Here is a 55,090-nt window from a genome sequence, read left to right on the forward strand (position 1 = left end):
AGTCTTCTTCCTTCTTCCTGAATTTCCCCCCTTGGGGGGGGGCAGGGGGGGGTGACTTCTTCCTTCTTCCTTCTTCTTAAAAAAATCCTAATTTATGCGGAAAAACCAACTAAAACAAAAAATCAAACAAGGCGAAACAGTCCTCGGTTTATTTATGAATTGCGCTTATCCGGCATTTATAGAAATTTGCGGTCATGCTGGCTTTGACTTCGCCGTCATCGACATGGAACACGGTCCCTTACATTCCCTCGCTGCCGAAGATTTGTGTCGCGCAGCAGACTGTGCAGGAATTGCGCCCATTGTTCGCGTCCGCAAAAACGACGGCCCACAAATTCAACGAGCCCTCGACATTGGCAGTGCTGGTATTCAAGTACCTCAAATTGAATCTAGAATAGATGCCGAAATTGCGGTTAAAAATTCCAAATACAGTCCCCTCGGCACCCGTGGTCTTTCCTTTGCTACCAGGGCGGGGCTTTACACTGCTGCGGGTACAAATATTACCGATCGACTCAACGAAGAATCCTTAGTTGTAATTCATGTCGAAGGGAAAGGCGGCATCGACAACTTAGCAGAAATTGTGACAGTACCCCACGTTGACGTGATTTTTCTGGGGCCTTACGATCTGTCACAGTCGATCGGCATTCCCGGCCAAGTCCGCGATTCGCGAGTAATCGAGATGATGGAGAAAGCTGTAAACACCATCCGCAGCGCCGGAAAAGCTGCGGGTACTTTTGCCGACACCCCCGAAATCGCCCAGCAGTGGATTGATGCTGGCGTTCAATACGTGGGACTGGGGGTGGATGTTGCCGTCTTTTTGCGAGCTTGTCAGTCCCTAGTCAAAGCAGTCGATCGACTTTAGACTTTGGATTAAACAGCTTCTAATACCAATTAAAAAAAAGAATGCAACAGTATTCTTGTCCCCCCCCTTGGCAAGGGGGGGCTAGGGGGGGTCGAAGAGTGTTGCACAATTTTAGACAAATGGTATAAGTAGAAGGAAGAAGGAAGAAGACTTATGCAGTCAGCTTTTCGGTCATCCGTATTTTACGTTTAATTAAGTGGATTTACTTAACTCCCGAATTTATTTTGGCATCTTTACAATATCTTTGCAATTTTTGTATTGTCTTTGACCACAGATACAAAAAACCTGAGCTAGACTAGAAGCATACATCTCCTTAAGGCAAAATTTAGGAGGGGAGCAAGGATTCATGGAGAACTATCTATGAAAACAGCATTAGAATCCATTCATTTGGATTATGCTTTTATGTTTACTTTCAAAAAAGTAAACTCAATTAAGCTAGAAGGATTTAAGCCATTTTTCGACGATATGCCGATCGATCCTTATATTAAAGGAAAGTATCGTTCGAGAAGGTTGTCGCGATTTATAGTCAATGGAAACGAATTAATTAAGTTGCCTCACGGCTATCTTTTCCAAAGTAAAGAATACAATCCGGTGGTGGGTGACATCAAGCGTGAATTTGCCGAATTGGACGATAGACTAATCGCCCTGGATAATTTCAAACAAATGATTTTTGCTTTTTTCGATTCCTGCAAAATTCACCCGGAAGCTGAAATCGGCATCCATCAAATCAGGACGAGTTGTTCGCCACACAATTTTGGCAATCCTGCACCGGAAGGTATTCACAGAGATGGTACTGATTTTATCGGCATCTTCTCAGTTGACCGAACTAATATTGTCGGTGGCGAAACTCATTTATACTTGGCGAAAAAAGAGAAGCCTGTGTTTAATAAAGTTCTGCATCCCGGAGAACTGCTGTTGGTTAACGACCACGAATTTTTTCACTTTACTACACCAATTAAGCCGGAAGTGGAAGGAGTGGGGACAAGGGATGTCTTTGTGCTGACATCTCCGAGTTTGCTGACTGATTGAGTAGAGTTCGCTAATGATATCGTTGACCGTTGCATCGTCAGGTGATTTAACCACACAGAGCTCAGAGAACACAGAGAGCTCAGAGAGAAATGAATAATTCCGATGAAGAGAGGAATTGATATAAGGCGATCGACTTAAGATACCAATGGCGCTCCCCGATTTCTTAAAGAAGTCGGGGAACTCTAGTTTTTGGATAGAATTAGATGGTCAATGTGGGGTAATTCCCATGGAATGCAAGTCAAGATATTAGTAATTAATTAATCAGAATGTGGTCGAATGAACTAGCATTTTTTCAGATAGTTTTAAGGGATAAATATTTGATTAAATGAATATTTTGACTCTTTTTGTTACCCCATCTGAGTCAAAAAATAACTTATTTATAGTAATTTCCGACTGCTATCAAATGTCCGATCGACTTCAAATCTACTATGGTGAGCTATTAGATAGTGGAGTTGGCAAGCAGGTTTCACAAAACATTCTAGAAATTACCAATAAAATTCACTTATATTAAAAACAGTATCAGAGCCTTCTGGGTTCTGCCTTCAGACTTCTAACGTGTTTCTAAGCGGGAGAGTGTCAAAATGAAATATGGCTCCTAAGCTGTTAAAGATGCCAGGATTGTTTCAGTTTAGCTGTTGGCAGTTCCAGAATCTCAGCAAAAACAAATGTAGCCGATCGGGAGTAGCTCCTCACTGTCCCAAGCGCTCTATATGTAAGGAGGATTTGTATTATGAAAGATGGACAAGAAGCACGCCGCGTACCCACAGCCGTGGTTGCCGGTGTTTGCGGGTTGGCTTTATTAACGGGAGGGAGCATTGCTTGGTGGACTGCCAACCGTTCCTCAACGTCAGCAGACACTCAGTCTACTGCTGGGACTACCTCTGGGGCACTTTCCCCCACTCCTGGGGAATCGCCTGCTGTAATTATCCCCGTACCTGCTCCAACTCCTGTTGATACACCCCAGGCTCAGACTCCAGCAGCTCAGACACCACAGGCTCAGACGCCATCAGCTCCCACACCCCAGGCTCAGACACCAGCAGCTCCAACACCCCAGGCTTTGACACCGCAGGTTATTAAGCCACAACAGTCTCAGCCTAAGTCTGTGTCGCCGACGGCTACCCAGACAGTGCAAGTCTACTGGGTTAAAGATGGGGGAGGCAAGTTTGAGGCCGTTCCTAGCAAGGTAGCTCTCAAAGAAGTCGATCGACCTGATGCTGCCCTACAGGCTGCTTTTAACAGTTTGTTGGCTGGACCGAAGGATACAAAGGTTTTTAGCGAAATTCCCAAGGGGACAAAACTCAGGAGTTTGAGTGTCAATAATCAGGGAGTTTACGTCGATTTGTCTGCCGAATTTACTTCGGGAGGAGGCAGTAGTTCCATGAGCAGTCGGTTGGGGCAAGTGATCTATACGGCCACGAGTTTAAAACCGAATGCCAAAGTTTGGATTTCGGTGGAAGGTAAGCCCTTAGAGCTTTTGGGTGGCGAAGGTTTGGAGGTTGCTCAGCCGAGTACCCGTCAAACTTTCGATAAAAATTTTCCGCTCCCGTAATTTTTAGTCATGAGTCATGAGTCATGAGTCATGAGTCAGAAGGCGGGGAATAGGGACTGCTCGCTGATGGCTGATGACTTTTGACCAAAAGGATGGGATACAAGCCCCGTCCTTTTAGGACGGCTTTGTATTCAGACTCAAGGACCTAAATTGTTGGGCTTGTTGTTCTACCCTAGTCGCAAGCCGATCGCACACCATAGTAGACAACTCGAAAATCAACTCATCCTCTACCTTGTAATAGGCTGAAGTTCCTTCACTCCTGCGAGTGAGGATACCAGCTTGGAGCATGAGCTTTAGGTGTTTAGAAACATTGGCTTGACTGGTTTGAGTAGCTTCCACCAACTCTTGCACGCATTTTTCGCCGTCGCGAAGCAAGTTCAGAATTCGCAAACGCATCGGCTCGCTCAAAATACTGAAATACTCAGCAACTTGTGGCACAACCTCTTGAGGAACAGACTGGGATAACTTCATCAAGCTCACCTGCCAGAAGCGATCGGGAAATAGAAGGATTAATTCTGTATATAACAATCAAGTAATCCTTCAATCCGGATTAATCCTCATCAAAACTTGACCGTACTCCACAGGTTCCCCATTTTGAACTAAGATTTCCATCACTTGACCCGATACCTCATCGGCATCGATTTCATTCATGAGCTTCATCGCTTCAATAATGCAAACTGTCTGGCCCACCTTGATGCGATCGCCAAGCGCCACAAAAGGTGGTTCATCGGGAGCAGCCGCGCGATAAAAAGTTCCTACCATCGGCGAAATAATTGACACCCATTTGGTATCCACAGGAGCAGGCACTGCGGCCAGCACGGCAGCAGGAGCCGAGGGTGCTGGGCTAGTGATATTTGCTGCTGAATTTTGGTCTACAGCAGGAGGTGACGCTAAGGTGGGGCTAGCAAAAGTTTCTGCGATGGTCGCAAGAGGCGTAACTGCTGGATGACCAACAGCGACGGTTCTTGGTTCGTTGGCTTGAATGCCTTTGCGCACAGTCAGTTCAAGTTCTCCACTTTTTAACGTCAGCTCCGAAATGCCGGTTTGGTCTAAAACAGTTAGCAGTTCGCAGAGCTGGTTTAAGTCTAGTTGCACAGCAGATTCAAGGGTAATTGATAATTGAGAATTGAAAATTGAAAATTGGGAATTGAAAATTGGACACCAGTGCGATCGAAAGCAGAGTTAGGGGGTTGAGGCTTCTGGCATCAACCCCAAAGCACCATTTATGTCTCTCGCCCAAGATACTTGTCTTCGCGAGTATCGATCCGAATCCGTTCTCCAATGGAAATAAATAGAGGCACCATGATCTGAGCTCCGGTGGAGAGCATGGCGGGTTTGCTACCGCCGGTGGCAGTATCTCCTTTGACTCCGGGGTCGGTTTGGGTCACTTCTAAAACAACGGAGTTGGGCAGTTCTACTTCGAGGATTTGGTCGTTCCAGCGCAGGATGTTAACTTCCATGCCTTCATTGAGGTATTTGACCCGATCGCCTATTTCCTGAGAACTGAGGCGACTTTCCTCATAAGTTTCCATATCCATAAAGACGAACTGATCGCCCTCTTTATAGGTATATTGCATGGCGCTCTTTTCGAGGTTGGCTTGAGGCATAGTCTCCCCAGCCCGGAAGGTTCGTTCTACTACGTTGCCGGTTTTGACATTTTTGAGTTTTGTCCGCACGAAAGCCGAGCCTTTTCCTGGCTTGACGTGGAGGAATTCAATTACCCGCCACACGCCGTCATTGACTACAATTGAAACACCTGGTCGAAAGTCGTTACTGGAAATCATATAAATTTTTGCAGGCAATCCCGTCGCCCAAGGGCACGGGGGAACTACTGTCAGCTTCAAACCGCAGTCTAGCTGACGGCATCAAAAAACAATTGGCATTTTATTTTACCGTTCAAAGGGAGCAAGTGCTTGACTAATCTGTTAATCGCTGTGGGGAGTTGTCACTTGATTCTCCCTAGACGCAGGAACAGACACTTCAGCTTAGAGGGCGGACAGTGCTGTGGGAAGATGATAGAGGCCATAAAAGTTAAAGTTATGTTGCATTGGTCTAATTTCTCGATCGATACGTGCAAGCGCTGGCTCAAAACCACTGTCTTAGCACTCCTGCTATTCACTTTTTCCCTCAGCTTCAGTTCGGTATCCCATGCCAAACGCCCTAGCAGCAGTATGCCTGCGGGCAATGCGATTACAGACGGCCGGGCGCTGCTGCGCTACGCTCTACCTATTGACAATCAGACGGTGCGAGAGTTGCAAATCAGTCTCGAAGACATCGGCAACCACATACGCTCTAAACGTTGGGGTCCAATTAGTAGCGATATCAGCAAGGCTTCCAGAATTCTCAGCATTCGCGAGTCTGATATTTTAAAGAGTATTCCCGACGCGAAAAAGCCCGAAGCCGAAACTCTAGTGGCAAAAGTCAAAGAAGGAGTTTCGCAACTATCTGAGGCTGTTGAGGCCAAAGACAGGGAAAAAGTGATTGACTTGAAAGCCAAAATACTCCGTTCGGTTGGTGACATCGAAGAGTTGATGGTGACCAAGTTTCCCTTTGAAGTTCCTTCAGAATATGCTACTTTGCCTCAACTCAAGGGTCGCGCTACGGTGGCTGTAGAAACCGAGAAGGGGACAATTACTGTTGTGGTTGATGGTTACAGTGCGCCGGTGACTGCTGGTAATTTTGTAGATTTAGTCGATCGAGGTTTTTATGATGGTTTGCCATTTATTCGATCGGAAGAATCCTACGTGCTACAAACAGGAGACCCTGAAGGTAAGGAAGTAGGTTTTATAGACCCAGCTACTGGTAAATACCGGAATATTCCACTCGAAGTCCTCGTCAGGGACGAAAAAGAACCCATCTACGGAATTACTTTAGAAGATGCGGGGCGTTATCGCGACGAACCTGTGTTACCTTTTTCTGCCTATGGTACTGTGGCCATGGCTCGTGCGGAAGCTGAACCAGATAGCGCTTCTTCGCAGTTTTTCTTTTTCTTGTTTGAACCTGAACTGACCCCTGCTGGTCTGAATTTGTTGGACGGTCGGTATACTGTTTTTGGTTACATGATTGAGGGAAAAGAAGTTTTGGATCAACTGAAGCAGGGAGACAAGATTGTATCTGCTAAGGTAATTAAAGGAATGGAAAATTTGTTGCGACCTCAAGTTTAATCAATGACGGCGATTGCCATCGCTTTGACACAAAAGTGAAGGCGCATTAAATCGCTTGCTATCAAACCAAGCCCGCCCCGGCGGGCTATAAGATGTAAATGATGTTTATATCTGGGTTATTGAAATTAGAAATTAGCGCAAAAATATGGCATTATTAGAATTTTTATTAGTAATTGGCATGGGTGGATTTGTAGGTTTATTACTGATTAATAATGTGAATGAAAACAAACAAAAAAAACGCTTGGATGAGGCTTTTTATCAGTTATTGGAAAACCAAAATAGTCAAATTTCGCTGATTCAATTGGCGGCTAGCGCTAGGGTGGAGGCTCAAGTTGCACAGCAATACTTAGATGCACAAGTTAAGATTTTTTCGGCGATTTTAGAAGTGGATGATGAAGGAGATACTTTTTACAGATTTCCTAGGTTGCGCTTGCCGCCGAGTTCGGTGAAGGAATGGTGATTAGCGCAGGTGAATAATTCCGTTCCCAAACCAACAACTCGCCGTTATTGCCACCCGCTGCGAGGAATTGACCTTGGGGATGCCAAGAAAGACAGGAAAAGCCTGCTTCGACACCCTCCAGAATTTGCAGCAATTCTTGTGCTTCGTACCACAAACAAAGTTGACCGTCTTCCGATGCTGAAGCTAATAACAATGTATTTGGTTGAAAGCCGATCGCCTGGACGACTTTTTCATGTACTTCTAATCCCCAAGCTTCCCAACCGACACTTTCATCAGCTTGTCTTTCCCACACAGAAATGCCTTCTGAGCTCGCAGCAGCTAATAAAGGATCGCCCAATGAATTAGTTCGATCGGACCAAGCCAAATGTCTAACTTTGCCGGGAAAACCCTGCATTACCCAAGGTTCCGAGTTACCCCATTCATTAACAATTAAGGTGTTATCCATATTGCCACAGGCTAGATATTTGCCGGAAGAGGACCAGGAAATTGCACCTGTTACGGATGGTACGGATAAGATGTCTGGGTCATCATTCCAATCTGCCGCGTTCCAAACTTTTACACCTTGATAGCCGCTAATTGCCAGATATTTATCAACAGGATGCCATGCTAAATCGAGGATTGAAGATGAATCAAAATTCAGGGTTACTTCTACTGTATTTTGATCGGCATTCCAAACTTGAACTGAACGACCCATGCTGAAAGCTAATTGATGACCGTGAGGACTCCAAGCTAACTTATCAACCCAAACACGCTTGTTATCCAAACTAGCAATTAATTTTCCAGAATTTACGTGCCAAATTAGCACTTTTCCATCTTGTCCGCCCGCAGCTAACAGTTGACTATCCGAAGAAAAAGACAAGCAATCTACTGATTTACCAGTTGCTGTTTGCAGCAGTTGCAAGGACAATTTATTGATTTTTCCGAGAATCCCTAACATAATTTCACCGGCGGCGGAACTGACTGCTAGAGTTTTGCCATCGGGCGACCAAGTAACAGCAGTCACGTAGTCTGACAGCATTTCTTTGGCGTGAAATTTCAGGGTTAGTTCGCTTTTATTTTGGTCGTTGTTACCCATATTTATTTAATCTGAGATGTTCCAGTATTCTCAATAACGGGCTTTCTGGTCCGTTCCACAACAGATGAATTTTTGTGTGTGTGGAACAGGCCGGAAAGCCTGTGCTTAAAAAGCTGATTTAAAATGCTGCAAGGTGTCAGTTAAACCAGACACTGACGAAAATCAGCTTTTAATTGACTTTCATTTAAGTTGCGACCAATGAATACGAGTTCGTTTTTCGGAGTTTCATTGGCTTTCCATGGTCTATCTGGTCTACCATCAAATAGCATATGCACGCCTTGAAATACAAATCTCCTGTTTTCTCCAGCAATATTTAAAATGCCTTTGGTCCGAAAGATATCCGGGCCTTTAGTCTGCAACAATTGGGATATCCAGTCGCTAAATTTGTTGCCATCAACCGCGCCGGATTCTTGGATTGCGATGGAAGTTACTGTGTCGTCGTGTTCGTGTTCGTGTTCGCCTAAAAAATCGGGTTCAATTTCTAAGGCTCGATTTAAATCAAATGCTTTTACTCCTAACAATGCTGACATTTCTATTTCAGCATTGCGGGTGCGATGAATTTTTGCCATTACATTCATGCTGCGAATCCGCGTTTCTAATTCTGCCAATTCTGCTGGGGTGACTAAATCGGTTTTGTTCAGCAAAATCACATCGGCAAAGGCAATTTGTTCTTGAGCTTCGTCGGAGTCCCAGTGCTGCCAGATGTGCTTGGCATCTACTACGGTGACAACGGCATCTAGCAGTAATTTATCGCGCATATCTTCGTCTACGAAGAATGTCTGAATTACAGGTGCGGGGTCGGCTAAACCTGTGGTTTCGATGACTAGATGGTCGAATTTGTCCCGCCGCTTCATGAGGTTGCCGATAATCCGAATTAAGTCGCCTCGGACTGTGCAGCAAATGCAGCCGTTGTTCATTTCAAAAATTTCTTCGTCTGCATCGATAATGAGTTGGTTGTCGATGCCTACTTCGCCAAATTCGTTGACGATGACTGCAACTTTTTTGCCGTGTTCGTGGGTTAAAATGCGGTTGAGTAGGGTGGTTTTTCCTGCACCTAGATAGCCTGTGAGAACTGTCACGGGAACTGATTCGATCGCAGCCGCAGTCACCATATTTTACCTCACTTGTTTTATGATACCTGTCATACCAATTTAATGTGAAGTTGCATATATTTCGATCCCCCTAAATCCCCCTTAAGAAGGGGGACTTTGAGAAGAATGTTGTCCCCCCCTTATTAAGGGGGCGCCAGGGTGATCAGATTCTATGCAGCCTCATAAAAAATTGGTATCATTGATATTTTACACGAAACTTGTTGCTAGTAATAAAAATATTAAGCATGGGGCTAGAAACCGGGTTTCTGCGAGTTTTGCCCACAGGAATGAGAAATATAGCCAGAAACCCGGTTTCTGAGGTCAGCAGCCATGGGGCTAGAAACCGGGTTTCTGCGAGTTTTGCCCACAGGAACGAGAAATATAGCCAGAAACCCGGTTTCTGAGGTCAGCGTGGGTGATTAATTGCTCAATATCGCTACAATGCGATCGCGATCGAGTTCTCTACCGATAAACACCAATTTGGTTTGGCGAAGTTCCGAAGGTGTCCAAGGGCGATCGTAAAAATGTTCGATGCGCGAGCCCACACCCTGCAACACCATCCTCATCGGCTTCTTGGGAACCGCCACAAACCCTTTAATCCGATAAATCTCTTGACTTTGCATCAACGATTGCAGTTTTTCGACCAAAGCTTCTGGTTCAAATTCGCGATCGGCAATAAAGTAAGTTGAGGTAATATCATCATCATGGTCGTGTTCTTCCTCAGTGTCGTGATGGCTGGGACGAGACTCCAAATTATCCTCAACAGCCGCATTAAATCCCAATAACACATCAGGATTAATTTCGCCACCTTTGCAAGGTACAATTTTCACACTAGGACGTAATTCTTGCTGCAACCAAGTTTGGACTTTTTTCTGAGTTTCAACATCCACGCGATCGACCTTAGTCAAAAGTACCATATCAGCACAAGCCAACTGGTCTTCAAACAATTCCTCGATCGGCGTCTCATGGTCTAAACTATCATCAGCCTGTCGCTGCGCCATCAAAGCATCAATATCGCCCACAAAATTACCACTAGCAAGGGCTTCGCAATCGACCACAGCCACAACACCATCTACGGTAGCACCGGTCCGAATTTCGGGCCAGCGAAAAGCTTGAATTAAGGGTTTAGGGAGTGCGAGTCCAGAAGTCTCAATCAAGATACAATCAATTTGTGCGCGACGCTTCAATAATTCTTGCATTGTGGGCAAAAATTCCTCTTGAACCGTGCAGCAAAGACAGCCATTTGTCAGTTCTAAAATATTGCTGCTAACATCTTCTTCTTCATCGCAAACTTGGCAGTCACGCAACAGTTCGCCGTCGATGCCGACTTCGCCAAACTCATTCACAATAACTGCGATGCGGCGGCCTTGATTATTTTGCAATAAGTGGCGAATGGCGGTGGTTTTGCCACTACCGAGAAAGCCCGTAATGACTGTAACAGGAATTTTGTGCATTAGTAATTTAGTTGTTGTTTTGTGATGGGATATCTCGTTCCTAGGCTCTGCCTGGGAATGTCGATCTAGAGGCTCTGCCTCGATCGAATAACTCGCGCTTATCTCGTTCCTAGGCTCTGCCTGGGAATGTCGATCTAGAGGCTCTGCCTCGATCGAATAACTCGCGCTTTTAATACGAGGCAGAGCCTCTGGGTATGCGTTCCCAGGCTCTGCCTGGGAACGAGGAACAAGGAAACGATGAATACTCTAATTGTGCAGTGGTGGAATTTTAGCTATAACTCCTTTTTTCAAAGCTTGAGGACGTTCTGACCAGGGCAACAAACCATCGGGTTTAGCATAGTATTGACTCGCGCATTCCAGTACAGCCTCGACGCTTTCCAATTCATTGGGAGGTAAGTCACCAAACAGATAAGTGTACTTTCCAGCAGCAGCAAAAGACACAGCACAAGAGTGACTGCAAGCACTCATGCACTCAACTTCTTGAATGTCAAATTCATCCGAAAATTCCCAATCCTTTGCCAGTTGCGACAAGTCTTCCAAGAATTGTTGGCCACCACTTTTGCCTTCTCGCTTGCCGTTTTTCCAAACACTCGCGCAAGCAGTGCAAACAAGTAGACTGTGCTTGGTGCGTACAGTCTTATTAATTCCATTCATCATCCGTACCTCGCAGATGCGTTCCAAAGTGAGTTAGATATCGGCGGGCATTCTGACTTTAGAAACAACCTGTGTTTCATTACAGTTGCGGGACAGCGCCGGACTTGCACCGAACTTTCCCCGTTTCCTCTAGCGGCTGCTCCCCGCTAGAACCGATCGCAACTTCACATCATACCGCATTTGTCGCCATTTTGGGAAAAACTTAAGTTGCTAAGGTGAACCGCTTAATATCTAGTAGCATAAATTCACAGCCAGTTATTAATAAAAACTTTAGTGTTAATTTTGCCATCTTTTCAGGACTGAAGTCCTATATAATTGTAAGTACGATCGCAAAAGGATATACTATGACGGTATTAACAGAAATCCGCGCAGAAGTAGTTGAGGACAAAGTTGAGGACAAAGTACAGACTTATTACTCTCCTGAAGAGTATTTAAAGCTGGAAGAGGTGGCAGAATTTAGAAGTGAATATCAGGATGGCAGGATAATCCCTATGACAGGCGGAACACCGAATCACAATCAAATAGCTGTTAATTTTGGCGGAACGCTAAATTTTGCTACGAAAGGACAACCGTACCGAGTATTTATTAACGATTTGCGTTTGTGGATACCGTCTAAGCGACTTTATACTTATCCTGATGTGATGTTAGTGGCGGGGAAGTTGGAGTTTGCTGAGGGTAGGAAAGATACGATTAGTAATGTGGTGATGATAGCTGAGGTTTTATCGGCATCGACGGCGGATTATGACAGAGGTGGCAAGTTTAAACTTTTTCGTTCTATTCCTAGTTTTCGTGAGTATGTTTTGATCGATCAATATGAGATGCACGTTGAACAGTTTGTTAAGACGGATGATAATAAGTGGGTTTTGTCTGAGTATGATGGTGCTGATGCGGTGTTGAGATTGAGTTGTGTGGAGTTTGAGATGCGGTTGGGTGATATTTACGATCGCGTTGATTTTGAGTCTGAGTCTGAGTCTGATGAGTGAGGGTGAAATCACCAATTTGGGACGATTGGAAATCGCGTCTACACAATAAAGTGGGCAAGTTTGTTGATACTAATTCGATCGCGGATATGCTATTTATTTTGAGGAAATTTTTACTTCAGCACGTCTGAATAACCAGAAGGACATTGTATGTCAGGAGAATTAGTAGCTGTTGGTGTTCCTGGAAGCTCTTTTGATGGTTGAGTGCTTTCGCAAAGTCTAGATTGTGTAGATGTATATTGACCATCAGAGGTTTTAGTTAAAAAAACTATGCCTGTATAGTTTTTTAATCCATCTATTTTGGCTAAAGCCATTGATTGAGCAAAACGCTTATCGTTGCTCAAAACAACGCTATATGAGTAATTTTCTGTTTCTGACTTGATACCTATTCCCAATTTTTGTAGGGTAGCTGAAAAAGTGGCATACTCAGCGTAAAAAGCTTGTTGGGCTTTGTTCATTGAACTAACATACTGTTTGGCTTCTGACTGTCTAACCTTTCTTTGTTGATCTTCAGGATTAACTACTCTAACATTCGCAGGTAGTGTTGTTTGCTCAGATATTTTCTGAAAAGTTTTTACATTGGAACCAAAAGATGTCGGTCGAGATTCTCCAATATTATCTAATTCTAAACGCAACTGACCATCTGCTGTGAAATCAAAAATTGTCCTTGCGATAATTTTTGTTCCTACTAATAGATCGAGATTCTTTGGTTGAGGAGTTACGTTAATTTGATACTTCAGTTCGGTAGCTGAAGTGGGTGTCTCCAACATAAATAACTTACCTTCCTGCGTAAAAATTAATGAAAAAGAATTACCTGAAATTTTGATTTCCCATTGACCTATCAATTGTTTAGCAACAGAATTTTCAGGAGTTGCATTAGCTACAGAAGTTGACGTTGAAGTTGACGTTGAAGTTGAAGAAGTTTGAGGATTCAGTAAATTATATAATCCAAAGCCAGCTAAGCCTAACACTAAAGTTGAGCCAGCACCAATTAAAGCCCATTTCCAAGGCGCAAGATTAGAGTTGTTTTGAGGATTCGTCATAGTAATTACTTTGTGGTAGCTAGAGCATAAACTGCCGATTAAAGAGAATTCAATAATTAACTAAGGAGCAGACATAGTAAGATTGTAATTGGTGTCTCTAAGTTTTGACCGCACAAGAACAATGTAATTACCTACTCTTAAATTGCTTTTAATTATTCCGGGCTTTGAGTTAAAAGCAGATATATTTTCAAGTTGATATTGAATTACTCCTGTTCCATTCTTATCTGAATATAAAACCATTTCTACTTCGCTATTAACGCCACCCAAAGACAGACTAATGCTGCTAGGATTTGCTAGTTGAAAACTGTAAAATCGCTCTCGATTATTTAAAGTAATAGTGCCATTTTTTGAGATTGTTTTTTCTTCTAAATAACCAAGTTTTTGGATTTGACTTGTATTATTAATGATTTGAAGTGAATATGGGGTGTCTCTGGCTTTCATTTTCACAACAATAATGTAGCTACCCACATTCAATTCTTGTTTGATTATTCCTGTCCTTAACTTAATAGCAGATGTATTTTCAAGTTGATATTGAATTATTCCAGTCCCATCTTTGTCTGAATATAGAAACATTTCTACTTCGCTATTCACGTCATCTAAAAACAAGCTTATATTACTTGGATTATCTATTTTAAAACGGTAACGGTTCTCTAAATTATTAGAGCTAACATTACCAGCGAAGGGGCAAGAACCCTCCAAAGAACCAAGATTTACGGTACTGCCATTTTGCTCTACTGTGCAGGGCTTCTCGTCAGCAGATAGTTTCACTGGAGATGGCGATGGCGAAACTGGTGCTGGAGTTTCCGGTGTAGGAGAAGGAGTGGATGTCGGTGATGAAACAGGAATAGGATCTTGTTTAATAGGCTCAGGTGAAGGGGAAGAGCTAACTGTGGTTGGTGGAGTTGAAGCGACAGGTGCAGGTTCTGGTGAATTTGAACATTTCAAAATACCAAATTTACAGAGAACACTATCTCCAACGAGCCAAGTTCCTATATTCGCTACATTTGCGGCCGCAACTAAACCGCCTGCAATACCTCCCAAAACTATAGCAATCCTTATTCTTCTTGTAGATCCGCTAGGACCGCCACCAGATGACATTAATATTTTCCTCTTCTACTAATAATTGTTGTTCAGTCACATTGCTTTCCAATAACTAGCCTGATATTATTGAGAGCGACATCAAGCTAGTACCGCTAATTTTTGTCTGATTTAAACTAATCGTCCTTGATATTGAGATCCTTAAAGTAGAAAGTATCTATTAGATTATTACCAAAAGCTAATCCTGTTAACGCCCAACTTCCATCAGTATAGCGTGAAAATGCAGCTTCCCCAGGGCCGGAGTAGTTTACTTCGCTTACTGTACCAAAAAAGTTAGCTTTCACCCTTAAATTTGATACCTGCAATGCAGCGACAGCAGTATTATCTGGATTTTCCCGAACTCCTAAGACTTTAATTGTTCCCTCAGATGGTTTCCACTTATTAACCATTTTTTCTGCTTTAGTTGCAGACAGGGATTTATCCTGTTTAATTAAGTCACAGCCAGTAGTTAAAGTAGATAATACTCCTACACTACCAATATAAGATAAAGTAATTAAACTGAATGTTAGCAAGTTTTTACTTAACATGAAGCTTCCTGTTACTCAATGAATGAGCGGCAATTTTTTATCGAGGCTGGGGTCTTTATGATACTCAATCAACACTGTTTCTGCTGATTACATTTCATATTACCAAATCCACATCAGTCTTAAGAATGAACAAAGTAATATAAAAGTATCTTAAAAGTAGTATAAAAGTAATAACCAAGTCTAAAGACAAAGTGGTGAGACTGTTGCGCTAAAATCTGGTATGATGGAATAGTTTTAGCTGTAAGGGACTTTAACATATGACCGTTGACGAAGCCATCGCGATCGCAGAAACAGCCCTTAACTACGATCGCCTCAACAAAGTTCAAGACTTAGTGTTTCGTCAATCTTGGGAAGGGCAGTCTTATATGGAAATTGCTAAAAGCGCAGGCTATGAATATGATTATATCAAAGATGCTGGTGCTAAACTATGGAAACTACTATCAAAAGCACTAGAAGAAAAAGTCAAAAAAGATAATCTTAAATCAGTATTAAAGCGATACTTACGGCGAACTCAAGTGAATCTACAGCGGAATCTGACCATCGAAGTTAACCTCAGCGGAGCAAATCTCAGCGGCGCAAACCTCAGTGGAGCTAGATTATTCGCAAACTTAAATGAAGCTGATTATGGTCAAGCAGATTTAGATAAAATAATAAACGCTGACAGTGAAACTGAATTATCTGACTCAGAAAACGAGATTAACTGGAACGGTTTTTGCTTCCACTCCGACGCACAAGTTAAAATTGCCGAAATACTCGATCGCACTTACACACTCTTCATCCCCAACTCCCAACTCCGAATCACAACACCAGAAGGTAGACAAAACCAAGAAGCTGACTTTCTGATATTTCACCAAAACAAGTTAGGACTGCTAAAAATTGACAGCGAATCATGCCATCAAAACGCCACAGAAGATGAAATATGCGAACTTTCGAGAGATTCTGGCATCAGTCTTGTCAAACATTACGATGCTACCCGATGCAGCCAACAACCCGATTTAGTTGTGCAGGAATTTTTGGAAATATTGAGTCAGGCGTAGGAAAGTTTTAACTCTGCTTTTAACTGTTGTAAGTCTATTGTTTCTCCCCTCTGGGCTTGTTGAATGCCCGATCGCAAATCTGCCATAAATTCGGAATCAGAGAGAATTTCGATGGTTTCTAACAAAGATTCAAATTGTTTAAAACTGAGCGCAACAATCGCCGGTTTCCCATCCTTAGTGATGATAGCTGGCTCTGTTGCTAAGTCATCGGGCCACTTTGGCAGTTGTTGTTGCGCTTCTGTAATTGTCAGGTATTTTGGCATATTTGCGGACGTTAAGTTTTATCATTATTATAGCATGGTTAATTCAGCACAATATCTTCGTTGGTAAAGATTACATCCTCATAGATGGCATCCATGCTAGCGCGAAAGTCCACACTAGCCAAGTGAATTTCGCTTCCTTGCGTGTAAGAATGCAAAACCCACAACCCCTCAGCATTGCGGCGAAAACACTCCACCCGCTGCCGCTTTTGATTAATTAACACATACTCTTGAAGCGTTTCTAATTCTTGATAGTCAGCAAACTTGTCACCCCGATCGAATCCTTCTGTACCTTTTGACAAAACCTCGATAATTAAACAAGGATGTCTTTTAAAAGATTGAAAAGCTTTGTCTCGTTCATCGCACGTTACCATCACGTCGGGATAGTAATAAATATTCCTAGATTCAATCCTACCTTTCATGTCTGACATATAAACACGACAGCCACTACCCCGAACATGATTTCTCAACAAGGTAACTAAGTTGACACTAAGAGTTACATGAGCATCACTTGCACCCGCCATTGCGTAGGTTTCGCCCTGAATATACTCATGTTTAACCGGGCTGAGTTCTTCTAATTTCAGATACTCTTCCGGCGAGATGTAATATCGTTTCCGGCTGCATCGGAATGATTTAACCACAGAGAACGCAGAGAACACAGAGGGAGATAAGAGAGATGAATAATTCCGATGTTACCGGATTTGATATAATTTTGGTTTTGATTTGCAATCATTGGCTTTCTATGGAGTTTTTGATGATTGTGATTCCGAAAACAAGGTGGGCATTTGCCCACCTTACAAAATTAAGCAGTTTCGTGCTGTTTGTGCCATGCGGGATGCCACAACAATTCCGCAGTCGATCGCTTCTCGACCATTTCCTTGGTAATCGTACAGTTAGCTACATCCTTGCGAGAAGGCAACTCATACATAACATCCAGCATTAATTCCTCTAAAATGCTGCGGAGGGCTCTGGCACCAGTTTTGCGGCGACAGGCTTCCTGGGCGATCGCCCGCAGCGCCTCTGGTTCAAATTCCAACTGCACACTATCCATATTTAACAACTTTTGATACTGCTTCACCAGGGCATTGCGAGGTTCAGTCAATATCTGCATCAAAGCTGCTTCATCCAGCGGTGAAATTACTGTCACCACAGGTATGCGCCCGACAAATTCAGGAATTAAACCAAACTTCACTAAATCATCAGCTTGTACCTGTTGTAAAATATCCGCAGCCCGCTTATCTTTTGGTAGCAAAGTCGAGTTGCTGTCACTTTCGACTGGCTGAATAAACCCTAAAGATTTTTTACCCAAACGCTGTTCAACTATTTTTTCCAAACCGACAAAAGCACCGCCGCAAATAAATAAAATTTTGCTCGTGTCAATTTGAATAAAATCTTGGTAAGGATGTTTGCGGCCGCCTTGCGGAGGCACGTTAACCACCGTTCCTTCCAGCATTTTCAGTAGCGCTTGCTGCACCCCTTCTCCTGATACATCTCGCGTGATTGAAGTGTTTTCACTTTTGCGAGCAATCTTGTCAATTTCATCAATATAAATAATGCCGCGCTGGGCCGCTTCGACATCAAAATCTGACATTTGCAACAGTCGCAACAATATATTTTCTACATCGTCACCAACATAGCCGGCTTCCGTCAGGGTTGTGGCATCGGCTACTGCAAAGGGCACTTCTAGCATTTGTGCCAAACTTTGGGCTAGGAGAGTTTTGCCACAACCTGTCGGCCCGACTAGCATGATGTTAGACTTTTGTAGTTCCACATCGCTGTCTGAGACAGGTTTGCTACTATCTTTGGCTTGGTCAACGCTTAAGCGTTTGTAGTGGTTATAAACTGCTACTGACAGAACTTTTTTGGCTGAGTGTTGACCGATGACGTGGCCGTCTAAATGTTGCTTAATGTCTGTTGGTTTGGGAATTTTAGCTAAAGTGATTTTGGATTTGTTCGATCGACCCTGGCGTCGCGTTTTTTGTCCTTGAGGCTCTTGAATTTCTGACTGGGGCGGTTGTTGAGCCACTAATTTGCCAGAGTCAAAGAATTCCTCTTCTAAAATTTCATTGCATAGCTCCACACATTCATCGCAAATGTAGACGCCGGGCCCAGCTATTAACTTGCGGACGTACTCCTGGGACTTGCCACAAAAGGAGCATCTGAGATGGGAGTCATATTTTGACATTATTTTCCTCTTAATTTACATTTGCGTTTGGCTGTTGGGATTTAGGGAGTTTTCTCCCGATCGAACATTGTGCTGTTCTCAGCAAAGTTTGACGATCGCATACCCAAGCCACTCCAGCTTCGCGCTCTCTGTCTCTAACTTAACACTTTTGAGGCCTCAGTCATTAGTCATTATTCATTAGTTACAAATCAAAATACCAATTTCTGATACAGACATTGGCAAAATTATACACTCAAGAAATTTCCTTCTACCTTGAAAAGCTGACTTACCATTTTTTGTATTCCAGAAATTTTCCTGACATGATTATTTTTACCCGATCGCCTTTGGGGTCTGCTTCTTTCTCCACATCCAAAGTAAAGTCGATCGCGCTCATAATTCCGTCCCCGAATTTTTCGTGAATCACTGCTTTAAGAGGCATTCCATAGACCTGCATAATTTCATAAAACCGATAAATCAGCGGGTCTACGGGAACTGTGGCATCTAAGGAACCTTTGAGAGCTGGTTCTGATAGAACCTGAGCCATCTCGCTATCGAGTCCCAAAGCAGACACAATTTTTTCTGCTTCATCTGCTGATGCACTTGCTTGACCGTAAATCACGGCTGCAATCCAAACTTCATCGCGACCCAGCAATTTTTCCAAATCTGCAAAACTAATTCCCTGAGCTTTTTTGGCGACCAAAAGTTTTTCGGTAATATTTGAAATTGGCATTAAATTTTCTCCTGTTCGCTGCGGTGGAAGATGTGAAATATATCTCATATTTTTCATCTCTTGTCAATGGCAAATCCCCGAAATATGATAAATTGATAACTCGTCGCGACAGCAATAGCCAATCTCGTCATCCTTGACAACAGGCGATTTAGAGATCCGCGATCGCTTCTCTACAAAAATGGTACAGTTACCAGTACGTGTAATCAAAATTACATACTCTCTGCTGTGCGATCGCCAGTACCCAGGGTGGGTCTCATACCCGATCGCACCGGCAAAACCCCTTTACCGCTAACAAGTGACCACTGAAAAAAATATGGAGATTAACACCCAAGATTACAGCATCCTGTACGATAGCGCTACTGATACAGTGACCTGCTGTGGCTCTTTCCGGCTCAGCCAAATGGAAGAATACGCCCCGATCGTACAGTTGCTCAATGATGTGGCTGACGGCGAGCAGAAGACCATTACTCTAGATTTGCGAAAACTCGAATTTTTAAATAGTTCAGGGATTAATATTATATCAAAATTTGTGATCAAAGTCCGACAGCAAAAAAGTATTCAGATCGCAGTTAAAGGCTCCAAGGAAATACCCTGGCAGGGAAAGTCCCTCAAGAACTTGCAGCGACTGATGCCTTCCTTGCGATTGGAATTGGAATAGTTAATCCTTCAAGGTAAACTTGAGCTCAAAGCTAAGTCTGGGAAGCATAACTAGGGATTTGCAATACAGGAAAATAAGTCATAGTTAAGTTAGCAGCAAACGCTCAAAAACTGCGGAACTGACTACCTACAAGTTACCAATTTTCAATTGCTATGCAGGAAGAACCATCGAAAGAACAGCTAATTTTGGAAGTTCAGGCTCTGCGTGCAGAACTGGAAAACTTGAAACGCGAAAAAGCCGATCTAGAAATTTTGCTGGAGACGACCACGGAACACTCCGATACCATAGAAGCAGACTTGCTATCAAAAGCTGAGTTGGCCGTGCGCTCCAGCGAAGAGCAGTTTCGGGCGATCGCCTCAGCAACTCCCGTTCCTGTACTGGTTTCTCGCCTCTGTGACGGTTTAATTCTGTATGCAAACGCTCAAATGGCTTCTCTCCTGGACACACCCTTAGCAGAATTGATCGGGCGTCATACCCCAGACTTTTACTTCAATCCCGCAGAACGCTCAAAGGTACTCGAAACCCTTGCCACAAACGGGCACATCAAAAATTACGAACTGCACTGCAAAAAGGCAGATGGTAGCAGTTTCTGGGCCATCATTTCCGTTCAGTCCCTGTTGTTCAATGGTCAGCCCACAGCGTTGTGTGCGTTGTACGACCTTACCCAGCGCAAGGAAGCAGAACAAGCACTCCAAGAGAGCGAACAACGACTGCGCCGCCAAAGTCTGGCCCTGTTGCAGCTAGGTAGGCAGAGGACGATCAACAACGGGGCGCTGAATTTGGGAGTTCGAGAAATTACCGAGGCGGCAGCGCGCACTTTGGATGTGGAAAAAGTGAGCGTTTGGCTGTACAATCATGTCAGATTTGGAACTCGCTACGCCACAGATACTCAGGCAAATTTGGCTGCTAGAGCGATCGCCCACAACCAAAGTTGGGTCATCAATCCAGAGGCGATCGATCTCCCAGCAGAGCATCAGGTCTATCATTCTAAGTTGACAACCCAAAACCTCAAATTAGTTTGTCTCGATTTGTACGATCGGACCAGTAAAAGCCATTTGAATCGTACAAAAAACCATATAAAAGTTTCCAATTTAGATGAGGAAGGCGATGCCGGCAGCGAAAACAGTCCATCCTCCAATCCTTTAGACTCAGCATTGACAACTCAAAATCCTGTAACAACATTATCTTTAGAAACAGAACATACCCCAATCCTCAGCAAGGAAAGCACTCCCAATTCATCCATCTTAAATGTAGCCATTAGGCTCGGTGGCCAGATCGTCGGCATCCTGTCTCTGGAACATATCGGAGCACCCCGCCAATGGGCCTTGGAAGAACGAACCTTCGCCGATTCTTTGGCAAATTTAGTCGCACTGGCGATCGAAGGATTTGAACGCCAGCGAGCCCAAGAAGCCCTCTCCAAAGCCAAGTCGGAACTAGAAATCACTGTCGAGCAACGCACTGCTCAACTCACCGCCGCCAATAAACTCCTCCGCATCGAAATTGCCGAGCGCAAAAGAGCCGAAATAGCTTTACAAGAAGCATTGCACAAAGCCGAAGCAGCTTCCAGAGCTAAAAGCACTTTTTTAGCCAACATGAGCCACGAACTGCGCACACCCCTCAACGCCATTATCGGTTACAGCGAAATCCTAGAAGAAGAAGCATTAGAAGCAGGGTTCGAGGGCTTAATTCCCGACACTCAAAAAATTCAGACCGCAGGTAAACATTTACTCAATTTAATTAATGATATTCTCGACCTTTCTAAGATAGAAGCTGGGAGAATGGAGCTTTATTTAGAAGATTTTCACCTAGGTAATTTAGTAGAAGAAGTAGTAGCAACTTTGTATCCTTTGGTTGAAAAGAATCGCAATCAATTACAAGTTTGTTCCTCTCCTGATTTGGGAGTAATGTATGCTGACTTGACTAAAGTGCGGCAAATTTTGTTTAATTTACTCTCCAATGCCCTCAAGTTTACGCAAGAGGGAACCGTAGTCATCAGCGCAACTCGCGAATTAACAGACGGCACTGAATGGATTTATTTGCGGGTAGCAGATACAGGAATTGGAATGTCTCCTCAACAACAAGAGGGTTTATTTGAACCTTTTATTCAAGGAGACGCTTCTACCACTCGCAAGTATGGAGGAACTGGTTTAGGATTGGCAATTAGCCGTCTGTTTTGCCAGATGATGGGAGGTGATATCACCATTGAGAGCGAGTTAGGTGTAGGCTCAACTTTTACTGTACAATTGAAAGCAAAGGTTGATGCTAGTTATTAGTTAAACGTTGAATTATTGCCGATATAACCTAATTTTCTCTACCTATCTCAAAAGTATTTGCTTCAGAGCATAAATCAAAAATTAGCAGAAATTGTCAAAAAGTGATATACTGCAACATACATTCTGTAACCCCCGCTGTCTAGATAACTATTCATGAAGGATTCGCTAGATCGCTTCTTACAAGTTGTATGGAAAGACCGACCCATTCGCCAGCGGGGAACAGTCATCGTAGCTATCCCCGTAATTTGTCTGTTTGCTTCGCTGATCGTCATAGCAGGACTGCGAAACAGAGCGATACAAACAAGAAAGGAACTAGATAGCAATAAGGAAATGCTTCAGCAAACAAACCGTTTGTTAAAAACAGTGGTGGATGCGGAAACTGGTCTTCGAGGTTACGGGCTAACCAAGCGGCGGGCATTTTTATCACCCTATTTTGAAGCAAAAAAAAATTTGCCTGAACAACTTTCTGAACTCAAAACTCTCACTAAAAAAAATCCAATTCAAAGTCAGCGATTTGCCGAAATTAAAAAAATCACGGAACAGCAAATAGATTTTTTGGAACAGACTCTAAACCAGATTGACAATTCAGACATCAAACCCCAGTCTCCGAAAATTACTCAGGCATTCACTGAAGGCAAATTCAAGATGGATAGGGTGCGGGAAAAAATTGATGCCTTTACAGACGCAGGTGATGCCTACAAGAACTTTCTAGACCCACAAATGCAGCAGTGGGTGAGTCTCACTAATTACGTCCAATTTACGGCTTTAGTGGTGGGCTTTTTGGGTGCCGCAGCTTCTTGGTATTTATTTGATAGTTTAGAGAAAGAATTGAACCACCGGGAAGTGAGTTTGCAAGAGAGTAAAACTCGCATTCAAGCTGTAGTCGATCATGCAGCGGACGGCATTATTACTTTGGACGAATCCGGCACTATTGAGTCTTTTAATGCTGCTGCTGAACGGATTTTTGGCTGGAGTGCCGATCGCATAATTGGCTCAAATCTCCGAAAACTGCTTGCTAAACCTCTACCAAACAAAAGCGCTGGCGATTATTCCATTGAATATTTTTTGCTAAATCCTGGTACTAAACTAAATGTTTATCAGCAAGAAACTACCGGAATGCGCGGGGACGGAAAAATTTTTCCAATGGAAGTGGCAATCAGCGAAATGCAGTTGAAAAATCAACGTTTGTTTATTGCAATTTGTCGCGATTTTGGACCCAGAAAACAAGCTGAAGAAACTCTACGCAAGCAAGCACAAATGCTTGATTTAGCCAACGATACGATCGCCCTACTGGACTTGAAGGGCAAAATCTCTTATTGGAACCATGGGGCGAAGCGACTCTACGGGTGGCGCAATTCCGAAGCAATGGGAAAAAATATTCATGAACTTTTGCAAACAGAATTGCCTCAAACGGCTGAGTCAATTCAAGAGCAGTTTTTCTCTACAGGAGATTGGCAAGGTGAACTGGTGCGTAGTAAGCGAGATGGCACAAAAATCACCGTAGCAAGTCGCTGGACTTTGCAGCGGGATGAAGAAGGCGAACCCCAGGCTATTTTGGAAATTAGCAACGATATTAGCGATCGCAAATTGTCCGAAATTGCCGCTTCCGAAAGCGCCTCGCGGTTTCGCGCCACCTTCGAGCAAGCCGCCGTTGGGATGGCCCAAGCAAATCTCGAAGGCAAGTTGCTGCTAGTCAATCAAAAACTTTGCGAAATTTTGGGTTACAGTCGAACCGAACTGACCGAGAAAAATTTTAAAGAAATTACTTGTCCCGAAGATTTGGAACCAGAACTGCATCATTTGCAACGGTTATTAGCAGGAGAAATTGAAACTTACTCTATGGAAAAGCGCTATATCGGTAAAAATGGAGAGTTGATTTGGGCAAACTTAAGTGTTTCCCTGCTGCAAGAACAAAATGGCAATAAATATTTAATGGGTGCTGTAGAAAATATTATGGCACGCAAACAAGCTGAGGAATTTTCGCGCCTGCAAACAGAAGAATTGAGGTGGATGGCGGACACCCTAGCTAAATTCAGTCAGGATTTAAGAAAGCAGAATGAAGAACTAGACCAGTTTGCCTATGTAGTTTCTCACGATTTGAAAGCGCCATTGCGGGCGATCGCCAATCTCAGCAGTTGGATAGAAGAAGACCTCAGCGACTCGATGACAGAGGATACTCTAAACCAAATGAACCTACTGCGCGGCAGAGTGCACAGAATGGAAGGTTTGATTGAAGGACTGCTGCAATATTCCCGCGTCGGACGGATGCAAGTGGCTTCCGAAACAGTGAAAGTAGATAAGTTATTAGCAGAAATAATTGATTCCCTAGCACCCCCACCGGAATTTGTGGTGGAAGTGCAACCAGGAATGCCAACTTTTGTAGCCCAAAGACTGCTCTTGCAACAGGTTTTTTCTAATTTAATTAGCAACGCCATCAAACATCACAGAAGTCCCACCGGTCATATCACCATCTCTGTGGAAGACATCGGTGATTTTTATAAATTTGCTGTAGCAGATGACGGCCAGGGAATTGCGGCTCAGTATCACGAGAAAGTTTTTGTAATTTTTCAGACTTTGGAAGCTCGCGATCGAGTAGAAAATACTGGTATTGGTTTGTCCCTGGTTAAGAAAATTGTGGAAAATCAAGGTGGAATTATTTCCTTGGAATCGGCAGAAGGTGAAGGGGCAACCTTTCGCTTTACTTGGCCTAAGCAGCAAGCGCCTTAATAAACTAGATCGTTACTATAGCAGTCCTTGCAGGAGTTGTAAAGTTTTTTACCCCACCCCAACCCTCCCCTTATTAAGGGGAGGGAGTAAGAAATTCACAAATGATTTAGGATTGCTATATTAATTTGCTCTCTTTCTGGTCAAAATTCCTTGACTGGGACTTAACAAAAAAGCTAGCAAAAATAACCCAAAAATAACCAACACGATCGCCGCCCCGGACGGCATATTCAAATAATAGCTGAGATACATACCAGTCACACTAGCTGTAATCCCAATAATTGCGCCCAATCCCATCATTAAATGTAACTCTTTCACCAACAAATACGCAGTAATTCCCGGCCCGATTAACAGCGCAATCACCAACAGCGCCCCCACGGTTTGCAAACTCGCAACAATCGTCAAGGTAATCGCTGAAATCATCCCTAAATAAATCCAGTTTACAGGCAAACCGCTGGCCTGAGAACCCAGGGGGTCAAAGGTATAAAACAGCAGTTCCTTATAACAAATTTTCACCGCCACCAAAATTATCAAGGTGGTGACAAAAGTTTGTTGCACGTCGGCTGGTGCAACGGATAAAATATTGCCAAATAAAAAACCGTCCAGGTCTAACTTGGTGGTTCGCAACAAACTAATCAGCGTGATGCTGATTGCTAAAAACGTAGACAAAATTAATGCCATAATTGCATCTATTTTGATTCGGGATTGTGACTGAATCCAAACCATGATCCCAGCACTGATTATCCCTGATATAAAAGCGCCGATCGCGATATTGAAACCCAAAGCAAAAGCTACGGGTAATCCAGCTAGCACGGAATGGGCAATCATGTCAACCATCATGCCCATTTGCTGTACAATTAAATAGGAGCCGACCACCGCGCAGAGTATTCCTAGTAATACGCCGATCGCGATCGCATTACGCATAAACTCAAATTTCAAAGGCTCAATTAGTAAGTTTAACATTTATAGGACAAGGAACAACGCAGCAGGAAACAATGCAGCCATAATATATAGCCCAACCCTGCACAGGCAGGATGCCCGTGCTACGATGAATTTTACAGGTAAAAATAAATTTTCATCGACCTCAAACCGAAACTAAACTTAAATCATAACCATAGGCTTTATGAATATTAGCCACTGTCAGCACTTCTTTACAGGAACCTATCGCAATTAACTGTTTGTTCAACAACAATAAATTATCATACTTTTTTAAATTTTCTCCTAAATCGTGACTAATTACTAGCAAAGTTTTATTGGCGGCTTTGAGTTCAGCAAAAATATCAAAAACAATCTCTTCTGTTGCTTTGTCAATGGCATTAAAAGGCTCATCAAAGAAGAATAAATCGGCCTGTTGGGCGATCGCCCTTGCTAAGAAAATTCGCTGCTGCTGACCCCCTGAAAGTTCGCCAATTTGCCGATCGCGCAAATCCCACATTCCCACCCGCAACAAAGCAGTTTTCACCAATTCCTGCGACTGACGGGAGGGACTGCGAAACCAACCAGTCTGGACTGTGCGCGCCATCATCACCGCATTCCACACCGTAATCGGATAATCCCAGTCAATTTGCGATCGCTGCGGCACATAAGCCACCCGCCCCAACTGTTCCTTCAACAACCGCCCCTCATATGTTACCCTACCCCGACAGGCTGGAATCAATCCCAACATAGCTTTCACCATCGTGCTTTTCCCCGCCCCGTTGGGCCCGAAGACTCCCGTTAACTGTCCTGATGCTAAATGGAAATTGATGTTGTTCAGGGCCGAAATTCCTCGATAATTAACAGCCAAGTCTTGAACTTCTAGCATAATTTGAGATTTTGAGAACGATTCTTGTTTCCAGCTACTACAATAGAATAACTCAAAAAACCAATAATGATTATCGTTTCTGAAGTCTTATGTTCCAGAAGTTGACGGACAAAACCAGCCGAGTCAGCGTTGTGGCGGTTTTGGCGATCGCGCTAGGATTAGTTGGATGCAGTGAAAGGCCCCAAGCCAGCAATCCCGTACCTGAGAGTCGGGCGACCAATTTGCCAAAAGTAGTGGCCACTACTGGTGTTATTTGCGACATCACTAAAGAAATTGCCGCAAGTTCGATCGACACTATTTGTTTAATTAAACCCGGAGATGACCCCCACGCCTATCAAACCAAGCCCGAAGACCGTAAGGCCATTGAAACGGGCAATCTGATTTTATACGCAGGTTACGACCACGAACCAAGTATCATTAAACTGATCCAATCTACTACCAATTCTGCGCCCAAAATCGCCGTCCACCAACTCGCAGTGCCCAAACCACTCATGGGCGAACACGAGCACGAAGCAGAACACAAAACCGCAGCCAAACCCCATGAAGCAGGGGAAAAAGTTCCTGACCCTCATGTTTGGCATAATCCTCAAAATGGCATTCGGATGGTGGAAGTAATTCGCGATGAATTAAAAAAAGTTGCTCCTAATAACGCTGAGATTTATACTACAAATTCCGCCAAATTAATAGCAGATTTACAAAAATTAGATACTTGGATTCAAGCTCAAATTGCGACGATTCCCCAAGCTAAACGCAAGTTAGTCACTACTCACGATGCTCTGAGTTACTATGCTAATGCTTACGGTTTCGAGGTAGCTGGAGCTTTGCAGGGAGTGACTACAGAAGAACAGCCCACAGCAGCTAGAATCGCCGAACTGTCATCAGAAATTAAGAGGGCGGGAGTACCGACAATTTTTGTGGAAAGTACGACTAATCCCAAGTTGATGGAGACTGTGGCGAGGGAGGCTAATGTCAAAATTTCCGACAAGGAACTCTACAGCGACGAGTTGGGTGCCCCTGGTAGCGGCGCTGATACCTATGAGGGGATGCTGAAAAGTAATACTTGTGCGATTGTTTCTGGGCTTGGGGGAAATTGCACTCCTTGATGGATTTTCGGTTGTTTCTGAGGCGTAAATGAAGTACCTAGGGTGCGTCAGGAGAGTTTTTGGAACAATTTTTAGGGGTTCGGGAAGTGACGCACCTTATCAATTGCCACCCTAGGAACTGGCTTATATCAAATCCGGTAACATCGTCCTGTATTCATCTCTCTTATCTCCCTCTGTGTTCTCTGCGTTCTAGTAAGGTTAAATCATTCCGATGCAGCCGGAAACGATATTACCTAGGATTGCTCATCGGTACTGGGAGGTTTTTGCCCTATGCCCAATTGTTTCTTGGATAATTTTAATTCTTTCCACAGCGCTTTAATATCTTTATAAGCTTTCTCAGCGCTAATTTTGCCCCCTGTTTCCAGGGAACAAATGTAAGTTATTTTTTGAGCAAACTCTTGCAAGTTGGCATTGAACGCCAAGTTTTCTGGCGTAAAATCGCCGTAGTAGCGATGGCGAGGATGTAAAAAGTCTTCCCGCTCGGTCATTGCCCCCCTCCTAATTCCTGTTTGTAATGGCGATCGCTTGCTTCCATTGTAGGGCGCAAGTAGCAATTGCTTGATTTTGCCTTGTACTTATCTTTATTAATCTAATTTTAACCTAATTTTACCCTAATTTTAACTTTTCTTTAACCTTGTTTAAACAAAATTGGGAGCTGCGGATACCGCAACTCCCTTTTGATATAGTTTACAGGTTTTTCTTAACTTCTGTGCAAGCTCAGCACTTACTTGTGGCAGTCGCAGCCTGTGTGGCCACAGCCACTGCCGTTGGGGTGTCCGTCGGCGCAAGCAGTGGAACAGTATTGTTTGCCGTCTTTTTCAATGGCTGCACTCAGGTTGACAGTGCACAAGCAAGATGGACAGGCACATTTTGTTTGGGTTGCAGTGGTCATAGTGTTTTTTCGTGGTAGGTTGGTTTGTTTATATTTATATATGAACACATATTCAGAGATAAGTCAAGGGGATAGGAAATATTTTTGAAAGTGGGCTGAGGGACTATGTAGAAATCCTCAAATCTCAAATCGCATTAAAATGACAATGAGAACCAAAATAAATCTTGAAAGAATGTTATCTAACTCTGCTGTGAATGGGGCGGTAAATGGACCGATCGCCCAAAATGATACACCAATCTGCGATCGACCGCACCTAGTTGACAGTTTGCGAGTCCAGGATATTCAAACCCAAATTCTCGACACCGCCAAAGCTCAGCGCATGGCAGAGTTTTTCAGTCTTTTGGGAGATGCGAACCGCCTGCGGCTGTTGTCTGTTTTGGCAAAACAAGAACTCTGCGTGTGTGATTTGGCGACAACTTTGGGGATGAGCGAATCGGCTGTGTCCCACCAGTTGCGGGCGTTGCGGGCGATGCGATTGGTACGTTATCGCAAGGTGGGGAGACAGGTTTTTTATAGTTTACTCGATCGCCATGTTTTGGAACTTTATAATGCCGTGGCGGAACACTTAGATGAAGCCGATTAAGCTTTTGGGAATGGGGAATGGGGAATCGGGAATGGGGAATCGGGAATTGGGAATCGGGAATTGGGAATCGGGAATTGGGAATCGGGAATCGGGAATGGGGAATCGGGAATGGGGAATCGGGAATGGGGAATCGGGAATGGGCCATTGGTGTCAACTTAAGCTGTCAGCCCGCCAAGTTCGTTGGTCATCCCGCGAGTCCGACAGGGGTTGAAACCCCTGTCTAATAGAAGACAGTCCTCTCAAAGAGGACTAATGAGTTGAAAATTCTTCTCTTCAGTCCTCTTTAGAGCGTTCCACGGGCGCCGCACGCCCGTTATGGGTAAAAGAAACTGTCAAGCGATCGCCAAAAGTTGTGAGCGATCGGATATATTATCCCTGTGTCCCGATAGTCAGACCGACAAGTCAATGGTGCTTAGAAGAGCCTGATTTAGATCGAGCTGCTAATGCCTTCCGTATTTATGTTAAAGCCCCGACTTTTTTAAGAAGTCAGGGCTCTCGGTATTATGTTTTTGAGGTTTGCTTAACTATTTAGTAAAGTACCCACAGACAATATTCCATACTACCTCATACTACATACCTGTTGATATAAAATTCAAAGTACACACCTAAAAAAAACTGTTTGAAACTAACTTTTATTCTGCACTATCCAGGGGTATAATTAGTCTGGGACACACGTATTGCCCACCATCAGTATCCTTACAAGGCCGCCTCGAATAACTCGACGTAAACAACTCAACTTCGTGATTAACCGTGGACTTAGCAGTCACAGGACTGGGCAGTGCTTTAGAAGCTGGACTTAACTCCAGTAGAGTTATAATTGCCAGTATTGTTGATGAAATCAAAACAGTAGGTTTCATTTCTTTGTTTTTTCCTCTTTTAAGCTTTGACGTGCCATTCCTATCCATATATCCTCATCCAATTCTTGAGAATCCGCATACTTAAGACAAATTTTCCACAAAGGTTGAGCTTCTTTCGTCTTTTGCATCCCTTCTAGAACTTGTGCTTTTAAACAGTAAGTAGCCGCTCTTTCGCTATCTATCTTGCTCGCTGCATCCAGATGTTGCAGCGCTTCTGGATATCGAGCCTGTTTCAAGCGAGCCCAACCCAAGTTTTTGAGCAAAGAATATTTGACTTGATCGTCCTTAGCTAATTTTAAACCTTGCAAAAGCAAATGAACAGCAGCAGGATAGTTTTTATCGTGAAGAATATATAACCGCGCTAGGTTACTGTAAGCAGCAGGCAAACCCAATTTAGCAGCTTCGCGATATTTTCCTCGCGCACATCCCAAATCCTGTACCTCTTCGCACAGCCATCCTAAATTATAAAGAGCAGTTCTGTTTTTGGGATCTAGAGACAGGGCTAATTGATAGGATTCTTGAGTATCAGCCAATCTATCGGCCTTATAGTTTTCAAATCCTCTATTATTAAAAAGGGATGCGAGTTCCGGCAACCCTATTTGCCAGCCACCAAACCCTACTGTCAGCATTAAGAGCAAAGCAGCCCACTTAGAGTTATGATGCTTTTTAGGCGGCTGTTTTATAGCATTAGAAATGTTAGCTAATGGTTTTGTGTTTAGCATATTTTAACTCGGAACTAGAGAGATATTTAATTTGCCATATGGCGTAATGTTGACACTACGTATATGTATGCGACCATAGATTAATCCTTCATGGGTTCGGAGGGACTATCAGGAGAGTTGCAGAAAATCAATCACAGAAAGACCTCGGTATGCGGGAAGCCCAGCGTCTTCAGACCTGGGAGGGAAGCGACTCGCGGGACTTTAGTCCCCTTGTTCTGCCAACAGTTCATCAATAAACCTTCTAACTTTGTTCTGCCAGTCATCTACAGTCATCAATCGCTCTCGGACACCCGGCATAACCTTAAGTTGGACAGGGGTTCTAGCGTAGGCAATTCCCTTGTCTGCCTTCCATCCGAGATTAGGATTTCCACCTTTCTTCATTTTGCTATTGAAACCTTGTGATTTATGGTATACCATATAAGAATACAACACATTGAAGGTCGAATCAATGGCAAAAACAAAGAAAAAGATGGGAGTTCAGCAAGTTCTCTTGAATCCTGACCCAGAGACGAAAGCAATCTTGCAATACCTCTGTGAGCAATCAGGTAAGGTCTACAACAGCGGTGTCTATTTTTCTCGTCAGACTTTTTTCAAGACTGGGAAGATGATGACCGGGAAATATGACCTTGATTTTGAACCCACTGTTTCCAAGACTCAAACGGCTCAGAGTATGCCGTCTACTCCTATGCAGCAAACCCTTAGATCTGTAATTGAGTCTTGGAAATCCTTTAAAGAACTTCGCGGTTTGCACTCTAAAGGTCAGTTGCACTTTCGACCTAAACCTCCGGGGTATCTTGAAGGTTCCAAGCTCTTCAAAGTTGCATATCCCAATAGCGGTGGTCAAAAACCTTTGCTTAAAGATGGTCAACTTAGATTCAGTTTGGGGCTTACAGTTTCCCGATGGTTCAAGGTGAAAGAGTTCTTTCTGCCTACTATCTCTAATATTGAGATGTCAAAAGTGAAAGAATTTACGATTCTTCCAAAGAACGGTGCATTCTACCTTGAATGCAGCTATGAAGTCCCAACTCAGCAAGCCGATGTAGACCCTTCAGAAGCCCTAGGCATTGACTTAGGGACTTCTGCAAACATGGCGGCTTGTGTGGATACCAAAGGTAATTCCTTCTTGATTGACGCTTTCAATATGAAGGCTATGAATCAACTTTGGAATAAGCGAGTCTCTACCCGGAAAGAAGGAAAGTCTTCGGACCACTGGGATTCGTGGCTTGATAGAGTGACTCGTAAGCGCAACCATCAGATGAGGGATGGCGTAAATAAAGCTGCAAAATTGATTGTTGACCATTGTATTAAACATGGTATCGGGACAATTGTTTGCGGATGGAATGAGGGATTCAAAGTCAATTCCAATATAGGAAGAGTGAACAACCAAAAATTTGTTCAGATGCCTTTAGCAAAGCTGAAAGACCGTATCCAACAGCTTTGCGATGTGAATGGACTTACATTTGAAACGACCGAAGAAGCCTATACGTCTAAGGCAAGTTTTCTTGATGGCGACTCCCTACCCAAGTATGGCGAAAAACCAGAAGGGTGGAAAGCATCAGGTAAGCGTGTTAAACGTGGTTTATATCAGTCCGGTGATGGCTCAAGAGTGAATGCAGACCTAAATGGTGCAGCAAATATCTTGAGAAAAGTAGCCTCCAACTTAGGTTTAGATCTAAGCAGAGTGGGTAGACGGTCTTTGACAACCGTAGCGAGGATTAAACTGTGGGCAAGTCCTACGGTTAAACCCCTGTCAGCAGAATCTCAGTCTCTTTAGAGCTGAGAGTGTCAATAGACTTGGCTATGAACGAGAGATACCAAGGCTTTTAGACTTAAGTTGACACCTAGGCTTTCTTCCTTATTCCTCAATTTCCCCCATTCCCCCCTTGGGGCTGGGCTGTTTCATTCTTTGTAGGGGCCGTGCCCAGGGCTGTTTCATTCTCTTGTAGGGGCAATCCCCCCGTGGTTGCCCCAATCTCTGAAATGACGGAAAATGGTCGGTGGAGGGGGTAGGCACGCACCATCCACGATTTTGTAGTTGTTTGGTGAGATTGGGGCGGGCACGGGGGCACCGCCCCTACAAAATGATGAAACAGCCCAGCCTTGGGGGGGTGACTTCTTCCTTCTTCCTTCGGTTATAATTAAAACTGCTTCATCGCGCGTTCCATATCCCGCTTGTCGTCGCGTTTCTTCATATCTTCCCGCTTGTCAAACAGTTTTTTGCCTTTCCCCAAACCGATATCAAGTTTTACCCATCCGCCTTTCAAATACATTTTTAACGGTACTAAAGTCAAACCTTTTTCTTCCACTTTACCAATTAATTTACGGATTTCCTGCTTGTGCATCAGCAGTTTGCGGGTGCGACGCGGTTCGTGATTAAAATAGTTGCTAGCACTTCTCCAAGGGGAAATATGAACGTTAATCAGCCACAGTTCACCATTGCGGACTAAAGCATATCCATCCCGCAAATTAGCTTTACCTTCCCGAATTGATTTGACTTCGGTTCCCTTCAACTCGATTCCCACTTGATATGTATCTATAATTTCATAGAGATGCCGCGCTTGTCGGTTATCACTAAGAATTTTGTATCCTGGACTTTTTTCGCTCATTGTTATCTTCCCTTTATCTCCCTTAAAATTATTATAACTCTAGCTTCTCTGTAGAGAAAACAGAAGCTTGACAAAACTTAAATTACAAGTCTAGGCATTACCAATTTTGCTGAGCTAAGATGTCACTAACGTGAATGTCAAGCGGTATCATGCAGCGCACCAAGATTCCTGATTCTGGTATCCCAGATTCTGTCAGTCCCCATCCTGCGGTTAATTTGGTTTTGCTAGCTCCTTCTGTGCTCGCACTCACTTGGTTTTTAGCCAACATCTCGGCTGTTAAGTGGCTGTTATCCTCGTTGGTCGAGATACCAACTCTCTACAAGATACTAATTGGTTTATTGATTGTAGCATTAGTCGTGCGATCGATTGGAACTTCGGGACGATCGCGCCCATCGATGCCAAAATTTGTTTTGAGGCGCTATCCCCTGCTGCTGATGTTGGGGGCCGGCATTTGCTCGATCGCACTTCAGTCCATAATTGATATCAAACAACTCACCGTACTGCTGTTTATCCTAGGAACCTACGGATTGTACGGCTTGTTCTGTGAACCCTACTTTTGGCAAAAAAACTTGCCAGTTGCAGGCTTATTGGCTTGTATTTTACCATTCAACAGTCAGTTAAATAGCGGTTTGGGTTTACCAGCGCGAGTGCTCACGGCTCAGGTAGTAGAACAATTGCTTTCTGCTTTGCAAATCGGAGCTATTTCTTCCTACGATATCATCGTTTTAGAAAATGGCATCGCCCATGTTGACGTACCTTGTAGCGGCATTAAAACCTTATTTGTTGGGACACTTTTTTTATTGGCTGCGACCTGGATCGAAAGTCGCAAATTAGGCTTAAAATGGCTGGCATTATGCGCCACTAACTTCTTAATGTTAGTTTCTGCTAATGCGGCGCGAGTTGCAGTGCTAGTGCTAGTTGCCCAAGTTTTCAAACAGCCAATGTATGCTGAAATTCTGCACGTACCTTTGGGGATTGTGGGATTAATTTCTGCTTGTTTTTTCACTTGGCTGATGTTGCAAAAAATCCCTAAATTTCCAGAATTACAACCAAGTAACCTTGCCACAAAAGACAACTCAGAAATATTCATAAATCAGCCTTTGGCTAAACTCGGAGTAATTGGAATAGTCGGGGTTTTGGCGATTATCGCTCAATCATATCATGTGGAAAGTGCAAAAGTGGCGATCGCGCCCCTGAACATCCCACCACAAATTGTATCAGAGTCGATCGCACTCAACCCCAGCGAACAAGAATTCTTTGGTAATTACCCCGAAACAAAGACAGGAAAAATCAGATTTGTCTCAGGCAATTTGCGTGGTTCTATGCTCACAGTCGCTAGCACATCTTGGCAAACTTATCACGCACCGGAGTTATGTTTTTTTGCTAGCGGAATTCCAGTCGATCGCATCGAAAGAAAACAGCTAACATCTACTATATTAGCGCGCTGGCTGTCTCTCAAAAACAACCAACTATCCGCCACCTACTGGCTCCAATCCACCCAAGGAACAACAGATAATTTCTTGTCACGTATCAGCAGCGATATTCGTCATAAAAATCAAACTTGGGTGCTAGTTTCAATTCTATTTGATAATCTTGTGAACCCCGAAAGTTCTGAAATACAAGACTTCGTTACCTCTATCCATAATGCAGTCAATCTTAGCTTAAAAGGATGAAAAAATGAAAAGATTCAAACTGGCACTTAATATAATCTTTCAGTCAATATTCTGGCTGTGGAATCTCACATTTCTATCAATTGTTTATTTGGGGATTTTACCCTATGTGGGAATACCATTAATTCAAGCCACCATTGATGGAATTATCCCCCTGGAATTTGCCTTAACCCTAACAGCAATGGTCGCAGTACCTACAGTATCTACCATAATCGGAGCCAGGTATTTGAGGAAGCAACCATTGCAGCTAATGCGCCTGTTTTACGGAGTTGAAGCACCGCTATTTTTGCTCTGCTTAATCCGCTTATTCCTGCTGCGGCAACTTACTCCAGCCAGTTCTCAAATCATCGCTACTATAGCCTTATGTATAGGAGCATTTTTAGTTGAAATCCTGTACGGATATCTGGGGAAAACAGAAAATACTGAATCTGAATTAGTCTGGAAAAAATTCCATGAAAAGCAGTTTTTCTTAACTAGCTTAATTGGACATAAAAACAGTGCATCTATTCAATTAGCATTTCATAGTTTAATGCTGTTGGTTGGTACTTGGGCTGCCACGTTGCTAATGTTTTACGCTTTACCTGTCGCCATTGTGACCATCGTGGGATTTTTGAGTTTTGCTTGGGTGCAACCACTTATAGAATCTTTGAAATACAGTTCATTATCTATAATTTGGTGGCTGCCATTCTCCTTAATTATGTTTGGGTTTACCTCCAGCTTATTCGTGGTAATGCCTTCACTTTACGGATTTCTATATCTTCAGTCAGGTTACAAAATTTTTCGGAGCTTTGCTACTCAATATGGTAAAAATCAGGCAATTTTCGGAAGCTTAGCAGTAATCGCAACATGGGTAGCTATTTTTGCAACTTTGCAGCAACAGCCACAAATTCAAGCACTGAAAATGCTGGCGACTCCACCGATTAATGAGAGCAGCAGGCAAACTATATTAGCTAAATCTGATAGGATTCGAGCGGGCTTAGTCAATGCTTATTTATCCCCTTACCGATATCTCAGCACAGTGGAAGAAAATAACCACATTTATGAGATGTACAAAAACACTTTAAATTTGAATAAAGGTGCGGCTCAGGCTGTCCAGAACAGCTATAATTTTCTAATGTCTCCCTTTTTGTATCAAGGCTCTGAGGCAGATGTGAAGAAAGCCGAAAAACTCTACGGTGAATTCTTTGATACCGAATTGCAAAAAGGTGATGCCGAAGCAGTCAAACACGCCGTACAATCCACCTCAAATCGGGAAGAAGCTAAAGCAGGTTTGCTGAATGTCAATCAAGAAAAAGTATGGTTGCAATCCCAAGAAGTAACAGTGAAAGAACATGGTGATTGGGCTGATATTCAACTCTACGAAGTTTACAAAAATCAAACACCCAACTTGCAAGAAGTATTTTACTACTTTTCGCTGCCAGAAAGCGCCGCAGTAACAGGAATTTGGCTTGGTGATACTGGGGATTTGAAAAAACGTTTTCCATTTACTGTATCGCCACGAGGTGCCGCACAGCAAGTCTACAACCAGCAAGTGAGAGAAAATGTCGATCCGGCTTTGCTAGAACAAATTGGTCCGAAACAATATCGCTTGCGGGCTTTTCCCATCCCTGCTAAACGAGAATTTAGACAAACTGACGGGCCCACGGAAATGCACCTGTGGCTAACTTACAAAGTGATGCGACAAGCACAGGGTTGGGCTATGCCGAATTTAGCTGAAAAACGCAACATTTTTTGGGACAAAAAGACTCGTCGCACTATGGCGGGGAAACAGGTAAACTACAATGCAAAAGAGGCAAAAGAAATTTGGCTTCCAGCATTTTTGCCCGCAGTTGCACCGCCAGAAATTATACCACACCTAGCGAATTTGCCGGAAGAAAATACTATTTTTGCTCAGCCACTGATTGATGTAAATTACTTTTTGCCACAGGTGAAAAAATTAGCCTTGGTGCTGGATACTTCTCGCAGTATGGCGACGGAAACTAAAGAACTTAAGGATAATTTTGAGTGGTTAAAAAAGAATATTTTAACCACAAATAATGTGGATTTATATGTGTCGAGTGCGGCCGGTATGTCCCCGAAGTTGGTAGAAAATTTACGCACTTTTAATGTAGAAAAGTTAACCTTTTATGGTTCGATTCAATTGAAGGATATTTTGCAACAGTTTGCTCAGTTGCGTGGCGATCGCACTTATGATAGTGTATTCTTGGTGAGCGATCGGCATAGTTACGAATTATCAGACGATCGCAAAAACACCGTTTCCATGGCTGCACCGTTGTGGACAGTGCATTTGGGAGGTTTACCACCGGGTTATGACGACGCTACTTTAAAGGTGATTCAAGATAGCGGTGGCGGGGTTGCTACTGATATTAAAGAGGCGATGCAGCGAGTAGCGACGACAGCAGCATCGGGCGATTCTATAGTTAGCGTTGTTGATGGCTATGCTTGGAGTTATACCAAAAAGCCGAAATCGGACAAGACTCTGCAATCTGCGGCTGCTACAGAATTAAAAGATGACAAAAATGAAGGTTTTAAACCTATAGCAGCGCGACAATTAATTACGGCACTTAGCAAACAGAAAACTTCCAATCAATTGACTCAATTGGATGCGATGCACTCCCTGGCAAAAACCTTTAATGTAGTGACACCTTATTCTTCCATGATTGTGTTAGTGAATGATGACCAAAGAGAGCAGCTAAAACAAGCAGAAGCGAAAACAGATCGATTTGAACGCAAGGTAGAATCCGGTAAAGAAGAGTTGACTAAACCGAGCAATCCTTTGAATGTTTCGGGGGTTCCTGAACCGGCGGAATGGCTGCTTTTGGGGTTTGGCGCGATCGGACTTTTGGCGATTTTCGTCCGTCAGCGGCGCGAAAAAATGGTGTAACGCATGGGTTCAGAAACCGGGTTTTTCACCCAATTTAGGGTGTGTAACGAACTATTTCGTAAAAAACCCGGTTTCGTTGTCGGAGTGCGTAAATCCTCTAATTACTGAAACTATTGCTATTGTGGCATTTTCTTACTTCCCTCTTCTATCGTGAGTCTAAATAAGTCGTAAAACTCTCTTCTCTTTCCGTTCTTCGCGTTCTTCGCGCCTTCGCGGTTCGTTATATAACTAATTGATTTCTACAAAAACGCGATCGCCCTCAATCTTAATCGGATATGATTCGAGAGAATCCGCAGGTGCATTCAAACATTTACCCGTATCTAATTTGTACCGAAATTTATGAAAAGGACAGGTAATGATGCCGTCACTTACCTTACCCATGTCAATCGGATATTCCAAATGAGTACAAGCATTGCGGTAACAAGTGACATTCCTACCTTGACGGTTCAAAATTAGTGAAGTCTCCTCAACTTTTACTCGCAAAATATCCCATTCGGGAACTTGATTTAGCGTCGCTATCTCTACCCACATATGATTTTTTGGTTTAAATAAATTATGACAGACTGATTTGCGGATTTAGCATCAGGATCAGCTCCAGGTTGCAAATGTAGCTCAGCTATGAGATAATATATCAAAAATATAGAAGCGAAGTATTCGGATGACAACTTTGTGAACAGACGGGAATTAAAAAACCTTGCCATGACGCGGCTTAAAGAAGTCGAAGTGCTTCTCAAGAATAGTCAATATTCAGGGGCTTATTATCTGAGCGGTTATATTATTGAATGCGGCTTAAAAGCTTGCATTGCCAAACAAACCAGTAAGTTCGACTTTCCAGATAAGAAAACTGTTACTGATAGTTATACTCACGATTTGGAAAAGCTTGTTAAGGTTGCTCAACTTTATCCAACCTTAGAGACTGCGAGGCGAAGCGATCCAGCTTTTGCAAATAACTGGTTAGTAGTCAAAGACTGGTCAGAAGAAAGCCGTTACCAAAAATATACTAGACAAGAAGCCACCGCTATTTACTTAGCAATAACCGATCCCAATCAAGGAGTTTTACAATGGGTACAGCAACATTGGTAGACCAAGAAATCCAAGACGGTAAAAGACTAATAGACGCTCTCAATCAAGCTGGTCTTGCCGTTAATTCAGCACTCTGGCTATACTTACCAGAAAAAGAAACATGGCGTTTAATGCTAACTTCTCCTGTTTTTGATAAAGAAGGTTCCCTCAAAACCTACAAAGAGATAATTTCCGTTTTCGGCAAAGTTCAACCAGAATTAAACATAAATTGGATGAATCTTGTTGCAGTAAGTCCTAAACACAAATTGATTCAAGGGCTACGTAAGTTGCAAAAAGATTGGAATTTAAGTTTATTAGGGAAGCGACTCACAAACAACACGGTGAATCATATCTATGTTGACGATGCTTATATTTATCAGATCGAGTGATTAGGTTCAATCTGAATATTATCAGGATTTACTCACTGCGACTAAAGAAACCGGGTTTTTACCTAATCTGTCGGCTACCACGAATATTTTTCGTAAAAAACCCGGTTTCTGAGCTCCAGCAAGTGCTATTATACTGATAATTTGTCATCCTCCAAATTAAAATTCATGGCAAAATTACCAGACCAAACTATCAGCACTATTTTCAGATTACAACAACGGTTAGTCGCACTTCTCGACACAGCAACAGCAGCAGAATATTCCCTCTTACAGCAATTTGGCGAGACAGGGGAAACAATGCCTGAGTTAGAAGCAATTGATAATGTCAAGGAACGCCTGAGAATTCCCTACAACCGTTTGCACAGAATCTTGCAACAGGTAGCAGAATCTCAACCCGCAGCAACAACCGATGTGCTAGACTTTCTGTATAGCACGATCGAGCAGGGAGAGGCGATCGCCGATGCCTCAGAAGCCAGTATTCAAGAAATTAAAAGGAGTTGGAATCTGCCATGACTCAACAGCCCAGAATACCCGATTTAGAAACTAGACAGCAAAATGTTGCTAGGATGCGAGAATCTTGTCGCCTGCTTGATGCTTGGACGCTAAAATTAGATGAAGTCCTCGCAATGTTAGAAGCTGATAATCGCCGTCAGCGACAGGAACGTTTAGATGGCAAATATCGGCGAGTACCAGAAGAAGTAGCAGAATCCTAAATAGTTGCCCAAATCTTTTGACTACAATATCTGTTGCTGATTTGATGGCAAAATAAGGATTAACTATCATTATCTAATTTCAGGGGAGGAATTTGATCGGCAGTTAAAGTAATTACTTTGCCATCTTGCCAAATGCTAATTGATTCCCCTAATTTGCGGTGTTTTTCTATGGCTTTAGCAATAGCAATCTTAACTCCAGCATCAATTTTTTGATGGAGTTCTGTTAGGGGAATTTGCGGTTTACGATCCAAGGGTGATTTGGTTCCAGATTGGGGATTCATAAATAATGACCTCTTGATTGTTATGTAGTGTTAATCTGTAGGGTGCGTCGCTACGAGATATTGAATAGAACTTGTAGATTTTTGAGGGCGACGCACCTTACACGACATCTCGCAAGATTATGTGTACCACATATACATGGAATATGCTGTATCAGGATTTACTCACTGCGACTAAAGAAACCGGGTTTTCACCTAATCTGTCGGCTACCACGAATATTTTTCGTAAAAAACCCGGTTTCTCGGCCCCAGTAAGTGCTAATTTATGTATAAATTAGGCATTTAATGGGAAATTAAGTTATTAGTTTCAAGTAAAAGATTTTGTAACTTGCGCGTCCAATCTCCTATCCCCTTATAGCAAAATTCCCAATCTGCTAAATCAATCTCCCACAAATTATTAACCTTCGATTCAAGATTCCTGATAAAAACTTCATCTTCAGAAAGTCGCTGGTTAAAAGTCAGATAATCCATGCCATATTTAGCTTGATACTGAGCATTTCTTTGTCGAAGTTAAGCAACTTTCCCTGTAATCTGCTCGATGGTATAACGTTGGATTGCCAAATCCATAGCCGCCTGCAAATCACCCAAAGCGCTCAACACTTCAACATATTCGTCTTTGATTGATACTGTCACCATAATCTGACAACTGCCTCAATAAATTTATTCAGAACTTAACCATTTTCCTCGCCATTTCCCAGGTACAACCTGACGAATTCATTAGCCGCTTCCCGATTGAATGTCTGCAACGCTTGCTTAATCGCAAATACCGCCTCGGCAGACGGGTCTCGCTCCTCACTCACCCAACGGCTAACGTTTGAGCGATCGATTTCCATCTTTGCCGCCAATTGATATTGACTGATATCGTATGCCTCTAATATTTTTTTGAGGGCTTTGCCTGCTCTTCCCATGCTCCCGATTGTGTCAGAGAGTCACGATTCTGTAAACGTTGCTGATTGTCATCTAATGCGTTACACTCAAAATAGTTGACAATTAGCAACTACTAGATCGAGGAAATTTACCGCAATGACTCAAACACAGCTTTTTGTGTCCACAGATATCAACGAAATCCCGGCATCGCCCACCTTGCAGCCAAATCCTGTGGCTGCTGAACCAAACCGGGAACCTGTGCTGATCCTGGTAATTGGCTCCCAGAAGGGAATCGATAAAATTGTTAGCGCGCTCTACTTGCGTCGCTTTGCAGCAGTTCAAGAATGGTCGCAGATTGTACCTGCCCAAACTTTCGGCAAGCTCATGCGGAGTTTGATTCGCTATGTTTCTCTAGATTAGATTGGGCAAAAATGCTCTTTTACATCAGACGTAGTGCTCTGCAAGACTCAATGAGGCGATCGCATTTTGAATTAAGTGCGATCGTTTCTTCCTTTGCCAATTCCCTAAATTAGCTGATGCCTTCGATCGCACTTTCCGTGCTATATAGCCATTTATACTACAAAAAATAATATAATTCTGTTTTATAGAAAAACTGAACGGGTAGAACAGTTTAGAAATGCAGTTATAGAAGCTTGTCGCCCCAAACCTACCTATATTTCTAGACCCTCTCAATCTCCCCCACCACCTTCTTTTCCAAGTTAATTGACACTTAGCTAAATTGACTAACCTGAGTTGTCGCCTAGGGATGAATCTGACTCAAAATCACCCGCAGCCGATCGTAATCATCCTTCAACAAAACACTCAAACTCCTCCCCGCTTCCACCAACCAAGATCGATCGCGCTTTCGCAACTGATAAATCTCCCGAATCGCCGCCGCCGTCAGCGCCTCCACCGGCGCATTAGCCACCCCCAGCAGCGTCCTCAAAAAATCCAACTGAGCACTAAAATCAATCACCTCATCAGGTTCGCACCGATAAACCGCCTGGTGAATTTGCGGCGGTCTTGGCGGAATATACTGATAAATAGTTCCCCGTTGCGCCCCATAACCGTTCAAGCTTTCACCAGCCGTTTCAAAACCCACAATTGCCGCTCGAAACTCAGTCTTTAACATCGCAAAAATCTGCGGTTGTTCCTCCCGCAACTCTTGCAGCGACATCCCCAAAGCCCGTGCTCTGTGCACGGTGTCGATCGGGCTAGTTGTCGCATGATAAACTACTGCTATCACTAGATTTCCCGACTGTTCATCCGTCGCTTTCACCCAACTCCCAAAAGGTGGCATCGCCGGAAAACTCAAGTCTTCTGGATCTAAACATTGAGCTAAAAATTCTGTAGTTGCAGTTTCAATAATTTCGCCAATATGGTCGTTTAGACGCTGTTTTTCTGGGAATTGGGGGAGGTTTATACGCATATTGGGAATTGGGAATTGGGAATTGGGAATTGGGAATTGGTTGGCAGTTAGCTATTAGAAGTAAGTTTGATATAATACTCATAAATAATAGCTAATGACAACCAACTACCGACTAATGACTAATGACTAATGACTACTGACTACTGACTATTTGGTTCTACCTGCGGTAGCATCCACAAGTTCTAATTGCGACAGCCGAAATGAAATCAGTTTGTCCCAATTGCCGCCTTCAAATAGTACCGCGACTTTCCCGTCGGTAACTCGCTGCACAAGTCCTTGAAAGCCGTAGTAAATCTCGGTGGTATCTTTAACTCGAACTGCTGAACCTGGAAAAATCATATTTTTTTGAATGTTAAGTTTGCTGTTTATAGCTTACCGTTTTTTGGCGATCGAGTTTGGAGACGGCAGTGCCCATTGGTGTCAACTTAAGCTGTCAGCTCGCCAAGCCCGTCTGTGGGCCCGCGAGTCCGCCAGGGAATGAATTCCCTGTCTAATAGCGAAAGTCCTCTTAAGAGGACTAATGAGTTCTTCAGTCCTCTTGAGAGGACTTTCGCTTTGAGACAGGGGTTTCAACCCCTGTCGGACTGTGGAATGAACGTTAAGTTGACACCAATAGGTATTGCCGTCTCCTGATTTAAGCTAAGGCTGCTACGGAAACTTTACCAGCAATCCTACCCGCGATCGCCCGCAACTCCCTCGCCGAAGCAGAACCCGGTTGTCCCACCACAATTGGTACACCGGAATCGCCACCTTCCCGCAACGGAATTTCCAGCGGAATCCGCCCTAACAGCGGCACTCCCAACTCCTCCGCCGTCCTTTCCCCGCCACCAGAACCGAAAATATCATATTGCTTATCCGGCATATCCGGCGGCACGAAATAGCTCATATTTTCCACAATTCCCAACACCGACACTCCCAACTGCTGGAACATCTTTAACCCTTTGCGGGAATCCAACAACGAGACAGTCTGGGGTGTAGTCACAATCACCACACCGGCCATCGGCACCGCTTGCGCCATTGTCAACTGCGCGTCTCCAGTACCCGGAGGCATATCCACAATCAGATAGTCCAAATCGCCCCAATTTACCTGGTAGAGAAACTGCCGGATGATCCCGTTCAACATCGGGCCTCGCCAAATTACAGGCTGGTCTTTCTCAATTAAAAATGCCATCGACACCAATTTGACGCCATAATTGAAGGCCGGTTGAAGGGTTTCGCCACTTTTTCCCTCTTGAACCATGACTTTTGCATCACCGAGTCCCAACATGGTCGGGTCGTTGGGCCCATAGATATCGGCATCTAGCAAACCGACTTTAGCACCGGTTTGAGCCAGGGCTACTGCGACGTTTACGGCTACGGTACTTTTGCCGACGCCACCTTTGCCGCTGGAAATTGCGATAATATTTTTAACGCCTTCTATGCCTTGGCGATCGACCATTCCCTTCTGCTTCGGTGTTTCTGCTGTCACCTCCACAGCTACTGTTTCGACACCGGGCAATTGTTTGACCGCTCTTTTGCAATCATCGACAATAAATTCTCGCAGCGGACAAGCTGGCGTTGTTAGCACCAAGGTGAAGCTGACGACTCCGCCGTCGATTTGGATGTTGCGGATCATGTTCAATTCCACCAAACTCTTTTGTAGTTCGGGGTCTTGGACTGGTCGCAGGATTTCTAAAACTGAACTAACATCAAGTGTATTGGGCATTATGTTCTCCACCATAGCTCTGCAATTGGGTCTGTAATTTGCGGTCGATCTTTCAGTATATTTTTATTGCCATTTTTTAATCTAACTTCATAGAGATCTTTTACCGACCAACGGTGGCATAATTACAGTGCCGACAGGATTTGAGACTCACGGTCAATCTGAAACTCACATCCGATCGGCAAGAATTGCTACGACTCAAAGCAATTTGGTCACAATCGCCGAATTGAGCCGTGGTCGCGATTCTTCAATTCTTAAATTCTTAAATCTAAAATCGGATGACAGTTTCTACAACTCTTAAAACAGCGACTTCCCCGTTTTTGCCACCCACTGACTCCAGAGCTAGAGTCAGTGAATTTATGAAGACCATACAAGATGAAATTTGTCAAGGTCTAGAAAAACTCGACGGCAGCGGGAAATTTAAACAAGATGCTTGGGAGCGTTCCGAAGGTGGCGGTGGACGTTCTCGTGTCATGCGCGAAGGCGATGTGTTTGAACAAGGCGGAGTAAATTTTTCCCAAGTGTGGGGCGAAAGTTTGCCTGCTTTGATTTTGGCCAAGCACCCAGAGGCGGCTGGTCACGATTTCTATGCCACTGGCACTTCGATAGTGCTGCACCCCCGTAATCCCTATTTGCCTACGGTTCACCTGAATTACCGCTATTTTGAGGCGGGCCCGATTTGGTGGTTTGGCGGTGGTATCGATTTGACTCCTTATTACCCGTTTGCTGAGGATGCTACTCATTTTCACAACACTCTGAAAGCAGCTTGTGACAAACACCATCCCGCCTATTATCCGGCATTTAAGCTCTGGTGTGATGAATATTTCTATCTCCCCCACCGCCAAGAAACTCGCGGTGTCGGTGGCATCTTTTTTGACTACCAAAATGGTAAAGGCCCCCTTTACCGCGACCAGAATGTCAAAGGGAAGGCTGCGGCCTATAGCAACGAAATCGGCAAGCCGGAAGATCGGAGTTGGGAGTCGGTGTTTGCCTTTGTCCAGGACTGCGGTAGGGCATTTTTGCCGGCCTATGTCCCAATTATTGAAAAACGTCGCTCGACACCCTACGGCGAGCGCGAGCGCAATTTCCAACTTTACCGTCGCGGTCGCTATGTCGAATTTAACTTAGTGTACGATCGCGGCACGACCTTTGGTTTGCAGACAAATGGACGCACTGAATCGATTCTGATGTCCCTACCGCCTTTGGTACGCTGGGAATACTGTTTTGAGCCAGAAGCCAACTCTCCAGAAGCCGAACTGTACTCCAAATTCTTAAAACCACAAGATTGGGCAAATTAGATGCCTCTGTAGTTACCGACCTGAGTTAAACTACTGGGAAAGTAACCACCGCGATAGATAATAATTTTGAGGGAAGGGTCAGTGATTCATATTGATCAAAAAACCCACACGCTTCAAGACGGTACAACAGTTATCGTCTTAGCACCGACAGGACGGCTGGACATCACAACAGCTTGGCAATTCCGCCTCAAGTTGCAAGAGTGTATTTCCAAACTCAGCCGCCATGTTGTAGTGAATCTTGGTCAGGTTAACTTTATTGATAGTTCTGGCCTGACCTCACTTGTAGCTGGTATGAGGGATGCGGATAAAGTCAAGGGGAGTTTTCGGATTTGCAATGTTCATCCAGAAGCCAAACTGGTGTTTGAAGTCACCATGATGGATTCTGTGTTTGAAATTTTTGAGACTGAAGAAGAAGCTTTGGAGGGGGTGCCTCGCGCTAGTTGAGGACATATTGCATCGGTTGCGATGTAAGCAAATCTGAAGATTGAGAGTCCCATACTCCCAGGAACACAGCAAGGGAAGAACAGGCTGAAGGTAAATTTTTGCCTTCTGTCCTAGATAACTAAATCTTTCTTCCTTGTTCTTGAATTTCCACCCATCCCCCCACCCCCCTCCCCCCTTGGGTGGGGCACTAGGGGGGTGGGGGGTGACTTCTTCCTTCAGACCAATATCTCAGAAGCGAAATCCTGACGCTTGACAAATCTAAAAGGGCCCATTAGAGCTCCCCAAATAGCCTTGCCTGTTTTGGGGTCTATTCCCTTGTCATAGCTGAGAAATTCTGTGGCGGCGGCTTCAAATCCCAAGTCTACTTGGTAATTTTGCCCTCCGTAGGCAAAGCAGCATGGAGTACCCACGGGCAAAGATGCCCGAAACCGATAACGGTTGGGGCCTAAATTTTGCACCGCAACTGAAAGGGTACAGCCTGGAAGGAGTTGGATTTCCTCCCGATTTACTTTTCCTAGTAAGTCTGGGTTGCGACCAGCTCCTTTGATGGCTTCAATATCCTTGAACATATAATACTGAGCTTCTAGCAGTCCTGGCGCTGTCTGTGATTGCCTCAGTTGCACGATGCGGGGACGGTATGGTTTGTCTAATTCCAGAATGTTGGCTTGTTCTGCAAACAGGGCAATGCTGGGTTCTGAAAATAGAGCAACGGGTACTGGTCTTTGCCAAAAACGAAGATGCACGTACCATACCGGCTCGGCAAGTGCTTGTTCCCGATTGTCAAAATCGCCAGCCATGTATGTGGCTAAAGCGATTAATTCTGGAGAGAGTGTCATGGATTCTAGATTTGAGATTGGGGATTGAGGATTTGGTCGCGCAGGTGAATCTCGCGGTTGGGGATCGCATTCCTTGATGGCGATCGCCATCGTAATATTAGACCTTTTAGCTTGACATTAAGACTTGATTGTGCAATCCCAAAGCAAATTTCAACTAATCAGAATATTAAGTTTGTTAACGATTCCAGCTAAGATATAATTGTACAAAAGCCCCTAAGAAAATTAGGAAAATATGTAAGTCAGCGCCTGTAGTTGATTTATCCGGTCAGGTTTTGGCTTCGGTAGTGGCGATACCGATGTCAAAAAAATGGCACTTTTTGTCAGCCCGATCGCACGCAGTTCCAATTCCCGACTTTACTCATGCCGCTGAGCACGCTGGCTACGGCAAAATTATTATTAAGACTCAGGTGAACAAGAACCGTACTGTTTCAGATACTAAGCGAAGTTTCTATACGATTCACACTCGGCCGATCAATTCTATTTACCGTCGAGTGGTAGAAGAGTTGATGGTAGAAATGCACTTGCTTTCGGCAAATGCCGATTTTCACTACGACTCAATCTATGCTTTGGGTGTGGTGACAGCATTTAATCGATTCATGTTGGGATACGTCCCAGAACAAGACCAGGACTCAATTTTTAACGGTTTGTGCAAAGCTGTAGAGGACGATCCCGATCGCTATAAGCAGGATGCTCACAGACTTGAAAGCTTAGCCCAAAGACTTTCGGGTAGTGAGTTGCTTTCGTGGCTAGCTCGCTCGACCAGTTTTGAGGATACAGGAGATTTGCAAGGGTCTTTAGAGGCGATCGCCAATAACCCTCAATTTAAGTACAGTCGCTTATTCGCGATCGGCTTATTCTCCATGTTAGAAAAAGCTGACCCCAACTTGGTCAAAGACCAAGCAACCCTCAACGATACACTCAAAAAAGTCTGTGGGGGGTTGCATTTACCCGAAGACAAAGTTAGCAAAGATTTGGACTTGTACCGCAGCAACTTGGAAAAAATGGCTCAAGCACGAATCGTGCTCGAAGATGTAATCCAAGCAGAACGGAAAAAACGGGAAAAACGCGATCTAGCCAATCAAACCAGTCCTAACCCATCCCTAGACTCAACTGAAAGCACAAATTAACGATTTTTGCAATAGAAATAGCCTTTTTGAGACAGACAGGCTAGAATTTAGATATCCGACTTTTTCAAGAGGTCGGATATTTTGATATTAGAACTAATTTAGCTAAGGTTGTTGCTCAAAATTAGTAGCATTCGCCTGCAACAAATTGCTTAAGCTGGAGATAACTTCATTTCCAGAAGACTGCTTAGCCAAAGCTGTCGGGTTGACAGGTTCTGGTCTGTCCAAGTTACGGGCGATCGCTGCGTTGACTTCTTTGGAAATCAATTCATGAAGTTGCTCTTTAGCCCTAGCCCTTTGAAAGTGAGCTCCTTCTTCAGTCGTAGCATAAAGAGGCGGCAATCTATTTAAAGCATAAGCCGCAATATCTCCCACATCAAGAGTCTGGTCGCTACTGGCCTCAATTTCAGCAACCCTGGCGATCGCATCACTAAGCACCAACTCTTCCATCACATTGATGAACTGTTTGCGAGGAAGAACCACAACTTCCCCAGTTAATAAAGCTCCCATCAAACGATCGAGAGCCATATACTCTTCGATCGACAATTCGGAAGCCGTATTGCAAATTCGTCCTACTTCAGCTTCCATAGACGGCGTTAAATAGCCATCCTGCAAAGCTTGTTCAACAATTTTTTCAATACTCATATATGCTTCCCGCTCAACGGCATCATCAATAAAGTTTTGTGAAGACGCGATTACTGCGTCTGGAGATTGGAATTTGGAGCCGGTCGTTGAGAATTTTTCTAAAAATTCTAACTTAACACTTATAACTTAACTTACAAGTGCGATCGGCACGCCCCAGCCACAAACTTACCCCATAATGACTGGTAAATTCATCAAAGTCTGGAAAAATTATTACTCAATTCCCTGAAGTCGCCAAGGTACCGGATCGATCGACTGCCCGTTTACATACAGTCCCCAGTGCAGGTGAGGACCTGTGGAAGCCCCCGTGGAACCCAAAGCGCCAATTACTTGACCAGGCTTCACGAAATCGCCTTCCTGGACATCAATGCGACTCAGGTGCATCAAAATACTGGCCAACCCTTGACCGTGGTCAATACCAACTACATTGCCATGGATTTTGAACCCTTGAGATTCGCGTCCCACCAGAGAAACCCGACCAGCAGCCGGTGCGATGACAGGAGAACCATAAGCACCTGCATAATCAACCCCTCGATGGTAGTAGTCTTCGGCAAACACCCCATTATAGTATCGGCGCACCCCGTAAATAGTAGTAATTTCGCCAGAATTAGGTCGCAACAGGGGACCATTCCAAAACTTTTGGGGTGTCACCAGTGCTTTAAACGCATCTACGCGATCGAATTCGGCATCAGTACCTTCACTGTCTTTCCCTGGTGGTAGCGTGATAGATTGAGTCGGAAAATTGCGATCGCGCACTTGTACGTTCAAGTTTTGCACCTTTCCGTCACCAGTGACTTTGATTTGGCGCGCACCAGCTTTCTCCAGGGGAGTAGTAGGTAGCAGAGCTCGAAAGCGGTTGTTCCCCATCGGAAACGCTGGGTAGTTTTTCTGCTGTAGAGAAACCATTGGAGTTTCCCCAGGGCTATCATCTACCTGAATCATTACTGACAGCGTATCTCCCAGTTGGGGATTTTGTGGGGTGACAACTACCTGCAAAGCTTGCACCGGCAGGGCCAAACTCAAAAAACCAGCAAAAATCCCCCCACTCACAAGCGCCATCTTCATGTTTTTTTTCACCAGCCTACAGCCCAAAATAGCACCCGCAACTATTTCCGCACTTGACCCGGACTTGGCTTGATTCGCAGTCGCTATCATGACTGATATCCTTAAATGTTGGTCTAGATAATATTACACAAAGTTGGGTGGGGGCGGGTTTATACAGATTGTTGGTTCCTCTCAAATATTATTTGTAAAACCCGCCCCTACCGAAGAATCAAGGGTATTCAACACGATATTAATCAAATGTTTCCAGACACTATCGGTGTGAGACAAGAAAGCCGTAGGGGCGGGTTTTACCAACCATCTATGGGGGAAACAAACAACATCATAAACCCGCCCTGGCCAAAGTCGCAAATCTGCATTTTTGGGGTCGCCAATCAAGTTAATCGGGTTTATTGGTGGGGTGGGGGCGGGTTTATACAGATTGTTGGTTCCTCTCAAATATTATTTGTAAAACCCGCCCCTACCGAAAAATCAAGGGTATTCAACACGATATTAATCAAAAATCCGATTTCTGAATTTTCGCACGAGGACTAATTCCCAATTCCCAATTCCCAATTCCCAATTCCCAATTCCCAATTCCCAATTCCCAATTCCCAATTACTAATTACCAATTCCCAATTACCAAACTATAATATAACTTTACACTTTTTTCAGATAAGTTGTGCAAGAAGACTTCCGACTGATCGTTGACTTAGTTCTAGTTCTCGCTGCTGCCGCAGCAGGAGGATTGTTCGCATCGCTTTTGCGACAGCCGGTAATTCTGGGCTATCTCCTCGGAGGGATGGTAGTGGGGCCTGCTGGTTTAGGGCTGATTAAAGAATTAATTCAGGTAGAGACTTTGGCTGAATTCGGCGTTGCTTTTTTGTTGTTTGCGCTGGGAGTTGAATTTTCCTTCGCCGAACTACAGAAAGTTAAAGCAATTAGTCTCGGCGGTGGGACTTTACAAATTGTCCTCACCATCGCCATTACTACTTTCACTTCCTTGGCTGTAGGCTGGGTAGAATCACCAGCCCAAGGTGTGTTTTTAGGGGCCATTCTGTCCCTCTCCTCCACAGCAGTGGTACTGAAGTGCTTGATGGAACGGAATGAAGCTGGTACTTCCCACGGTCAAGTAATGCTGGGAATATTGGTAGTTCAAGATTTAGCCTTGGGGCTAATGCTAGCAGTTTTGCCCGCGCTCAACCAGCCTATAGAAACCATTGGCATCACTGTGGCGCTGGCTTTGCTGCGAATTAGTTTATTTGCTGCGGGCGCTGTGGTTGCGGGCATTTGGGTGATTCCTCGCTTGCTGCGCTACCTGGCTAAAACAGAGAGTCGGGAACTGTTTTTGCTGGGAGTTGTGGTTTTGGCTTTGGGGATTGCGCTGCTGACTGAATATTTGGGCTTTTCCATTGAAATGGGAGCTTTTGTGGCGGGTTTAATGATTTCTGAGGTGGAATATGCTGACCAAACTCTAACTTATGTCGAGCCTTTGCGAGATATTTTTGCATCCCTATTTTTTGTGACCATCGGAATGTTAATTGACCCGTTTTTTCTCTGGAACCATCTAGAGTTAATCCTGGGACTGGTATTTTTAGTATTTGTCGGCAAATTCTTGATTGTAACGCCGATCGTCCGACTGTTTGGCTATCCACTAAAAACAGCATTAATCGCAGGTTTGGGTTTAGCTCAAATTGGAGAATTCTCCTTTGTTCTCGCCAGTTCTGGTCAAGCCTTGGGACTGGTTTCACGAAATGTTTACCTATTAATTTTGGGAACCACAGCCGTTACCTTGGTGCTGACACCGTTCGTATTGAGAAGCGTGCCACAGTTGTTGAAGTGGGCGGAAAACTTCGGGCCTTTGCAGCGCTATTTTGATGCCACATCTCAACCTGTGGAAATAGCTGAAACTTTGCCGGAACAAAATCATATTGTGATTTGTGGCTACGGGCGAGTTGGTAGAAATTTAGTCAAAATGCTGCAAAGTCGCAACTGTTCGGTGGTGGTAATTGATGAGTCGGAAAGCAGAATTCAAGAGTGTAGACTCCAGGGAATTCCTTATATTTATGGTAATGCTGCTAGCTTGCACGTATTGGAAGCTGCGGGGGTGGAACGGGCAAAAGCAATGGCGGTGACGCTTCCCGATCCGATGAGCACTCGTTTGTGTCTCAAACGAGCTTTAGAATTAGTCCCTGATTTAGATATTGTGGTGCGAGCCAACAAAGATAAAGATATTGAATTGCTTTACCAACTGGGGGCTTGGGAAGTTGTGCAGCCGGAGTTTGAGGCTAGTTTGGAGCTTTCGTCCCATCTGCTGTCTGGTATTGGTTTGTCAGGCATTGCTATTAGCCGGGAAGTCCAGCAAATTCGCAGCAGTCGCTATCTGGAATTCCGAGCTTCACGAGGAAATGCTGCTATTTCGCGGGATTTGCAAGTGGCGGTTCGAGATATGAACAGTGGTTGGTACAATCTCCCGGAAGGTTCTCCCATCGCTAGCATGACTCTGGAGGAAACTAATTTGCGGCAGTTGACAGGGGTCAGTGTCATGGCGATCGTCCGTCAAGATGGCGAAGAAATTGACTATCCTAATGGTAAGACTGCTTTGGAGTCTGGCGATCGCCTTTTGGTAGTCGGAGAACCGGAAGAACTTGTGAGTTTTGAGTTGCTGGCGAAGGGCGAAGCTGCTGTGCCCCAGGGGGATAGTTCTTGTCAGTGGCTGAGATTGCCAGCAAACAGTCCTTGGGTGGGCAAAAAACTCTCTGAGGTGGAGTTGCTGACTCAGTATGGGGTGGAGGTACGCGCCATCCGACGGGAAGGGAAATTTAGTCGCTGGCCCGATGGCAGTACGGATTTGCAAGAGGGCGATCGTTTGTTGTTGTGCGGAGGCTTCTACGAAATCGGCTTGATGCAGCGAACTGCTGCACCTCTGATTCAGCCACCTGTGGTCAAACTGCCTTTTGTCACCGCTCAAGTTAGCGAAAAGCTGTTTAGTGATTAGTCAGTGGGCAGTGGGCAGTGGGCAGTTGGCAGAAATTATGCCCCATGCCCCATGCCCTAATCGCTGGACTTGATATAAGCAATGGCTTGTCGGGAAACTAGAATTTGTTTTTCTGAGTCATCAAGGACGCAAATACAGTTATTGTCTTGCCAAAATATTTTACCCACTAGCAGGTCGTTGGTCACGAGTTTTAGTTCTATCTGTTGTTTGTCTTTGATGTAGTTTTGTATTAGGCGAACGCTGGGCAATCCGGTCTCAAATTCAGACATACTAGGAAATGGGTAACTTGGTCATTAGTCATTAGTCATTAGTTATTAGTCAAAGGACCAATGACTAATGACTTTAGAAGTCTATCAAGTAATCAGTTTTAACCAAAAGGGGTTTTATGCCGATCGAGTTTGCGAAGTATCATGGACTGGGCAATGATTTTATTCTGATTGACAACCGCCAGTCCTCAGAACCTGTGGTGACACCAGAACAAGCTGTGGTATTGTGCGATCGACATTTCGGGATCGGTGCAGATGGTGTCATCTTTGCTCTTCCTGGGCAAAATGGCACTGATTATACGATGCGGATTTTTAACTCCGACGGTTCGGAACCAGAAATGTGTGGTAATGGGATTCGCTGTTTGGCTAAGTTTATCGCCGATTTGGAAGGAGTGGAAATTTACCCCCCCCAACCCCCCCTTAGTAAGGGGGGGAGTGAATCTCAATCTCTTGTTAGTCAGGGGGGGAGTGAATCTCAATCTCGTCTTAGTAAAGGGGGGAGTGAATCTCAATCTGGTCTTAGTCAGGGGGGGGGTGAATCTCAATCTGGTCTTAGTCAAGGGGGGAGTGAATCTAAGACGCAGTACCGCATCCACACTCTGGCGGGTGTGATTAGCCCGGAATTGCGATCGGACGGTCAGGTTAAGGTGGATATGGGAGTTCCTCGCTTGCTGGCGTCGGAAATTCCGACAACTTTGGTGGCACCAGATGCCAAAGTGATAGATGTGCCGATCGCGGTGGCCGATCGATCTTGGTCTGTTACTTGTGTCAGCATGGGTAATCCTCATTGCATTACTTTTGTGGAGGATGTTTCGGCTGTTAGTTTGGAAACTGTGGGCCCTCAATTTGAACACCACTCAGCATTCCCACAGCGCACAAATACGGAATTTATTCAAGTGATACATTCCGATTATGTAAAAATGCGGGTGTGGGAAAGAGGCGCAGGTGTTACTCTAGCTTGTGGAACTGGTGCTTGTGCTGCTGTGGTGGCTGGGGTATTGACTGGTAAGTGCGATCGAACCACTTCTGTTGAACTCCCAGGTGGCGTGTTGCAAATCGAATGGTCAGAAGTCTCAGGACGGATTTATATGACTGGGCCGGCACAGCGAGTATTTACGGGCTTGATTAGTCAATAGTCTGTTAACAGTTGACGGTTAACCGTGGATAGTTAACTGTTAACTGTTTGTTCAAAAATCTCAATTGTAAAATTAATTAGGTGAGCGTGCATGGCTGGAGGTATTTATCTGATTCAGGATGACGACAGGCTGCTGGAAATGATGGAACAGCCCTATGATTCAGAAGATCAGTTACAAGACTTGCTTGTAACTTATCCTAATCTGATTGCTGGAGACCAAATAGATCGGGCTACAGCGCGGAAATGGTTGTTGATTTCGCGGGAAGTTTCAGTGCCGAGTGATGAGGAAACAGCCGTGCAGTGGTCTCTGGATCATTTGTTTATCGACCAAAATGCAGTGCCTACTTTGGTGGATGTCAGGCGCACTCCTAATGCTGCTCTCCGCCAACAAGTTTTAGGTCAGTCGATCGACTATGCTGCTAATGCCGTAGTTTATTGGCCCATAGATTCAATCATTGCTTTTTTTGAAGCTAATTGTCGCGATCGGGGTCGCGATCCAGAACAGATTTTTGAGGAATTTCTCGGTGCGGATGCAAATGAAGATCGGTTTTGGCAGAAGGTGAAAACTAATTTACAAGCTGGTAAAATCCGTTTGGTTTTTGTAGCTGAGGAGATTTCTGCTGAAATGCGCCGGGTGGTGGAATTTCTCAACGAACAAATGGACCCGGTTGAAGTTTTTGCCCTGGAAATTAAGCAATATGTAAGTGAAGATGGTCTCAGAACTTTGGTTCCGAGAATCATCGGTCAGACAGCAGAAGCACAGCAGAAAAAATCGAGTGCAACGCGGGAAAGAAGACGCTGGGATGAATCGTCATTTTTTGCAGAACTGAAGGCTAGACGGGGCGCAGAAGAGGCGCAAATGGCCAAAGAAATTTATGTTTGGGTGAAAAATCAAGCACCGGAAATGGATATTCAGTGG

The 55,090-nt window shown here is 44.1% G+C and carries 62 protein-coding genes and 1 riboswitch (1 of these 63 running past the window's edge); of the genes, 29 read left to right on the forward strand and 33 right to left on the reverse strand.

What is annotated here, in order from left to right:
* Positions 1–94: 94 nt before the first annotated feature.
* The 4 genes from ACBR23_RS06045 to ACBR23_RS06060 all read left to right on the forward strand — a co-directional run bounded on the left by ACBR23_RS06045 (position 95) and on the right by ACBR23_RS06060 (position 3,437).
* On the forward strand, positions 95–859 hold the full coding sequence (locus ACBR23_RS06045; protein WP_371115474.1) for an HpcH/HpaI aldolase/citrate lyase family protein: 765 nt from the start codon (positions 95–97) through the stop codon (positions 857–859).
* Positions 860–1,219: 360 nt separating this feature from the next.
* The gene (locus tag ACBR23_RS06050; protein WP_371118802.1) at positions 1,220–1,888 is read left to right on the forward strand and encodes a 2OG-Fe dioxygenase family protein; all 669 of its coding nucleotides are present in this window, start codon (positions 1,220–1,222) and stop codon (positions 1,886–1,888) included.
* A gap of 325 nt (positions 1,889–2,213) precedes the next feature.
* The gene (locus ACBR23_RS06055) at positions 2,214–2,399 is read left to right on the forward strand and encodes a hypothetical protein (RefSeq protein ID WP_341736442.1); all 186 of its coding nucleotides are present in this window, start codon (positions 2,214–2,216) and stop codon (positions 2,397–2,399) included.
* 219 nt (positions 2,400–2,618) lie between these two features.
* Positions 2,619–3,437, forward strand: coding sequence for a GerMN domain-containing protein (locus tag ACBR23_RS06060; protein WP_341736443.1), 819 nt, complete (start codon positions 2,619–2,621; stop codon positions 3,435–3,437).
* A 114-nt stretch (positions 3,438–3,551) separates the two neighbouring features.
* On the opposite strand, the gene ACBR23_RS06065 is transcribed toward ACBR23_RS06060, so the two are convergent.
* From ACBR23_RS06065 to efp, 3 genes are all read right to left on the reverse strand, one after another.
* Entirely contained in the window at positions 3,552–3,908 is a 357-nt protein-coding gene (locus tag ACBR23_RS06065; RefSeq protein ID WP_341736444.1) for a metalloregulator ArsR/SmtB family transcription factor, read from the reverse strand.
* A gap of 69 nt (positions 3,909–3,977) precedes the next feature.
* Positions 3,978–4,532 (reverse strand): acetyl-CoA carboxylase biotin carboxyl carrier protein, encoded by a 555-nt coding sequence (gene accB / locus ACBR23_RS06070; protein ID WP_371115472.1) that lies wholly within the window; start codon positions 4,530–4,532, stop codon positions 3,978–3,980.
* Positions 4,533–4,660: 128 nt separating this feature from the next.
* Positions 4,661–5,221 carry an elongation factor P gene (gene efp / locus ACBR23_RS06075; RefSeq protein WP_341736446.1) on the reverse strand — a complete coding sequence of 187 codons (561 nt, stop codon included), beginning with the start codon at positions 5,219–5,221 and terminating at the stop codon, positions 4,661–4,663.
* 255 nt (positions 5,222–5,476) lie between these two features.
* Between efp and ACBR23_RS06080 the strand changes: the two genes are divergently transcribed.
* Positions 5,477–6,601 carry a peptidylprolyl isomerase gene (locus ACBR23_RS06080; protein WP_371118803.1) on the forward strand — a complete coding sequence of 375 codons (1,125 nt, stop codon included), beginning with the start codon at positions 5,477–5,479 and terminating at the stop codon, positions 6,599–6,601.
* Positions 6,602–6,746: 145 nt separating this feature from the next.
* Positions 6,747–7,061, forward strand: a complete 315-nt coding sequence (locus ACBR23_RS06085) for a hypothetical protein (protein ID WP_341736448.1) — start codon at positions 6,747–6,749, stop codon at positions 7,059–7,061.
* Here the strand turns inward: ACBR23_RS06085 and ACBR23_RS06090 are convergent.
* The 4 genes from ACBR23_RS06090 to ACBR23_RS06105 all read right to left on the reverse strand — a co-directional run bounded on the left by ACBR23_RS06090 (position 7,021) and on the right by ACBR23_RS06105 (position 11,338).
* Positions 7,021–8,136, reverse strand: coding sequence for a hypothetical protein (locus ACBR23_RS06090; RefSeq protein WP_371118804.1), 1,116 nt, complete (start codon positions 8,134–8,136; stop codon positions 7,021–7,023). The genes ACBR23_RS06085 and ACBR23_RS06090 overlap by 41 nt on opposite strands.
* A gap of 140 nt (positions 8,137–8,276) precedes the next feature.
* Complete coding sequence (locus ACBR23_RS06095; RefSeq protein WP_371118805.1) at positions 8,277–9,248, reverse strand: GTP-binding protein; 972 nt, start codon at positions 9,246–9,248, stop codon at positions 8,277–8,279.
* A gap of 398 nt (positions 9,249–9,646) precedes the next feature.
* A complete protein-coding gene (cobW, locus tag ACBR23_RS06100) occupies positions 9,647–10,681 on the reverse strand; it encodes a cobalamin biosynthesis protein CobW (protein ID WP_371115468.1) in 1,035 nt (344 codons plus the stop codon).
* Positions 10,682–10,927: 246 nt separating this feature from the next.
* Positions 10,928–11,338 (reverse strand): DUF1636 family protein, encoded by a 411-nt coding sequence (locus ACBR23_RS06105; protein WP_371115467.1) that lies wholly within the window; start codon positions 11,336–11,338, stop codon positions 10,928–10,930.
* A gap of 21 nt (positions 11,339–11,359) precedes the next feature.
* A riboswitch (cobalamin riboswitch) is annotated at positions 11,360–11,507 on the reverse strand.
* Positions 11,508–11,679: 172 nt separating this feature from the next.
* Between ACBR23_RS06105 and ACBR23_RS06110 the strand changes: the two genes are divergently transcribed.
* The gene (locus tag ACBR23_RS06110; protein ID WP_371115465.1) at positions 11,680–12,318 is read left to right on the forward strand and encodes a Uma2 family endonuclease; all 639 of its coding nucleotides are present in this window, start codon (positions 11,680–11,682) and stop codon (positions 12,316–12,318) included.
* Positions 12,319–12,428: 110 nt separating this feature from the next.
* On the opposite strand, the gene ACBR23_RS06115 is transcribed toward ACBR23_RS06110, so the two are convergent.
* The 3 genes from ACBR23_RS06115 to ACBR23_RS06125 form a co-directional block, all read right to left on the reverse strand.
* Positions 12,429–13,358 carry a type IV pilin-like G/H family protein gene (locus tag ACBR23_RS06115; RefSeq protein WP_371115464.1) on the reverse strand — a complete coding sequence of 310 codons (930 nt, stop codon included), beginning with the start codon at positions 13,356–13,358 and terminating at the stop codon, positions 12,429–12,431.
* Positions 13,359–13,418: 60 nt separating this feature from the next.
* A complete protein-coding gene (locus ACBR23_RS06120; protein ID WP_371115463.1) occupies positions 13,419–14,456 on the reverse strand; it encodes a hypothetical protein in 1,038 nt (345 codons plus the stop codon).
* A gap of 116 nt (positions 14,457–14,572) precedes the next feature.
* Positions 14,573–14,983 (reverse strand): hypothetical protein, encoded by a 411-nt coding sequence (locus ACBR23_RS06125; RefSeq protein ID WP_371115462.1) that lies wholly within the window; start codon positions 14,981–14,983, stop codon positions 14,573–14,575.
* A gap of 257 nt (positions 14,984–15,240) precedes the next feature.
* Between ACBR23_RS06125 and ACBR23_RS06130 the strand changes: the two genes are divergently transcribed.
* Positions 15,241–16,020: a pentapeptide repeat-containing protein gene (locus ACBR23_RS06130; protein WP_371115461.1), complete on the forward strand. Its 780-nt coding sequence runs from the start codon at positions 15,241–15,243 to the stop codon at positions 16,018–16,020.
* On the opposite strand, the gene ACBR23_RS06135 is transcribed toward ACBR23_RS06130, so the two are convergent.
* The 4 genes from ACBR23_RS06135 to cynS all read right to left on the reverse strand — a co-directional run bounded on the left by ACBR23_RS06135 (position 16,011) and on the right by cynS (position 19,174).
* Positions 16,011–16,283 (reverse strand): type II toxin-antitoxin system Phd/YefM family antitoxin, encoded by a 273-nt coding sequence (locus ACBR23_RS06135; RefSeq protein WP_371115460.1) that lies wholly within the window; start codon positions 16,281–16,283, stop codon positions 16,011–16,013. The two genes, ACBR23_RS06130 and ACBR23_RS06135, sit on opposite strands and share 10 nt — an antisense overlap.
* Positions 16,284–16,321: 38 nt before the next feature.
* Positions 16,322–16,921: a Uma2 family endonuclease gene (locus tag ACBR23_RS06140; RefSeq protein WP_371115459.1), complete on the reverse strand. Its 600-nt coding sequence runs from the start codon at positions 16,919–16,921 to the stop codon at positions 16,322–16,324.
* A 161-nt stretch (positions 16,922–17,082) separates the two neighbouring features.
* On the reverse strand, positions 17,083–18,465 hold the full coding sequence (clpX, locus tag ACBR23_RS06145) for an ATP-dependent protease ATP-binding subunit ClpX (protein WP_371115458.1): 1,383 nt from the start codon (positions 18,463–18,465) through the stop codon (positions 17,083–17,085).
* A 265-nt stretch (positions 18,466–18,730) separates the two neighbouring features.
* The gene (cynS, locus tag ACBR23_RS06150) at positions 18,731–19,174 is read right to left on the reverse strand and encodes a cyanase (RefSeq protein ID WP_341739879.1); all 444 of its coding nucleotides are present in this window, start codon (positions 19,172–19,174) and stop codon (positions 18,731–18,733) included.
* Positions 19,175–19,487: 313 nt separating this feature from the next.
* Here cynS and ACBR23_RS06155 point away from each other — a divergent pair, with 313 nt between their 5' ends.
* From ACBR23_RS06155 to ACBR23_RS06165, 3 genes are all read left to right on the forward strand, one after another.
* A complete protein-coding gene (locus ACBR23_RS06155) occupies positions 19,488–19,832 on the forward strand; it encodes a hypothetical protein (protein ID WP_341734032.1) in 345 nt (114 codons plus the stop codon).
* A gap of 152 nt (positions 19,833–19,984) precedes the next feature.
* On the forward strand, positions 19,985–22,105 hold the full coding sequence (locus ACBR23_RS06160; RefSeq protein WP_371115457.1) for an ATP-binding protein: 2,121 nt from the start codon (positions 19,985–19,987) through the stop codon (positions 22,103–22,105).
* A 153-nt stretch (positions 22,106–22,258) separates the two neighbouring features.
* Positions 22,259–24,832, forward strand: a complete 2,574-nt coding sequence (locus ACBR23_RS06165) for a PAS domain S-box protein (protein ID WP_371118806.1) — start codon at positions 22,259–22,261, stop codon at positions 24,830–24,832.
* 120 nt (positions 24,833–24,952) lie between these two features.
* Here ACBR23_RS06165 and ACBR23_RS06170 read toward each other — a convergent pair whose 3' ends face one another.
* Both ACBR23_RS06170 and ACBR23_RS06175 read right to left on the reverse strand, forming a co-directional pair.
* Positions 24,953–25,792 (reverse strand): metal ABC transporter permease, encoded by an 840-nt coding sequence (locus ACBR23_RS06170; protein WP_371115455.1) that lies wholly within the window; start codon positions 25,790–25,792, stop codon positions 24,953–24,955.
* A gap of 121 nt (positions 25,793–25,913) precedes the next feature.
* A complete protein-coding gene (locus tag ACBR23_RS06175; RefSeq protein ID WP_371118807.1) occupies positions 25,914–26,633 on the reverse strand; it encodes a metal ABC transporter ATP-binding protein in 720 nt (239 codons plus the stop codon).
* A gap of 89 nt (positions 26,634–26,722) precedes the next feature.
* Here ACBR23_RS06175 and ACBR23_RS06180 point away from each other — a divergent pair, with 89 nt between their 5' ends.
* Positions 26,723–27,736 (forward strand): metal ABC transporter solute-binding protein, Zn/Mn family, encoded by a 1,014-nt coding sequence (locus tag ACBR23_RS06180; RefSeq protein ID WP_371115453.1) that lies wholly within the window; start codon positions 26,723–26,725, stop codon positions 27,734–27,736.
* Positions 27,737–27,969: 233 nt separating this feature from the next.
* On the opposite strand, the gene ACBR23_RS06185 is transcribed toward ACBR23_RS06180, so the two are convergent.
* Positions 27,970–28,290, reverse strand: coding sequence for a hypothetical protein (locus ACBR23_RS06185; protein WP_371115452.1), 321 nt, complete (start codon positions 28,288–28,290; stop codon positions 27,970–27,972).
* 170 nt (positions 28,291–28,460) lie between these two features.
* The gene (locus tag ACBR23_RS06190) at positions 28,461–28,628 is read right to left on the reverse strand and encodes a metallothionein (RefSeq protein ID WP_371115451.1); all 168 of its coding nucleotides are present in this window, start codon (positions 28,626–28,628) and stop codon (positions 28,461–28,463) included.
* A 172-nt stretch (positions 28,629–28,800) separates the two neighbouring features.
* On the opposite strand from ACBR23_RS06190, the gene ACBR23_RS06195 reads away from it, so the two are divergent.
* Together ACBR23_RS06195 and ACBR23_RS06200 are read left to right on the forward strand one after the other, a co-directional pair.
* Complete coding sequence (locus tag ACBR23_RS06195) at positions 28,801–29,211, forward strand: ArsR/SmtB family transcription factor (protein ID WP_371115450.1); 411 nt, start codon at positions 28,801–28,803, stop codon at positions 29,209–29,211.
* Positions 29,198–29,422 (forward strand): hypothetical protein, encoded by a 225-nt coding sequence (locus ACBR23_RS06200; RefSeq protein WP_371115449.1) that lies wholly within the window; start codon positions 29,198–29,200, stop codon positions 29,420–29,422. The genes ACBR23_RS06195 and ACBR23_RS06200 overlap by 14 nt, the downstream gene beginning before the upstream one ends.
* Before the next feature lie 421 nt (positions 29,423–29,843).
* Here the strand turns inward: ACBR23_RS06200 and ACBR23_RS06205 are convergent, their stop codons facing one another.
* The 3 genes from ACBR23_RS06205 to ACBR23_RS06215 form a co-directional block, all read right to left on the reverse strand.
* Positions 29,844–30,116 carry an Osc7112_2153 family protein gene (locus tag ACBR23_RS06205; protein WP_371118808.1) on the reverse strand — a complete coding sequence of 91 codons (273 nt, stop codon included), beginning with the start codon at positions 30,114–30,116 and terminating at the stop codon, positions 29,844–29,846.
* Positions 30,065–30,790, reverse strand: a complete 726-nt coding sequence (locus tag ACBR23_RS06210) for a tetratricopeptide repeat protein (RefSeq protein ID WP_340526302.1) — start codon at positions 30,788–30,790, stop codon at positions 30,065–30,067. The genes ACBR23_RS06205 and ACBR23_RS06210 overlap by 52 nt, the downstream gene beginning before the upstream one ends.
* Positions 30,791–30,991: 201 nt before the next feature.
* Positions 30,992–31,171, reverse strand: a complete 180-nt coding sequence (locus ACBR23_RS06215; protein ID WP_371115447.1) for a hypothetical protein — start codon at positions 31,169–31,171, stop codon at positions 30,992–30,994.
* Between the two features lie 67 nt (positions 31,172–31,238).
* Between ACBR23_RS06215 and ACBR23_RS06220 the strand changes: the two genes are divergently transcribed.
* Complete coding sequence (locus ACBR23_RS06220) at positions 31,239–32,564, forward strand: RNA-guided endonuclease InsQ/TnpB family protein (protein WP_371118809.1); 1,326 nt, start codon at positions 31,239–31,241, stop codon at positions 32,562–32,564.
* Between the two features lie 364 nt (positions 32,565–32,928).
* Here ACBR23_RS06220 and smpB read toward each other — a convergent pair whose 3' ends face one another.
* Positions 32,929–33,396: an SsrA-binding protein SmpB gene (gene smpB / locus ACBR23_RS06225; protein WP_340524203.1), complete on the reverse strand. Its 468-nt coding sequence runs from the start codon at positions 33,394–33,396 to the stop codon at positions 32,929–32,931.
* Between the two features lie 149 nt (positions 33,397–33,545).
* Here smpB and xrtO point away from each other — a divergent pair, with 149 nt between their 5' ends.
* The gene (gene xrtO / locus ACBR23_RS06230) at positions 33,546–35,069 is read left to right on the forward strand and encodes an exosortase O (protein ID WP_371115444.1); all 1,524 of its coding nucleotides are present in this window, start codon (positions 33,546–33,548) and stop codon (positions 35,067–35,069) included.
* A 4-nt stretch (positions 35,070–35,073) separates the two neighbouring features.
* Positions 35,074–37,950, forward strand: a complete 2,877-nt coding sequence (locus ACBR23_RS06235) for a TIGR02921 family PEP-CTERM protein (protein WP_371115443.1) — start codon at positions 35,074–35,076, stop codon at positions 37,948–37,950.
* Between the two features lie 228 nt (positions 37,951–38,178).
* Here the strand turns inward: ACBR23_RS06235 and ACBR23_RS06240 are convergent, their stop codons facing one another.
* A complete protein-coding gene (locus ACBR23_RS06240; protein ID WP_371115442.1) occupies positions 38,179–38,481 on the reverse strand; it encodes a Rieske (2Fe-2S) protein in 303 nt (100 codons plus the stop codon).
* A 168-nt stretch (positions 38,482–38,649) separates the two neighbouring features.
* On the opposite strand from ACBR23_RS06240, the gene ACBR23_RS06245 reads away from it, so the two are divergent.
* From ACBR23_RS06245 to ACBR23_RS06260, 4 genes are all read left to right on the forward strand, one after another.
* Entirely contained in the window at positions 38,650–39,033 is a 384-nt protein-coding gene (locus tag ACBR23_RS06245; RefSeq protein ID WP_371115441.1) for a DNA-binding protein, read from the forward strand.
* Positions 39,012–39,401, forward strand: coding sequence for a hypothetical protein (locus ACBR23_RS06250; protein WP_371115440.1), 390 nt, complete (start codon positions 39,012–39,014; stop codon positions 39,399–39,401). The genes ACBR23_RS06245 and ACBR23_RS06250 overlap by 22 nt, the downstream gene beginning before the upstream one ends.
* 165 nt (positions 39,402–39,566) lie before the next feature.
* On the forward strand, positions 39,567–39,911 hold the full coding sequence (locus ACBR23_RS06255; RefSeq protein ID WP_371115439.1) for a hypothetical protein: 345 nt from the start codon (positions 39,567–39,569) through the stop codon (positions 39,909–39,911).
* Complete coding sequence (locus ACBR23_RS06260; RefSeq protein WP_371115438.1) at positions 39,908–40,111, forward strand: hypothetical protein; 204 nt, start codon at positions 39,908–39,910, stop codon at positions 40,109–40,111. Before ACBR23_RS06255 ends, ACBR23_RS06260 begins: the two co-directional genes overlap by 4 nt.
* Before the next feature lie 59 nt (positions 40,112–40,170).
* Here ACBR23_RS06260 and ACBR23_RS06265 read toward each other — a convergent pair whose 3' ends face one another.
* From ACBR23_RS06265 to ACBR23_RS06275, 3 genes are all read right to left on the reverse strand, one after another.
* Entirely contained in the window at positions 40,171–40,392 is a 222-nt protein-coding gene (locus tag ACBR23_RS06265) for a hypothetical protein (RefSeq protein WP_293191931.1), read from the reverse strand.
* A gap of 507 nt (positions 40,393–40,899) precedes the next feature.
* The gene (locus tag ACBR23_RS06270) at positions 40,900–41,025 is read right to left on the reverse strand and encodes a hypothetical protein (protein ID WP_371115436.1); all 126 of its coding nucleotides are present in this window, start codon (positions 41,023–41,025) and stop codon (positions 40,900–40,902) included.
* 35 nt (positions 41,026–41,060) lie between these two features.
* Complete coding sequence (locus ACBR23_RS06275; protein ID WP_371115435.1) at positions 41,061–41,297, reverse strand: helix-turn-helix domain-containing protein; 237 nt, start codon at positions 41,295–41,297, stop codon at positions 41,061–41,063.
* A 115-nt stretch (positions 41,298–41,412) separates the two neighbouring features.
* Between ACBR23_RS06275 and ACBR23_RS06280 the strand changes: the two genes are divergently transcribed.
* A complete protein-coding gene (locus tag ACBR23_RS06280; protein WP_371115434.1) occupies positions 41,413–41,676 on the forward strand; it encodes a peptide ABC transporter substrate-binding protein in 264 nt (87 codons plus the stop codon).
* Positions 41,677–42,016: 340 nt separating this feature from the next.
* On the opposite strand, the gene ACBR23_RS06285 is transcribed toward ACBR23_RS06280, so the two are convergent.
* Positions 42,017–42,685: an HAS-barrel domain-containing protein gene (locus ACBR23_RS06285; protein WP_371115433.1), complete on the reverse strand. Its 669-nt coding sequence runs from the start codon at positions 42,683–42,685 to the stop codon at positions 42,017–42,019.
* 147 nt (positions 42,686–42,832) lie between these two features.
* Positions 42,833–43,024: an NAD(P)H dehydrogenase subunit NdhS gene (locus tag ACBR23_RS06290; RefSeq protein WP_293271046.1), complete on the reverse strand. Its 192-nt coding sequence runs from the start codon at positions 43,022–43,024 to the stop codon at positions 42,833–42,835.
* 10 nt (positions 43,025–43,034) lie between these two features.
* Here ACBR23_RS06290 and ACBR23_RS06295 point away from each other — a divergent pair, with 10 nt between their 5' ends.
* A complete protein-coding gene (locus ACBR23_RS06295; RefSeq protein WP_371118810.1) occupies positions 43,035–43,166 on the forward strand; it encodes a hypothetical protein in 132 nt (43 codons plus the stop codon).
* Positions 43,167–43,319: 153 nt separating this feature from the next.
* On the opposite strand, the gene ACBR23_RS06300 is transcribed toward ACBR23_RS06295, so the two are convergent.
* Positions 43,320–44,390, reverse strand: coding sequence for an Mrp/NBP35 family ATP-binding protein (locus ACBR23_RS06300; RefSeq protein WP_371118811.1), 1,071 nt, complete (start codon positions 44,388–44,390; stop codon positions 43,320–43,322).
* Positions 44,391–44,665: 275 nt separating this feature from the next.
* On the opposite strand from ACBR23_RS06300, the gene hemF reads away from it, so the two are divergent.
* Positions 44,666–45,685: an oxygen-dependent coproporphyrinogen oxidase gene (gene hemF, locus ACBR23_RS06305; RefSeq protein WP_371118812.1), complete on the forward strand. Its 1,020-nt coding sequence runs from the start codon at positions 44,666–44,668 to the stop codon at positions 45,683–45,685.
* A gap of 81 nt (positions 45,686–45,766) precedes the next feature.
* Entirely contained in the window at positions 45,767–46,129 is a 363-nt protein-coding gene (locus tag ACBR23_RS06310; protein ID WP_006631392.1) for an STAS domain-containing protein, read from the forward strand.
* Positions 46,130–46,344: 215 nt separating this feature from the next.
* On the opposite strand, the gene ACBR23_RS06315 is transcribed toward ACBR23_RS06310, so the two are convergent.
* Positions 46,345–46,965, reverse strand: coding sequence for a chromophore lyase CpcT/CpeT (locus ACBR23_RS06315; protein ID WP_341738091.1), 621 nt, complete (start codon positions 46,963–46,965; stop codon positions 46,345–46,347).
* A 407-nt stretch (positions 46,966–47,372) separates the two neighbouring features.
* Between ACBR23_RS06315 and psb29 the strand changes: the two genes are divergently transcribed.
* Positions 47,373–48,092: a photosystem II biogenesis protein Psp29 gene (gene psb29 / locus ACBR23_RS06320; RefSeq protein WP_371115493.1), complete on the forward strand. Its 720-nt coding sequence runs from the start codon at positions 47,373–47,375 to the stop codon at positions 48,090–48,092.
* A 102-nt stretch (positions 48,093–48,194) separates the two neighbouring features.
* Here the strand turns inward: psb29 and ACBR23_RS06325 are convergent, their stop codons facing one another.
* Complete coding sequence (locus tag ACBR23_RS06325) at positions 48,195–48,734, reverse strand: late competence development ComFB family protein (protein WP_340541683.1); 540 nt, start codon at positions 48,732–48,734, stop codon at positions 48,195–48,197.
* A gap of 210 nt (positions 48,735–48,944) precedes the next feature.
* A complete protein-coding gene (locus ACBR23_RS06330; protein ID WP_371115492.1) occupies positions 48,945–49,796 on the reverse strand; it encodes a M23 family metallopeptidase in 852 nt (283 codons plus the stop codon).
* Between the two features lie 658 nt (positions 49,797–50,454).
* Between ACBR23_RS06330 and ACBR23_RS06335 the strand changes: the two genes are divergently transcribed.
* Complete coding sequence (locus ACBR23_RS06335) at positions 50,455–52,770, forward strand: cation:proton antiporter (protein ID WP_371118813.1); 2,316 nt, start codon at positions 50,455–50,457, stop codon at positions 52,768–52,770.
* Positions 52,771–52,826: 56 nt separating this feature from the next.
* Here ACBR23_RS06335 and ACBR23_RS06340 read toward each other — a convergent pair whose 3' ends face one another.
* On the reverse strand, positions 52,827–53,039 hold the full coding sequence (locus ACBR23_RS06340; protein ID WP_371118814.1) for an RNA-binding protein hfq: 213 nt from the start codon (positions 53,037–53,039) through the stop codon (positions 52,827–52,829).
* A gap of 116 nt (positions 53,040–53,155) precedes the next feature.
* Here ACBR23_RS06340 and dapF point away from each other — a divergent pair, with 116 nt between their 5' ends.
* Together dapF and ACBR23_RS06350 are read left to right on the forward strand one after the other, a co-directional pair.
* Positions 53,156–54,172, forward strand: coding sequence for a diaminopimelate epimerase (dapF, locus tag ACBR23_RS06345; protein WP_371118815.1), 1,017 nt, complete (start codon positions 53,156–53,158; stop codon positions 54,170–54,172).
* A gap of 90 nt (positions 54,173–54,262) precedes the next feature.
* Positions 54,263–55,090, forward strand: the 5' portion of a protein-coding gene (locus ACBR23_RS06350) for a hypothetical protein (protein WP_371115428.1). The gene runs 315 nt beyond the window's last position; only the first 828 of its 1,143 coding nucleotides appear in the window; its start codon is at positions 54,263–54,265; its stop codon lies off the right edge, out of view.

It is taken from the genome of Microcoleus sp. (assembly GCF_041354475.1).
Classification (GTDB): Bacteria; Cyanobacteriota; Cyanobacteriia; order Cyanobacteriales; family Microcoleaceae; genus Microcoleus.

What these genes read in the sequence shown, in the direction of transcription:
- clpX (WP_371115458.1), bottom strand. Translation starts at nt 18,465, where the DNA reads ATGTCAAAATATGACTCCCATCTCAGATGCTCCTTTTGTGGCAAGTCC.
- ACBR23_RS06110 (WP_371115465.1), top strand. Translation starts at nt 11,680, where the DNA reads ATGACGGTATTAACAGAAATCCGCGCAGAAGTAGTTGAGGACAAAGTT.
- ACBR23_RS06165 (WP_371118806.1), top strand. Translation starts at nt 22,259, where the DNA reads ATGAAGGATTCGCTAGATCGCTTCTTACAAGTTGTATGGAAAGACCGA.
- cobW (WP_371115468.1), bottom strand. Translation starts at nt 10,681, where the DNA reads ATGCACAAAATTCCTGTTACAGTCATTACGGGCTTTCTCGGTAGTGGC.
- ACBR23_RS06315 (WP_341738091.1), bottom strand. Translation starts at nt 46,965, where the DNA reads ATGACACTCTCTCCAGAATTAATCGCTTTAGCCACATACATGGCTGGC.
- ACBR23_RS06090 (WP_371118804.1), bottom strand. Translation starts at nt 8,136, where the DNA reads ATGGGTAACAACGACCAAAATAAAAGCGAACTAACCCTGAAATTTCAC.
- ACBR23_RS06210 (WP_340526302.1), bottom strand. Translation starts at nt 30,790, where the DNA reads ATGCTAAACACAAAACCATTAGCTAACATTTCTAATGCTATAAAACAG.
- ACBR23_RS06160 (WP_371115457.1), top strand. Translation starts at nt 19,985, where the DNA reads ATGCAGGAAGAACCATCGAAAGAACAGCTAATTTTGGAAGTTCAGGCT.
- ACBR23_RS06115 (WP_371115464.1), bottom strand. Translation starts at nt 13,358, where the DNA reads ATGACGAATCCTCAAAACAACTCTAATCTTGCGCCTTGGAAATGGGCT.
- ACBR23_RS06050 (WP_371118802.1), top strand. Translation starts at nt 1,220, where the DNA reads ATGAAAACAGCATTAGAATCCATTCATTTGGATTATGCTTTTATGTTT.
- ACBR23_RS06170 (WP_371115455.1), bottom strand. Translation starts at nt 25,792, where the DNA reads ATGTTAAACTTACTAATTGAGCCTTTGAAATTTGAGTTTATGCGTAAT.
- ACBR23_RS06340 (WP_371118814.1), bottom strand. Translation starts at nt 53,039, where the DNA reads ATGTCTGAATTTGAGACCGGATTGCCCAGCGTTCGCCTAATACAAAAC.
- ACBR23_RS06270 (WP_371115436.1), bottom strand. Translation starts at nt 41,025, where the DNA reads ATGGTGACAGTATCAATCAAAGACGAATATGTTGAAGTGTTGAGCGCT.
- ACBR23_RS06255 (WP_371115439.1), top strand. Translation starts at nt 39,567, where the DNA reads ATGGCAAAATTACCAGACCAAACTATCAGCACTATTTTCAGATTACAA.
- ACBR23_RS06105 (WP_371115467.1), bottom strand. Translation starts at nt 11,338, where the DNA reads ATGATGAATGGAATTAATAAGACTGTACGCACCAAGCACAGTCTACTT.
- ACBR23_RS06250 (WP_371115440.1), top strand. Translation starts at nt 39,012, where the DNA reads ATGGGTACAGCAACATTGGTAGACCAAGAAATCCAAGACGGTAAAAGA.
- ACBR23_RS06245 (WP_371115441.1), top strand. Translation starts at nt 38,650, where the DNA reads ATGACGCGGCTTAAAGAAGTCGAAGTGCTTCTCAAGAATAGTCAATAT.
- ACBR23_RS06190 (WP_371115451.1), bottom strand. Translation starts at nt 28,628, where the DNA reads ATGACCACTGCAACCCAAACAAAATGTGCCTGTCCATCTTGCTTGTGC.
- ACBR23_RS06275 (WP_371115435.1), bottom strand. Translation starts at nt 41,297, where the DNA reads ATGGGAAGAGCAGGCAAAGCCCTCAAAAAAATATTAGAGGCATACGAT.
- ACBR23_RS06220 (WP_371118809.1), top strand. Translation starts at nt 31,239, where the DNA reads ATGGCAAAAACAAAGAAAAAGATGGGAGTTCAGCAAGTTCTCTTGAAT.
- ACBR23_RS06060 (WP_341736443.1), top strand. Translation starts at nt 2,619, where the DNA reads ATGAAAGATGGACAAGAAGCACGCCGCGTACCCACAGCCGTGGTTGCC.
- ACBR23_RS06095 (WP_371118805.1), bottom strand. Translation starts at nt 9,248, where the DNA reads ATGGTGACTGCGGCTGCGATCGAATCAGTTCCCGTGACAGTTCTCACA.
- ACBR23_RS06235 (WP_371115443.1), top strand. Translation starts at nt 35,074, where the DNA reads ATGAAAAGATTCAAACTGGCACTTAATATAATCTTTCAGTCAATATTC.
- ACBR23_RS06265 (WP_293191931.1), bottom strand. Translation starts at nt 40,392, where the DNA reads ATGAATCCCCAATCTGGAACCAAATCACCCTTGGATCGTAAACCGCAA.
- ACBR23_RS06155 (WP_341734032.1), top strand. Translation starts at nt 19,488, where the DNA reads ATGGAGATTAACACCCAAGATTACAGCATCCTGTACGATAGCGCTACT.
- ACBR23_RS06240 (WP_371115442.1), bottom strand. Translation starts at nt 38,481, where the DNA reads ATGTGGGTAGAGATAGCGACGCTAAATCAAGTTCCCGAATGGGATATT.
- ACBR23_RS06330 (WP_371115492.1), bottom strand. Translation starts at nt 49,796, where the DNA reads ATGAAGATGGCGCTTGTGAGTGGGGGGATTTTTGCTGGTTTTTTGAGT.
- ACBR23_RS06125 (WP_371115462.1), bottom strand. Translation starts at nt 14,983, where the DNA reads ATGTTAAGTAAAAACTTGCTAACATTCAGTTTAATTACTTTATCTTAT.
- ACBR23_RS06135 (WP_371115460.1), bottom strand. Translation starts at nt 16,283, where the DNA reads ATGCCAAAATACCTGACAATTACAGAAGCGCAACAACAACTGCCAAAG.
- ACBR23_RS06065 (WP_341736444.1), bottom strand. Translation starts at nt 3,908, where the DNA reads ATGAAGTTATCCCAGTCTGTTCCTCAAGAGGTTGTGCCACAAGTTGCT.
- ACBR23_RS06295 (WP_371118810.1), top strand. Translation starts at nt 43,035, where the DNA reads ATGTTAAGTTTGCTGTTTATAGCTTACCGTTTTTTGGCGATCGAGTTT.
- ACBR23_RS06195 (WP_371115450.1), top strand. Translation starts at nt 28,801, where the DNA reads ATGTTATCTAACTCTGCTGTGAATGGGGCGGTAAATGGACCGATCGCC.
- ACBR23_RS06285 (WP_371115433.1), bottom strand. Translation starts at nt 42,685, where the DNA reads ATGCGTATAAACCTCCCCCAATTCCCAGAAAAACAGCGTCTAAACGAC.
- cynS (WP_341739879.1), bottom strand. Translation starts at nt 19,174, where the DNA reads ATGCCAATTTCAAATATTACCGAAAAACTTTTGGTCGCCAAAAAAGCT.
- ACBR23_RS06290 (WP_293271046.1), bottom strand. Translation starts at nt 43,024, where the DNA reads ATGATTTTTCCAGGTTCAGCAGTTCGAGTTAAAGATACCACCGAGATT.
- ACBR23_RS06215 (WP_371115447.1), bottom strand. Translation starts at nt 31,171, where the DNA reads ATGAAGAAAGGTGGAAATCCTAATCTCGGATGGAAGGCAGACAAGGGA.
- ACBR23_RS06280 (WP_371115434.1), top strand. Translation starts at nt 41,413, where the DNA reads ATGACTCAAACACAGCTTTTTGTGTCCACAGATATCAACGAAATCCCG.
- ACBR23_RS06325 (WP_340541683.1), bottom strand. Translation starts at nt 48,734, where the DNA reads ATGAGTATTGAAAAAATTGTTGAACAAGCTTTGCAGGATGGCTATTTA.
- ACBR23_RS06300 (WP_371118811.1), bottom strand. Translation starts at nt 44,390, where the DNA reads ATGCCCAATACACTTGATGTTAGTTCAGTTTTAGAAATCCTGCGACCA.
- ACBR23_RS06200 (WP_371115449.1), top strand. Translation starts at nt 29,198, where the DNA reads ATGAAGCCGATTAAGCTTTTGGGAATGGGGAATGGGGAATCGGGAATG.
- ACBR23_RS06045 (WP_371115474.1), top strand. Translation starts at nt 95, where the DNA reads ATGCGGAAAAACCAACTAAAACAAAAAATCAAACAAGGCGAAACAGTC.
- ACBR23_RS06120 (WP_371115463.1), bottom strand. Translation starts at nt 14,456, where the DNA reads ATGTCATCTGGTGGCGGTCCTAGCGGATCTACAAGAAGAATAAGGATT.
- hemF (WP_371118812.1), top strand. Translation starts at nt 44,666, where the DNA reads ATGACAGTTTCTACAACTCTTAAAACAGCGACTTCCCCGTTTTTGCCA.
- ACBR23_RS06130 (WP_371115461.1), top strand. Translation starts at nt 15,241, where the DNA reads ATGACCGTTGACGAAGCCATCGCGATCGCAGAAACAGCCCTTAACTAC.
- ACBR23_RS06205 (WP_371118808.1), bottom strand. Translation starts at nt 30,116, where the DNA reads ATGGATAGGAATGGCACGTCAAAGCTTAAAAGAGGAAAAAACAAAGAA.
- ACBR23_RS06055 (WP_341736442.1), top strand. Translation starts at nt 2,214, where the DNA reads ATGAATATTTTGACTCTTTTTGTTACCCCATCTGAGTCAAAAAATAAC.
- efp (WP_341736446.1), bottom strand. Translation starts at nt 5,221, where the DNA reads ATGATTTCCAGTAACGACTTTCGACCAGGTGTTTCAATTGTAGTCAAT.
- ACBR23_RS06085 (WP_341736448.1), top strand. Translation starts at nt 6,747, where the DNA reads ATGGCATTATTAGAATTTTTATTAGTAATTGGCATGGGTGGATTTGTA.
- ACBR23_RS06175 (WP_371118807.1), bottom strand. Translation starts at nt 26,633, where the DNA reads ATGCTAGAAGTTCAAGACTTGGCTGTTAATTATCGAGGAATTTCGGCC.
- ACBR23_RS06180 (WP_371115453.1), top strand. Translation starts at nt 26,723, where the DNA reads ATGTTCCAGAAGTTGACGGACAAAACCAGCCGAGTCAGCGTTGTGGCG.
- ACBR23_RS06260 (WP_371115438.1), top strand. Translation starts at nt 39,908, where the DNA reads ATGACTCAACAGCCCAGAATACCCGATTTAGAAACTAGACAGCAAAAT.
- dapF (WP_371118815.1), top strand. Translation starts at nt 53,156, where the DNA reads ATGCCGATCGAGTTTGCGAAGTATCATGGACTGGGCAATGATTTTATT.
- xrtO (WP_371115444.1), top strand. Translation starts at nt 33,546, where the DNA reads ATGCAGCGCACCAAGATTCCTGATTCTGGTATCCCAGATTCTGTCAGT.
- smpB (WP_340524203.1), bottom strand. Translation starts at nt 33,396, where the DNA reads ATGAGCGAAAAAAGTCCAGGATACAAAATTCTTAGTGATAACCGACAA.
- ACBR23_RS06080 (WP_371118803.1), top strand. Translation starts at nt 5,477, where the DNA reads ATGTTGCATTGGTCTAATTTCTCGATCGATACGTGCAAGCGCTGGCTC.